65 protein-coding genes and 1 pseudogene are annotated in these 51,768 nt (G+C 62.1%); 12 read left to right on the plus strand and 54 right to left on the minus strand.

Going from position 1 to position 51,768, the window contains the following annotated elements; translation table 11 throughout:
* The 4 genes from VE092_RS03490 to VE092_RS03505 form a co-directional block, all read right to left on the minus strand.
* On the minus strand, positions 1-137 hold a 137-nt coding region (locus VE092_RS03490; RefSeq protein WP_414653407.1), incomplete at its 3' end, for an ABC transporter permease subunit.
* Between the two features lie 165 nt (positions 138-302).
* On the minus strand, positions 303-1,241 hold the full coding sequence (locus VE092_RS03495; RefSeq protein ID WP_324873891.1) for a delta(1)-pyrroline-2-carboxylate reductase family protein: 939 nt from the start codon (positions 1,239-1,241) through the stop codon (positions 303-305).
* A 25-nt stretch (positions 1,242-1,266) separates the two neighbouring features.
* Complete coding sequence (gene lhpH / locus VE092_RS03500) at positions 1,267-2,277, minus strand: trans-3-hydroxy-L-proline dehydratase (RefSeq protein ID WP_324873893.1); 1,011 nt, start codon at positions 2,275-2,277, stop codon at positions 1,267-1,269.
* Positions 2,278-2,503: 226 nt separating this feature from the next.
* Entirely contained in the window at positions 2,504-3,640 is a 1,137-nt protein-coding gene (locus VE092_RS03505; protein ID WP_324873895.1) for a branched-chain amino acid ABC transporter substrate-binding protein, read from the minus strand.
* A 370-nt stretch (positions 3,641-4,010) separates the two neighbouring features.
* Between VE092_RS03505 and VE092_RS03510 the strand changes: the two genes are divergently transcribed.
* Complete coding sequence (locus VE092_RS03510) at positions 4,011-4,475, plus strand: Lrp/AsnC ligand binding domain-containing protein (protein WP_008334229.1); 465 nt, start codon at positions 4,011-4,013, stop codon at positions 4,473-4,475.
* Between the two features lie 23 nt (positions 4,476-4,498).
* Here the strand turns inward: VE092_RS03510 and VE092_RS03515 are convergent, their stop codons facing one another.
* The gene (locus VE092_RS03515) at positions 4,499-5,476 is read right to left on the minus strand and encodes an AraC family transcriptional regulator (RefSeq protein WP_324873898.1); all 978 of its coding nucleotides are present in this window, start codon (positions 5,474-5,476) and stop codon (positions 4,499-4,501) included.
* 184 nt (positions 5,477-5,660) lie between these two features.
* Here VE092_RS03515 and VE092_RS03520 point away from each other — a divergent pair, with 184 nt between their 5' ends.
* Positions 5,661-6,194 (plus strand): carboxymuconolactone decarboxylase family protein, encoded by a 534-nt coding sequence (locus tag VE092_RS03520; protein ID WP_324873900.1) that lies wholly within the window; start codon positions 5,661-5,663, stop codon positions 6,192-6,194.
* Positions 6,195-6,360: 166 nt separating this feature from the next.
* On the opposite strand, the gene VE092_RS03525 is transcribed toward VE092_RS03520, so the two are convergent.
* The 7 genes from VE092_RS03525 to gpmA form a co-directional block, all read right to left on the minus strand.
* A complete protein-coding gene (locus VE092_RS03525; RefSeq protein WP_324873902.1) occupies positions 6,361-8,427 on the minus strand; it encodes a TonB-dependent receptor in 2,067 nt (688 codons plus the stop codon).
* 189 nt (positions 8,428-8,616) lie between these two features.
* On the minus strand, positions 8,617-9,012 hold the full coding sequence (locus VE092_RS03530) for a hypothetical protein (RefSeq protein ID WP_324873904.1): 396 nt from the start codon (positions 9,010-9,012) through the stop codon (positions 8,617-8,619).
* Positions 9,013-9,371: 359 nt separating this feature from the next.
* The gene (gene dksA / locus VE092_RS03535; protein ID WP_174616797.1) at positions 9,372-9,857 is read right to left on the minus strand and encodes an RNA polymerase-binding protein DksA; all 486 of its coding nucleotides are present in this window, start codon (positions 9,855-9,857) and stop codon (positions 9,372-9,374) included.
* A gap of 423 nt (positions 9,858-10,280) precedes the next feature.
* Complete coding sequence (locus VE092_RS03540) at positions 10,281-11,036, minus strand: HesA/MoeB/ThiF family protein (RefSeq protein WP_324873909.1); 756 nt, start codon at positions 11,034-11,036, stop codon at positions 10,281-10,283.
* A 78-nt stretch (positions 11,037-11,114) separates the two neighbouring features.
* Positions 11,115-12,611 (minus strand): S41 family peptidase, encoded by a 1,497-nt coding sequence (locus VE092_RS03545; RefSeq protein ID WP_324873911.1) that lies wholly within the window; start codon positions 12,609-12,611, stop codon positions 11,115-11,117.
* A gap of 3 nt (positions 12,612-12,614) precedes the next feature.
* Positions 12,615-13,991 (minus strand): murein hydrolase activator EnvC family protein, encoded by a 1,377-nt coding sequence (locus VE092_RS03550; RefSeq protein ID WP_324873978.1) that lies wholly within the window; start codon positions 13,989-13,991, stop codon positions 12,615-12,617.
* Positions 13,992-14,119: 128 nt separating this feature from the next.
* On the minus strand, positions 14,120-14,866 hold the full coding sequence (gpmA, locus tag VE092_RS03555; protein WP_006464885.1) for a 2,3-diphosphoglycerate-dependent phosphoglycerate mutase: 747 nt from the start codon (positions 14,864-14,866) through the stop codon (positions 14,120-14,122).
* Positions 14,867-15,021: 155 nt separating this feature from the next.
* On the opposite strand from gpmA, the gene VE092_RS03560 reads away from it, so the two are divergent.
* The 5 genes from VE092_RS03560 to VE092_RS03580 all read left to right on the plus strand — a co-directional run bounded on the left by VE092_RS03560 (position 15,022) and on the right by VE092_RS03580 (position 17,824).
* A complete protein-coding gene (locus VE092_RS03560) occupies positions 15,022-15,435 on the plus strand; it encodes a rhodanese-like domain-containing protein (RefSeq protein WP_324873914.1) in 414 nt (137 codons plus the stop codon).
* The gene (gene grxC, locus VE092_RS03565) at positions 15,432-15,692 is read left to right on the plus strand and encodes a glutaredoxin 3 (protein WP_324873916.1); all 261 of its coding nucleotides are present in this window, start codon (positions 15,432-15,434) and stop codon (positions 15,690-15,692) included. Before VE092_RS03560 ends, grxC begins: the two co-directional genes overlap by 4 nt.
* A 53-nt stretch (positions 15,693-15,745) precedes the next feature.
* On the plus strand, positions 15,746-16,240 hold the full coding sequence (secB, locus tag VE092_RS03570) for a protein-export chaperone SecB (protein ID WP_324873918.1): 495 nt from the start codon (positions 15,746-15,748) through the stop codon (positions 16,238-16,240).
* A gap of 118 nt (positions 16,241-16,358) precedes the next feature.
* Positions 16,359-16,808, plus strand: coding sequence for an SH3 domain-containing protein (locus VE092_RS03575; protein ID WP_324873920.1), 450 nt, complete (start codon positions 16,359-16,361; stop codon positions 16,806-16,808).
* Between the two features lie 11 nt (positions 16,809-16,819).
* On the plus strand, positions 16,820-17,824 hold the full coding sequence (locus tag VE092_RS03580) for an NAD(P)H-dependent glycerol-3-phosphate dehydrogenase (protein ID WP_324873922.1): 1,005 nt from the start codon (positions 16,820-16,822) through the stop codon (positions 17,822-17,824).
* A 130-nt stretch (positions 17,825-17,954) separates the two neighbouring features.
* Here the strand turns inward: VE092_RS03580 and VE092_RS03585 are convergent, their stop codons facing one another.
* The 6 genes from VE092_RS03585 to VE092_RS03610 all read right to left on the minus strand — a co-directional run bounded on the left by VE092_RS03585 (position 17,955) and on the right by VE092_RS03610 (position 24,421).
* Complete coding sequence (locus VE092_RS03585) at positions 17,955-18,209, minus strand: hypothetical protein (protein WP_006464891.1); 255 nt, start codon at positions 18,207-18,209, stop codon at positions 17,955-17,957.
* 438 nt (positions 18,210-18,647) lie between these two features.
* Entirely contained in the window at positions 18,648-19,238 is a 591-nt protein-coding gene (locus tag VE092_RS03590) for a GNAT family N-acetyltransferase (RefSeq protein ID WP_241813697.1), read from the minus strand.
* A 76-nt stretch (positions 19,239-19,314) separates the two neighbouring features.
* Positions 19,315-19,962, minus strand: coding sequence for an HAD-IA family hydrolase (locus VE092_RS03595; protein WP_324873927.1), 648 nt, complete (start codon positions 19,960-19,962; stop codon positions 19,315-19,317).
* A gap of 59 nt (positions 19,963-20,021) precedes the next feature.
* Positions 20,022-21,176, minus strand: coding sequence for a c-type cytochrome biogenesis protein CcsB (gene ccsB / locus VE092_RS03600; protein WP_324873929.1), 1,155 nt, complete (start codon positions 21,174-21,176; stop codon positions 20,022-20,024).
* Between the two features lie 108 nt (positions 21,177-21,284).
* Positions 21,285-23,456 (minus strand): cytochrome c biogenesis protein ResB, encoded by a 2,172-nt coding sequence (locus tag VE092_RS03605; RefSeq protein WP_324873931.1) that lies wholly within the window; start codon positions 23,454-23,456, stop codon positions 21,285-21,287.
* 302 nt (positions 23,457-23,758) lie between these two features.
* Entirely contained in the window at positions 23,759-24,421 is a 663-nt protein-coding gene (locus VE092_RS03610; protein WP_324873933.1) for a c-type cytochrome, read from the minus strand.
* Between the two features lie 204 nt (positions 24,422-24,625).
* On the opposite strand from VE092_RS03610, the gene yihA reads away from it, so the two are divergent.
* The 4 genes from yihA to VE092_RS03630 all read left to right on the plus strand — a co-directional run bounded on the left by yihA (position 24,626) and on the right by VE092_RS03630 (position 28,266).
* Positions 24,626-25,369, plus strand: coding sequence for a ribosome biogenesis GTP-binding protein YihA/YsxC (gene yihA / locus VE092_RS03615; protein ID WP_324873936.1), 744 nt, complete (start codon positions 24,626-24,628; stop codon positions 25,367-25,369).
* 293 nt (positions 25,370-25,662) lie between these two features.
* Positions 25,663-26,682 (plus strand): porphobilinogen synthase, encoded by a 1,020-nt coding sequence (gene hemB / locus VE092_RS03620; RefSeq protein ID WP_324873938.1) that lies wholly within the window; start codon positions 25,663-25,665, stop codon positions 26,680-26,682.
* Between the two features lie 25 nt (positions 26,683-26,707).
* Positions 26,708-27,688 (plus strand): RNA polymerase sigma factor SigJ, encoded by a 981-nt coding sequence (sigJ, locus tag VE092_RS03625; RefSeq protein WP_324873940.1) that lies wholly within the window; start codon positions 26,708-26,710, stop codon positions 27,686-27,688.
* Between the two features lie 116 nt (positions 27,689-27,804).
* Positions 27,805-28,266: a carboxymuconolactone decarboxylase family protein gene (locus VE092_RS03630; RefSeq protein WP_006464900.1), complete on the plus strand. Its 462-nt coding sequence runs from the start codon at positions 27,805-27,807 to the stop codon at positions 28,264-28,266.
* 150 nt (positions 28,267-28,416) lie between these two features.
* On the opposite strand, the gene VE092_RS03635 is transcribed toward VE092_RS03630, so the two are convergent.
* The 3 genes from VE092_RS03635 to VE092_RS03645 all read right to left on the minus strand — a co-directional run bounded on the left by VE092_RS03635 (position 28,417) and on the right by VE092_RS03645 (position 32,620).
* Complete coding sequence (locus VE092_RS03635) at positions 28,417-29,631, minus strand: ABC transporter substrate-binding protein (protein ID WP_324873943.1); 1,215 nt, start codon at positions 29,629-29,631, stop codon at positions 28,417-28,419.
* 116 nt (positions 29,632-29,747) lie between these two features.
* Complete coding sequence (locus VE092_RS03640) at positions 29,748-31,337, minus strand: aldehyde dehydrogenase (NADP(+)) (RefSeq protein ID WP_324873945.1); 1,590 nt, start codon at positions 31,335-31,337, stop codon at positions 29,748-29,750.
* A 143-nt stretch (positions 31,338-31,480) separates the two neighbouring features.
* Positions 31,481-32,620, minus strand: a complete 1,140-nt coding sequence (locus VE092_RS03645) for an iron-containing alcohol dehydrogenase (RefSeq protein WP_077234957.1) — start codon at positions 32,618-32,620, stop codon at positions 31,481-31,483.
* Between the two features lie 269 nt (positions 32,621-32,889).
* On the opposite strand from VE092_RS03645, the gene VE092_RS03650 reads away from it, so the two are divergent.
* Positions 32,890-33,834 carry a LysR family transcriptional regulator gene (locus VE092_RS03650; protein WP_324873948.1) on the plus strand — a complete coding sequence of 315 codons (945 nt, stop codon included), beginning with the start codon at positions 32,890-32,892 and terminating at the stop codon, positions 33,832-33,834.
* Between the two features lie 82 nt (positions 33,835-33,916).
* Here VE092_RS03650 and VE092_RS03655 read toward each other — a convergent pair whose 3' ends face one another.
* From VE092_RS03655 to tuf, 33 genes and pseudogenes are all read right to left on the minus strand, one after another.
* Positions 33,917-34,555, minus strand: coding sequence for a peroxiredoxin (locus VE092_RS03655; RefSeq protein ID WP_241813700.1), 639 nt, complete (start codon positions 34,553-34,555; stop codon positions 33,917-33,919).
* 118 nt (positions 34,556-34,673) lie between these two features.
* Positions 34,674-36,464 carry a protein-disulfide reductase DsbD gene (gene dsbD, locus VE092_RS03660; RefSeq protein ID WP_324873952.1) on the minus strand — a complete coding sequence of 597 codons (1,791 nt, stop codon included), beginning with the start codon at positions 36,462-36,464 and terminating at the stop codon, positions 34,674-34,676.
* 27 nt (positions 36,465-36,491) lie between these two features.
* Complete coding sequence (gene cutA / locus VE092_RS03665; protein WP_324873954.1) at positions 36,492-36,839, minus strand: divalent-cation tolerance protein CutA; 348 nt, start codon at positions 36,837-36,839, stop codon at positions 36,492-36,494.
* Between the two features lie 150 nt (positions 36,840-36,989).
* The gene (gene rplQ / locus VE092_RS03670) at positions 36,990-37,385 is read right to left on the minus strand and encodes a 50S ribosomal protein L17 (protein ID WP_006464908.1); all 396 of its coding nucleotides are present in this window, start codon (positions 37,383-37,385) and stop codon (positions 36,990-36,992) included.
* Positions 37,386-37,571: 186 nt separating this feature from the next.
* Positions 37,572-38,549, minus strand: a complete 978-nt coding sequence (locus VE092_RS03675) for a DNA-directed RNA polymerase subunit alpha (RefSeq protein ID WP_006464909.1) — start codon at positions 38,547-38,549, stop codon at positions 37,572-37,574.
* 106 nt (positions 38,550-38,655) lie between these two features.
* On the minus strand, positions 38,656-39,279 hold the full coding sequence (rpsD, locus tag VE092_RS03680) for a 30S ribosomal protein S4 (protein WP_006464910.1): 624 nt from the start codon (positions 39,277-39,279) through the stop codon (positions 38,656-38,658).
* A gap of 160 nt (positions 39,280-39,439) precedes the next feature.
* Positions 39,440-39,844, minus strand: a complete 405-nt coding sequence (gene rpsK, locus VE092_RS03685; protein ID WP_006464911.1) for a 30S ribosomal protein S11 — start codon at positions 39,842-39,844, stop codon at positions 39,440-39,442.
* 42 nt (positions 39,845-39,886) lie between these two features.
* Positions 39,887-40,252 carry a 30S ribosomal protein S13 gene (gene rpsM / locus VE092_RS03690; RefSeq protein WP_006464912.1) on the minus strand — a complete coding sequence of 122 codons (366 nt, stop codon included), beginning with the start codon at positions 40,250-40,252 and terminating at the stop codon, positions 39,887-39,889.
* A 28-nt stretch (positions 40,253-40,280) separates the two neighbouring features.
* Complete coding sequence (gene rpmJ, locus VE092_RS03695) at positions 40,281-40,394, minus strand: 50S ribosomal protein L36 (RefSeq protein ID WP_006464913.1); 114 nt, start codon at positions 40,392-40,394, stop codon at positions 40,281-40,283.
* A 30-nt stretch (positions 40,395-40,424) separates the two neighbouring features.
* Positions 40,425-40,643 carry a translation initiation factor IF-1 gene (gene infA, locus VE092_RS03700; protein WP_005663428.1) on the minus strand — a complete coding sequence of 73 codons (219 nt, stop codon included), beginning with the start codon at positions 40,641-40,643 and terminating at the stop codon, positions 40,425-40,427.
* Positions 40,644-40,675: 32 nt separating this feature from the next.
* Positions 40,676-42,007, minus strand: a complete 1,332-nt coding sequence (secY, locus tag VE092_RS03705; RefSeq protein WP_324873961.1) for a preprotein translocase subunit SecY — start codon at positions 42,005-42,007, stop codon at positions 40,676-40,678.
* A 19-nt stretch (positions 42,008-42,026) separates the two neighbouring features.
* The gene (gene rplO, locus VE092_RS03710) at positions 42,027-42,461 is read right to left on the minus strand and encodes a 50S ribosomal protein L15 (protein WP_006464915.1); all 435 of its coding nucleotides are present in this window, start codon (positions 42,459-42,461) and stop codon (positions 42,027-42,029) included.
* 26 nt (positions 42,462-42,487) lie between these two features.
* Entirely contained in the window at positions 42,488-42,667 is a 180-nt protein-coding gene (rpmD, locus tag VE092_RS03715; RefSeq protein ID WP_006464916.1) for a 50S ribosomal protein L30, read from the minus strand.
* A gap of 10 nt (positions 42,668-42,677) precedes the next feature.
* Positions 42,678-43,196 (minus strand): 30S ribosomal protein S5, encoded by a 519-nt coding sequence (gene rpsE, locus VE092_RS03720; protein WP_006464917.1) that lies wholly within the window; start codon positions 43,194-43,196, stop codon positions 42,678-42,680.
* Between the two features lie 12 nt (positions 43,197-43,208).
* Positions 43,209-43,571 (minus strand): 50S ribosomal protein L18, encoded by a 363-nt coding sequence (gene rplR, locus VE092_RS03725; protein ID WP_006464918.1) that lies wholly within the window; start codon positions 43,569-43,571, stop codon positions 43,209-43,211.
* A gap of 12 nt (positions 43,572-43,583) precedes the next feature.
* Positions 43,584-44,117: a 50S ribosomal protein L6 gene (rplF, locus tag VE092_RS03730; protein WP_006464919.1), complete on the minus strand. Its 534-nt coding sequence runs from the start codon at positions 44,115-44,117 to the stop codon at positions 43,584-43,586.
* A 10-nt stretch (positions 44,118-44,127) separates the two neighbouring features.
* Positions 44,128-44,523, minus strand: coding sequence for a 30S ribosomal protein S8 (rpsH, locus tag VE092_RS03735; protein ID WP_006464920.1), 396 nt, complete (start codon positions 44,521-44,523; stop codon positions 44,128-44,130).
* 14 nt (positions 44,524-44,537) lie between these two features.
* Positions 44,538-44,843 (minus strand): 30S ribosomal protein S14, encoded by a 306-nt coding sequence (gene rpsN / locus VE092_RS03740; RefSeq protein WP_006464921.1) that lies wholly within the window; start codon positions 44,841-44,843, stop codon positions 44,538-44,540.
* A 7-nt stretch (positions 44,844-44,850) separates the two neighbouring features.
* Complete coding sequence (gene rplE / locus VE092_RS03745) at positions 44,851-45,390, minus strand: 50S ribosomal protein L5 (RefSeq protein WP_006464922.1); 540 nt, start codon at positions 45,388-45,390, stop codon at positions 44,851-44,853.
* 5 nt (positions 45,391-45,395) lie between these two features.
* Entirely contained in the window at positions 45,396-45,710 is a 315-nt protein-coding gene (gene rplX / locus VE092_RS03750) for a 50S ribosomal protein L24 (protein WP_324873968.1), read from the minus strand.
* 9 nt (positions 45,711-45,719) lie between these two features.
* Positions 45,720-46,088, minus strand: a complete 369-nt coding sequence (gene rplN, locus VE092_RS03755) for a 50S ribosomal protein L14 (RefSeq protein ID WP_006464924.1) — start codon at positions 46,086-46,088, stop codon at positions 45,720-45,722.
* Positions 46,089-46,284: 196 nt separating this feature from the next.
* The gene (gene rpsQ / locus VE092_RS03760; RefSeq protein WP_006464925.1) at positions 46,285-46,557 is read right to left on the minus strand and encodes a 30S ribosomal protein S17; all 273 of its coding nucleotides are present in this window, start codon (positions 46,555-46,557) and stop codon (positions 46,285-46,287) included.
* The gene (rpmC, locus tag VE092_RS03765; RefSeq protein WP_324873971.1) at positions 46,554-46,748 is read right to left on the minus strand and encodes a 50S ribosomal protein L29; all 195 of its coding nucleotides are present in this window, start codon (positions 46,746-46,748) and stop codon (positions 46,554-46,556) included. The genes rpsQ and rpmC overlap by 4 nt, the downstream gene beginning before the upstream one ends.
* 13 nt (positions 46,749-46,761) lie before the next feature.
* Positions 46,762-47,181 carry a 50S ribosomal protein L16 gene (rplP, locus tag VE092_RS03770; protein WP_008334136.1) on the minus strand — a complete coding sequence of 140 codons (420 nt, stop codon included), beginning with the start codon at positions 47,179-47,181 and terminating at the stop codon, positions 46,762-46,764.
* 2 nt (positions 47,182-47,183) lie between these two features.
* Complete coding sequence (rpsC, locus tag VE092_RS03775; RefSeq protein ID WP_006464928.1) at positions 47,184-48,002, minus strand: 30S ribosomal protein S3; 819 nt, start codon at positions 48,000-48,002, stop codon at positions 47,184-47,186.
* A gap of 9 nt (positions 48,003-48,011) precedes the next feature.
* Positions 48,012-48,344, minus strand: a complete 333-nt coding sequence (gene rplV / locus VE092_RS03780; RefSeq protein ID WP_008334132.1) for a 50S ribosomal protein L22 — start codon at positions 48,342-48,344, stop codon at positions 48,012-48,014.
* A 6-nt stretch (positions 48,345-48,350) separates the two neighbouring features.
* Positions 48,351-48,626 (minus strand): 30S ribosomal protein S19, encoded by a 276-nt coding sequence (gene rpsS / locus VE092_RS03785; protein WP_006464930.1) that lies wholly within the window; start codon positions 48,624-48,626, stop codon positions 48,351-48,353.
* Positions 48,627-48,636: 10 nt separating this feature from the next.
* Positions 48,637-49,464: a 50S ribosomal protein L2 gene (gene rplB / locus VE092_RS03790; RefSeq protein WP_006464931.1), complete on the minus strand. Its 828-nt coding sequence runs from the start codon at positions 49,462-49,464 to the stop codon at positions 48,637-48,639.
* Positions 49,464-49,781 carry a 50S ribosomal protein L23 gene (gene rplW / locus VE092_RS03795; protein ID WP_006464932.1) on the minus strand — a complete coding sequence of 106 codons (318 nt, stop codon included), beginning with the start codon at positions 49,779-49,781 and terminating at the stop codon, positions 49,464-49,466. The genes rplB and rplW overlap by 1 nt, the downstream gene beginning before the upstream one ends.
* Positions 49,778-50,398, minus strand: coding sequence for a 50S ribosomal protein L4 (gene rplD / locus VE092_RS03800; protein WP_006464933.1), 621 nt, complete (start codon positions 50,396-50,398; stop codon positions 49,778-49,780). The genes rplW and rplD overlap by 4 nt, the downstream gene beginning before the upstream one ends.
* Positions 50,399-50,401: 3 nt before the next feature.
* The gene (rplC, locus tag VE092_RS03805; protein ID WP_006464934.1) at positions 50,402-51,058 is read right to left on the minus strand and encodes a 50S ribosomal protein L3; all 657 of its coding nucleotides are present in this window, start codon (positions 51,056-51,058) and stop codon (positions 50,402-50,404) included.
* Between the two features lie 163 nt (positions 51,059-51,221).
* Positions 51,222-51,539, minus strand: a complete 318-nt coding sequence (gene rpsJ, locus VE092_RS03810) for a 30S ribosomal protein S10 (protein WP_006464935.1) — start codon at positions 51,537-51,539, stop codon at positions 51,222-51,224.
* An 88-nt stretch (positions 51,540-51,627) separates the two neighbouring features.
* Positions 51,628-51,768, minus strand: a pseudogene (gene tuf / locus VE092_RS03815) (elongation factor Tu); the annotation flags it as partial.

Raw genomic sequence — 51,768 nt, forward strand, 5'->3', positions numbered from 1 at the left:
CCTACCATCAGGATGTCGCCGTGGGCAAAGTTGATCAGGTTCAGCACCCCGTACACCATGGTGTAGCCCAGGGCGATCAGTGCGTACATGCTGCCTAGCACCAATCCGTTGATGATCTGCTGGATGAAAATGTCCATGAAACGGTGTCTCCCTGTGGAGGATGATTTATATGAAAAACTGCAAAAGGGAAATACGAAAAAACGCGGAACAAGACGAAAACGGACAACAGCCGCAAGAAAAACCGCAAACGCAGAAAAAACCGTAAATTATTTATCAAATTTCCTGCGATTGCACGTTCAGTTTCAGAGCCCCAAGGTTTGACGCATCACGCGCGCGGCGGCCAGGTCCCAGGACGCCTGGCCGACGGTCTTGAACACCGGCAATGCCCCGCCCGTGTGCAGCGTGGCGGCCGGCACCTTGCCGGCCAGCACATCGGCGATGCCCACCACCTGTGCCCAATCGACCTTGGCCTGGATCAGATCACCGGCCTCGTGGTGCGCGCCGGGCAGGTCATCGACAACGATGCGCCGGGCATGCAACAGCGTGGCCGGGAACTCCACCATGTCAGGCTTGAAGGCCCCTACGCCAATGGCCAGGGTATCCGGTGCGATCCCTTCGGGGATCACCGCTACGCGCGAGGTGGTCATGGCGATCACCACGTCGGTGCGCGGCAATTCCTCTTGCAACATCCGTGCCGGGAGCGGACTGGCCACGGCCTGCGGATGACGTTCGCTGATGGCGCGGCAGAAAGCCTGGGTGCGGTCGAGGTCGCGTGCGGCGACCCAGAATTGCGATACGCCGAAATACTCGACCAGGGCATCGGCGTGGGCGGCGGCCTGGGCACCGGTGCCGATCAGCAGTGCCGATTGCGGCTTGCGCGGCAACAGGGTGCGTATGCCCAGCATGCTCATGGCGGCGGTGCGACGGCCGGTGACGGTGGGACCATCCATGAGCGCCAGGCGGCGGCCGGTGTGGGTGTCGAAGGCGATGACCTCGCCCTGGATCGCGGGCAGGTGATGGCGCGCGTTGTCGGCGTGGACGGTGATCAGCTTGGTCACCGAGAGGTCCTCGGCAATGGCCGGCATGCCCAGCAGGACGCTGGCGGCATCGATGGGAACGACCTGGCGTTCGGGGGCGCGGATGGCGCCGCTGGCCAGTTCCTGCGCGGCGCGTGCCAGGGCATCGACCAGGGCTGCATAGGGCAGCGCCTGGGCGCTCTGGTGGGGATCGAGGATGTGCATGGAAGTCCTGTCTCGAAGGGGGCACTCAGCGCAGGAAGAAGCCGGTCGGGAAGGGATCGGACTCTTCCAGCACCCATTGGTTGGTGCTCATGATGTGGGCGTGGCCGCTGACTTCGGTGAGCGCGCCATCGAACTCGCCGACCTGGGTGGCGGCAGTCACGCGCACGTCGAAATTGCTGCCGACGATGCTGCCGTTGATGTAGCCCTGGTTCAGCGCCAGCTGTCCGCGCAGGAACAGTTGGGCGGCGCGGCCGGAGGTACCGGTGCCGGTGGGCGAGCGGTCCACCTCGCGGTCGGCGAAGATGCAGACATTGGATTGATCTGCACCGGGGAAATTGGGTTCGCTGTCGATGATGGTGCCATACAGCGTATTGAGGCCGGGCTCCAGCGGATGCTGGATGGCGACCTTGGCGATGACGGCGGCCTTGGTCTCGGCGCCCAGCTGGATCAGCTGGCGCACCAGCTCGGGCTTGACGGCCAGGCCGGCCTGGGCGGCGTTGATGTAGTAGTAGAAGGCGCCGCCGAAGACGATGTCACCGGTGATCTTGCCGAAGCTGGGGGTCTGCACCTCGACATCGCGTCGATAGATGAAGGCCGGCACGTTGTTGAAGCTGACCTTGCCGGCACGCACACCGTCCCACTCAACGAAGGCTTCGATGAAACCGGCCGGGGCATCGAAGCAGATGCGGGTCTGCGGCTGCGTGCGCTCGACGTAACCCATTTCGACCAGCACCTTGCCCAGGGCGATGATGCCGTGGCCGCACATGTCGCTATAGCCTTCGTTGTGGATGAAGATGACGCCGAAGTCGGCACCGGCGGTGACCGGCGGCAGCAGGTAGGCGCCATACATGTCGGCGTGGCCGCGCGGCTCGTTCATGAGGAAACAGCGCAGGTCGTCGCGGTGTTCGCGCAGCCAGGCGCGCTGCTGCAGGATGGTGCCGGCGGGGATCTTGGGCAGGCCGGAGACGACGATGCGCAGCGGTTCGCCGCCGGTGTGGGCATCGATGGTCTGGACGGTACGGGTGTAGCTGAGCATGGATTTCCTTCCGGGTATGCTGCGGGCCGCCAGGGCACAGGGTAACACTGCACCTCGCCTGTCGGCGGACCAGGCCGCGGTACAGGCTCAAGCGGGTACGACGAACCGCTCCCGGGCCGGCCTGGGCCGGCGGGAAGCGGGGATCTGCATGATTGGAGCTGGGACGGAAGACCCGGCCTGCCGCCGGCCATGGCGGGCGGCAGGATCAGGTCGCTGGAATGACCGATCAGTAGCTGGTCAGGGGGACCGGCAGGCCATCCTTGAAGCGATAGACGGTCACGGGCGATTGCTTCAGGTCGTGGTTGGCGTCGAAGTCGTACTGACCGGCCACGCCCTTGTAGCTGATCTTGGCCAGGGCCGGGCCGAAGGCCTTGGGTTCGATGGAGTTGGCCTGCTTCATGGCCTGGGCGATCAGCATCATGCCGTCATAGAACGAGACCGCATAGGTTTCGGCAGGACGGCTGTACTTCTTCTGGTAGTCATCGGCGAAGACCTTGCCATCCTTGGCCTTGTCCAGCATGGTGCCGCCCTGGGTGCAGTAGACGCTTTCGCCGATGGCGTCACCGCCCAGACGACCCATTTCCGGCGAGCAGATGCCGTCGCCGCCCATCAGGGGGACGTCGATGCCCAGTTGCTTCATCTGGCGCTTGATCGGGCCGCCTTGCGGAGCATAGCCACCGAGGAACACGGCGTCGGGCTTCTTGCCCTTGATCGAGGTCAGGATGGCGGTGAAGTCGGTGGCCTTGTCGTTGGTGAAGTCCTTGCTGACCACTTCGATGCCGTTGGCCTTGGCGACCTTGGCGAATTCCTCGGCCAGGCCCTGGCCGTAGGCGGTGCGGTCATCGATCACGGCCACGCGCTTGAGCTTGAGTTCCTTGGCTGCGTACAGGGCCATCTTGCCGCCCAGTTGGCTGTCGCTGGCGGCCACGCGGAACAGGGTGGCGAAACCTTGCTGGGTGATCTTGGGGTTGGAGGCGACGGTGGCCACCACGATGCCGGCATCGTTGTAGACGCGCGAGGCAGGGATGGTCACGCCCGAGTTGTAGGGACCGACGATGGCCTTGACACCCTGGTCAGCCAGCTTCTGCGCCACGGCCACGCCCTGCTTGGGATCGGCCTGGTCGTCTTCGGCGATGACTTCGAACTTGATCTTCTTGCCGCCCACGGTGATGGGTTGCGCATTCAGACGCTCGACTGCCATCATCAGACCGCCCTGGTTGTCCTTGCCGGCCGATGCTTGGGGACCGGTCAGGGGGCTGGAGAAACCGATCTTGACGACCTGCGCTTCTTGCGCCATGGCGAAGGCGGGGATCAGCGCCAGCGAGGCTGCGATGATGTTGAGTCCGGAGACGCGCTTGAACATGGGGTGTTTCCTCTCTTCTAGAAAGTCAGACTGCGGTTGGTGATTGCATTGAAAACGCTGGAAAAGCAGGATTTGCGCCACCCCGCGCCTTGTGGGCGCGGGCGATGCAATTCCGTCGATGCTGTACTTTCTGCGAATACAGGGGTAAGCGCAGTCAAGCCCTGGCAAAACAAAACTCGTCAACACTCTGGCCGAGATACTGCTGTCATCCGCGCATAAAGCCGTTTCCGGCCTTCATGCCCGCATTACGTTGTGTTTTTTATGAGGGAGGATTCTATTGACTCTTCCTTGATATTAGGCGCGTTTATTCCCTTTATAATCAGAATAAAATTCACTCTAAATTTTTTTAACTGAATAAAGTTCAGAAACCATGGCCGGACTCGACAAGATCAGCAAGAAAATTCTGGCGGAGCTGCAAAACGACGGTCGCATCAGCAACGTCGATCTGGCCGCCCGCGTGAACCTGTCGCCAGCGGCCTGCCTGGAACGGGTGCGCAAGCTGCAGGAGGCCGGTTATATCCTGGGCTATGCGGCACAGTTGAATCCCGAGCTGCTGGATGTGTCGCTGCTGGTCTTCATCGAGGTGGTGCTGGACCGCACCACGCCGGATGTCTTCGCCGAGTTCAAGAAGAGCGTGCAGAGCATTCCCGAGATCATGGAGTGCCACATGGTGGCCGGCGGCTTCGACTACCTGGTCAAGTCGCGGGTCAAGGACATGAATGCCTATCGCGAATTCCTGGGCAAGTCGCTGCTGCAGTTGAAGGGCGTGCGCGAAACCCACACCTATGCAGTGATGGAAGAAGTGAAGAACACCATCCGCCTGCCGATCCGCTGAATCCCCCGCCCTCCTTCCCTGCGCTAGCCCCTGCCTTCTTCTTCCTCCACCTCTGCAGCCCTGCTCCTGCGCCGGTAGGCACCCGGCCCCAGTCCGCTGTATTTCTTGAAGACGCGATTGAAGGCCGCTTCCGACTGATACCCCACCGCTTCGCCGATCTGTGCCGTGCCCATTTTGCTATAGCTCAGGAGACGGGCGGCGCGCGCCATGCGCAACTGCTGCAGCACCTCGCCCGGTGTGGCGCCGCCGACCTCCTGGAAGCGCCGCACGAAGGTGGCGCGCGACATGTGGCACAAGCCGGCCAGGCGCGGTAGCGGCCAGTCCTCCTCGGGCGATTCCAGCATGGCCTGCATCGCGCTCTGCAGGGCCGGATGCGCCAGCAGCGCCAGCAAACCCGGTTGCGGACCGCCCCCGGCCAGCCAGGCGCGCACCGCCAGTCCGAACAGGGCCGCCGCCAGGCCGGCCACCACCGCCTGGGCACCGGCCCGCAGTTCGCCCCGGCCATCGGCACCACCACATTCGTGGCGCAGCAGCGTGGCCAGCGTACGCAGGCCGTCGGCATCGGGCAATTCGGCACTGCGCACCAGCAGCACTTCGGGCAGGGCGTGCATCAGCGCATTGGAATGCGGGGCGTCGAAATGGAATTGTCCACAGAGGAAATCGGACAGCGGCTGGCTGCCGCCGCCCTCCTCGTCGTTGACGTGCAGCGTCACCGGGGCGGCCGTCTCCCCCAGCCGCACTGCGCTGGCCTCGGCCGCCGGGGCGATGAACAGATCGTGGGCGGCGCCACGGGTGAGGATCACCAGGTCGCCGGCCTGCAGACTCAGCGGCGCGCCGTCGGGCAGCTGCAGCTGGGCGCGCCCTTCCAGGATGAAGTGATAGGGCGCCACCCCGGCCGGCAGGGCCGGGTTCGGCAGGTTCCATGGCTGGCCGAAACGGCAGCGGATATCCAGGTCGGCGCGCACCGGGTGGAGAGACAGAAGACGGCTGAGGGCATCCATGGTGCTTCCTTTTGGCTTGGACAACGGTCCGGACGGTTCATGCAGCGTGAGCTTTTTGAGCAATTTTAAGTTATTTCAGAGCATTCATAATTTCATCCGGCAGGCCTACAGTACATCCATGCGCAACACGGCACTCACGGCAATCCCGCCAACGCCGGCGCTAACCTCTTACAGGAGAACTGTCATGCCCCGTCTTACCACTACCCCCGTCACCGAAGCCACCGGCCAGGCCGCCCAACTGTTTGCCGCCATCAAGTCGGCTGTCGGCATGGTGCCCAATGCCTACGCCGGTATCGGCTCGCTCAGCCCGGTCGCGCTGGAATCGGCCCTGCACCTGGACGGCGCGCTGCGCAAGAGCAGCCTGTCGGCCCAGGAAATCGAAGCCATCAAGCTGGCCGTGAGCGAGAAGGCCGGTTGCGATTACTGCCTGGCGGCGCACTCGCTGATGGGCAAGAAGGTCGGTCTGTCGGCCCAGGCCATCCAGGGCGTGCGCCACGGCCAGGCCTCCGGCGATGACAAGCTGGACGTGCTGGCCGATTTCGCCCGCCTGCTGGTCGGCACCAGCGGCACCGTCGAAGCCGACGTGGTGGAGCGCGTGCGCGCCCATTACAGTGATGCGCAGATCGTCGATACCCTGCTGGCCGTGACTGCGATCACCTTCACCAATCTGTTCAACCGCGTGAACGATACCGTGCTGGACTTCCCGCCGGCACCGTGATCGCTCATGCAGGTGGCAGCAGGCGCCCCGCAGTCAGGGCGCAAAAAAAGCCCGGCGGCCTCCTCGCGGAGACGGCCGGGCAAGCCGCGCTGGCGGGGGGCGCAGTCCCCCGCTGGCACTCGACAGGCCTGCCGGCAATCGCCGCAGGCCGTTTACGGGTCGCCGATCAGAAGGCGGTACGCACCCCCACGATGAAGTTGCGGCCACCCAGCGGTACCGATTCGCGCAGCACCGAGGTGGACAGGCGGATGTCCTGGTTCAGCAGATTGCGCGCCAGCGCGAACCAGGTCAGCTTCACGCCGTTGAGGCGCTGGGTATAGGACAGGTTGGCGTCCAGCTGGGTATAGGACGGGGTCTCGTAGGTCTCGAAGGAGGCCAGTCGATCCTGCTTCTGGGCACGCAACACCTTCACGCCGCTGGCCCAGGGGCCGGTCTTGTAGGCCAGCTCGACGCCATAGCGGGTGGCCGGCTGCAGGGGCAGGTTGCCCAGGCTGTCGAGGGTGCCACGCGAAGTGTCGGCAAAGACCCGGCTGGAGAGACCTTCGCCGTTCCAGTTGTAGCTGACTTCGGCTTCCACGCCGCGGATGGTGGCGTCGGCCTGCGACCAGAAGCGCTGGGTGAATTCGCCGGTGGGATCTGCAGCACCGCTGTCATCGACCTGGCCGTTGGTACGGCCGTAGATGTAGTTGTTGACCTTGTTGCGGAAGACGTTGCCCTTCCAGCGCACCAGGCCCTCGGTCTTCTGCAGGCTCAGTTCGATGTTGTGTGAAGTTTCCTTCTTCAGCTGGTTGTCGCCGATGTCGAAGGTGGCGGTCGATTCGTGCGGGCCGTTGGAGTACAGCTCTTCCACCGTCGGTGCGCGTTGGGCGAACGAATAGGTCAGGCCTAGGCCATAGCCCGGCTGGAAGCTCCACAGGGCACCGGTGGACCAGGACAGCAGGCTGAAGTCCCGTCCGGGCAGGCCGCTGCCGCTGTCGGGACTGCGCTTGACGCTCTCGCCGCGCAGGCCGCCGCTGACCAGCACCTGGCCGAACTGGCGTTCTTCGACCAGGAAGCCGGCAAACGAGGTGGAACGGGTCGGCGGGGTCAGTTCGGCCGCGCCGGTGTCGGCCGCCAAGGCCGAATAATTGCTCTGCTCGGTCTGTACGCCGAAGGTACCGTGCCAGCCGGCCAGCGGCGCATGGGTCAGTTCCCAGCGGGTCTGCAGGGCGCGGTTGGCGAACACCGTGGCGGGGGTGCCATCCTGCTCCTTTTCGATATGGGTGTAATCGGTGTAACCCATGCGGAAGCGGAACTTCTCGATGCCGGCAAACGGGTTGTTGACGACGGTGTCGAGGTCGTAGCGGTTCTGATGCAGGTCGATGAAGGACATTTCATCGGTGGGGATGCCGTAGTGATCATCCAGGGTCGCCGCCGACAGGCCGATATAGCCCCAGTTGGCGACGTAGGAAATGCCGGCGCCCAGGCTGGTCTCGTGGGTGAAGGAATTGGGCAGGCGACCGGAGGCGCTGGCGGGATCGCCCTGGCGCGCATTACCGGGGATCTTGTAGTTGTCGGTGTCGCGATAGTTGCCGTCCAGGTGCAGGCCGATCTGGCCGGCCGAGGTGTCCAGCGAGAAGGAACTGTTCTTCTCGCCGTCGACGCTGCCGTAGCGGGCTTCGGCAGTCCCGGTGGGCTTGCCCACCAGTTCGGTCGGGATGCGGTCGTTGACCACGTTGACCAGGCCGCCGATGGCGCCCGAGCCATACAGCAGCGCGGCCGGACCACGCAGGATTTCGATCTGGCGCGCAGTGGCGGCCTCGGTGGCGACGGCGTGGTCGTTGGAAACGGTGGAGACATCGGAGACGCCCATGCCGTTCTGCAGGATCATCACGCGCGGGCCTTCCATGCCGCGGATGATGGGACGCGATGCACCGGCGCCGAAGGCCGAGGCCGACACACCGAGTTCGCCGGAAAGGGTGTCGCCCAGGGAGTTACCGAGCTTGTTGCGCAGTTCATCGCCGGCGAGGACCTTGGCGGGCGCCAGCACCTGCACGTCTTCCTGTGCGGCGAACGGGGTGGCGGTGACGACGATGGCTTGCAAAGGGGCTTGTGCAGGCGCAGCCGGTGAGGCGGCGGCCGGTGCGGCAGGGTCAGGGGTGCCGGCAGAGGTGGTCTGGGCCGTAGCGGACATGGACCAGGCAGCCAGGGCGGTGAGGACGGCCGAAGCAATGAGTTGGCGTTGGAAAGCCATTGTGAATTCCTTGTTTTACGCGAGGCGACGCCTGCCATGTTCTGGTGAGGACAGGACGGCGCGGATACACCGGCCGTCAGCACGCGCCCGTACGCAGGCGCCTCGCGAGGGACGAAGGCACGCTGCATGCGGATGCGCGAGGGACAACCGGCAACCAGTCAGAAAGAGGGTCTTGCGAGGGGAAGGAATTCAGCGCGGCGGAGCGCGGGAGGAGAAATGGCAGTTGAGGGGAGCATCCCACGAGGAGAACGCCAGCCACAGGGCCAGCAAGCGCACCGGCGGCAACAGCGGCAGCGGCGGGAAATCAAAATGAACGCCGGCCGACAGGGCCGCCGCATCATAGGCGACGCAGGAGTGATGCAGGTCGTGGGCATGGGGACCGTGCGCATGCGCATCCTGACCGGTGCTGACCGAGGTCGGCTCGGCTTCGTCGAAGAGGGCGTCGCTGATCAGTGAGTGCACCGTGCCCGGTGCCCAGCCCGCGTGCGCGATGCCGTGCACGAACCCCAGCATCTGCGCGAACAGCAACGACATCGCCAGCATGGCAATGACGGTGAAGCTACGCAGGGAACGCAGTCGGTTCATGGAACGGATCGGCAAATGGACGACGGAGCTGCAGGCACCTGCAACACGAAACAGCGCAGAGCCGAACAGACCGCCGCAATATGGATGAGGCGACAGACTTGGCCGCTTCCGCCGCTTTTGCAGCTTTTTTTGGGGCTACTGACGATGAACTGAAGGTACTGACATCGAGCACCCTGCAATCCCGCACAACATCCGGTACTACGGGTGGTCTTGAAAATTCGGATATGAAGGATTCTACCCCGTGGCCAATAGACGGCCAGTCCGAAAAACCGGGGTCAACGATCCTGCACCGGCAACACGCGCTGCCGGCGCTGAGCCTGGCCGCCGCGCGGCGCAGGCTTCATCCTGCCTGGCGGGGATCAGTCGCCGTAGAGCTTCTGCTTCAGTTCGCGGCGTTGCTGCGCTTCCAGCGACAGGGTCGCGGTCGGGCGCGCCAGCAGACGCGGGATGCCGATCGGTTCGCCGGTCTCTTCGCACCAGCCGTACTCGCCGTTGTCGATGGACACGATGGACTGCTGCACCTTCTTGAGCAGCTTGCGCTCACGGTCGCGGGTACGCAGTTCGAGGGCGTGTTCTTCCTCGATGGTGGCGCGGTCGGCCGGGTCCGGCACCAGCACGGTTTCGCGCAGGTGTTCGGTGGTTTCATCCGCGTTCTTGAGCAGATCCTTTTCCAGCTGCTGGAGACGGGCCTTGAAGAAAGCAAGCTGCGCTTCGTTCATGTAGTCCTTCTCGTCCATCTTGAGGATTTCTTCCTCGGTCAGCAACTGCGCTGCAGGGGTAGTTTTGGGAGTCTTGGTTGCCACTTCGCTTACTTTCAATACTACGGGTTTTTCAACTATATCCATTATCCCGGCTGATACTTGGCTGCCGGAACAGGTCGCTTTTGAATCCACTTCCCTAGCCGCGTTGGCACCTCTTCGATTGACGTTGACGCGCTCGGGGGGCCGTTGCGGGATTTCCGGGCCGGCCTGCAGTGCCGATGGCGTACGCTTTTTCGCGGTCAAGGATTGTACACCAACGATTCCGGATGCCAAGCCTTGGGCGCATCAGGTTCCTGACCTCGGGCAGCGACGCGCCGGCGGCGCGGTGGTTCATGGAGCGTTTCATGACTCCCCCTGTGACGGGCAAGACGGGGCGGGCTGATCGCGCTTATGAATTATCGTCGTTCCGAACATCAGCCTGGCGTGATGCCGCGCAGCAAGTGCATTGCAACATCCAACCGAGTTTATACCAGAAGACCCGGTCCGGATGGAAGCGGCAAGCAGGGTTCAGGCATGCCGGCGGGCGCAGACCGGGCACTGGTGGTCGCGGCCGACGTTGATCGAGGTCCATTCCATCTCACGGGCGTCCAGCAGCAGCAGGCGTCCGGCCAGGGAGCGACCGATGCCGGCCAGCAGCTTGATGGCCTCGGCCGCCTGCATGGTGCCGATGATGCCCACCAGCGGCGAGAACACGCCCATGGTGGAACATTGCACTTCCTCGAACTCGCGCTCGGGCGGGAACAGGCAGGCGTAGCAGGGGGCCTTTTCCTGGCGGCTGTCGAAGACGCTGACCTGGCCGTCGAAGCGGATCGCCGCACCCGACACCAGCGGCACCCCGGCCGCCACGCAGGCGCGGTTGACGGCGTGGCGGGTGGCGAAGTTGTCGCTGCAGTCCAGCACCACGTCGGCATCGGCTACCAGCGCCTGCAGGCCTTCGCCCTCGACCCGCTCGGCCAGTGCGGTGACCTGCACGCCGGGATTGATCTGGCGCAGCGCCTCGCGCCCGGAGTCCACCTTGGGCTGGCCCACGCGCGCGGTGGTGTGCATGATCTGGCGCTGCAGGTTGGTCAGGTCCACCGTGTCATGGTCCACCAGGGTGATATGGCCCACGCCGGCCGAGGCCAGGTACATGGCCGCCGGCGAGCCCAGCCCGCCGGCGCCGATCACCAGGGCATGCCCCTGCAGCAGCCGGGTCTGGCCCTCGATGTCGATCTCGTCGAGCAGGATGTGGCGCGAATAGCGCAGCAGCTGTTGGTCATCCATGGTGAGGTCCTGTCTCGTTCCAGTAATGAAAAAGGGCCGCTAGCTAGCGGCCCGGTATGCCAGCCCGAGGGCGGCGGATTACTTGGTGGTGTCGATCTTCTCGGCCGGCGCCTTGTTGTCCTTGCGCTCGTCCTTGACCGGGGTGGCGTTCTTGCCTTCCTCGTTGCGCACTTCCGGCTTGGCGTTGGAGACCTTCACCGGCAGCCCCTTGAGATGATTCAGGGCCTGCGCCAGCTGGAAGTCGTCCTTGCTGCCGAATTCCAGCGGCTTGCGCTTCTTCTCGGCGGCGATCAGGCGTTCTTCCGACTGTTCGTCCATGGCCTGGGCCTTGACCTCGGCGGACTTGTCGGTGTCGTTGGAGAGGTGCTTGGACAGATCGGCTTCACGCAGGCGCAGGCCGTTCAGGCCATCGCCATCGGGGAATTCGTCGACCATGATGTCCGGTACGATGCCACGGGCCTGGATGGAGCGACCCTTGGGCGTGTAGTAGCGGGCGGTGGTCAGCTTGACGGCGGTGTTCTTCTCCGGCGGCAGGGCGATCACCGACTGCACCGAGCCCTTGCCGAAGGACTGGGTACCCATGATGGTGGCGCGCTTGTAATCCTGCAGGGCACCGGCCACGATTTCGGAAGCCGAGGCCGAGCCGCTGTTGATCAGGACCACCATCGGCACCTTCTTGATGGCATCGGGCAGGCGCGACAGCGGGTCCGACAGCGGGTTGGCGGCGTAGTATTCGCGCTTGGCGTAGAACGTCTGCTTGGAGCTGGGGAGCTGGCCGTTGGTGGACACCACCACCGAATCCTTGGGCAGGAAGGCGGCAGCCACGCCGATGGCGCCCGGCAGCACGCCGCCCGGATCGTTGCGCAGGTCCAGCACGATGCCCTTCAGGTTGGGTTCCTGGGCGTAGATGGCGGCCAGCTTCTTGGACATGTCGTCCACCGTCGGTTCCTGGAACTGGGTCACGCGCAGCCAGGCGTAGCCGGGTTCGATGACCTTGGACTTAACGCTCTGCACGCGGATCTCCTGACGGGTGATGGTCAGGATGATGGGCTTGTCTTCTTCCTTGCGGGCGATGGTCAGGGTGATCTTGGTGTTGGGTTCGCCGCGCATCTTCTTGACGGCTTCGTCCAGGGTCAGGCCCTTGACCGGGGTGCTGTCCAGACGGGTGATCAGGTCACCGGCCTTGATCCCGGCGCGGAAGGCCGGCGAATCCTCGATCGGGGAGATGACCTTGACGTAGCCGTCTTCCATGCCGACTTCGATACCCAGGCCCACGAACTTGCCCATGGTGCCTTCGCGCAGTTCCTTGTAGGCCTTCTTGTCCAGATAGGCGGAGTGCGGATCGAGCGAGGCGACCATGCCGGAAATGGCTTCGGTCAGCAGCTTCTTGTCGTCGACCTGTTCGACGTAATCCGACTTGATGAGACCGAACACGTCGGCCATCTGGCGCAGCTCCTCCAGGGGCAGCGACGCCGTTGCATTCTTTTGCGCGATGGCGTCGAACTGAATCATCGCAGTGGCGCCTGCCACCATGCCCAACCCGATCAAACCGATATTCTTGAGTTTGCTGCCCATGTGTCACCTAGTAGTTACCCACCCCAGTGGGTCGAATGCGCGGCCTTGATACCGCATTTCAAAGTATAAACCCGATTGCTCGTTACCGCCGCTGTTGCCTGCAGTGGCGATGGTGTCGCCCGCCTTTACCACATCGCCGGCGCGCTTGAGCACCGACTGGTTGTTGCCATAAATCGTCATGTACTGGTTGCCGTGATCCACGATGATCAGGTTGCCGAAGCCGCGCAACCAGTCGGCGAAGACCACCCGTCCTCCGGCCACGGCGCGCACTTCCGCGCCTTCGTGGGCGCGGATGAACAGGCCGCGGCTGGCCGGCCCGTCGCCCCGGCGGCTGCCGAATTTCGAGACCAGGTCTCCCTTGACCGGCAGGTGCAGCTGCCCGCGCAGGCTGGCGAAGGGCTTGCCGAAATTGTCCGACTGCGGCTCGGGCAGGGTGTCGTTGCGCCCCAGGGAGGCACTTTGCGGCGGTTCGTCGTCGTCGATGGCGTCGGCCGGATCGGGCTGCTTCGGTACCGGCTTGCCTTCCTTGGCAGCCCGTGCCGCTTCGGCGGCGCGCTCGGCGGCCCGGGCACGTTGCTCGGCCAGACGCTTCTCGCGTTCGGCCCTGGCTTTGGCCAATTGTTCCTGGCGCCGCTTCTCGCGGGCTTCGGCTTCGGCCTTTTTCTGCTGCTCGATGATCTGCGCCAGCTTGTCCACCAGGCTGGAGAGGCGCTGCTGGTCCTGCTCGATGCGACCGACCTCCTGGCGCTGGGCATTGAGCTTGGTGGAGAGCTGTGACAGCAGGGTCTGGCGACGGCCCTTTTCGCGCTCCAGGACCTTCTTCTGTTCCAGTTCTTCCTGGGCGATTTCTTCCAGTTCGTACTTGGCGTTCTGGGTGTCGGCCTTGTTGGCGCGGATGGCCTGCTGGTTGGCGCGCAGGGTTTCGATCAGCCTGGCCTGGGCCTGGGAGACATAGCCCATGTACTGCAATTCGCGGTTGATGCGATTGGGATTGTCGCCGGAGAGCAGCAGCTTGATGCGGTCTTCGTTGCCGGCCACGTATTGCTCGCGCAGCAGCCTGGAAAGCTGGGCCTGCTGGGCATTGACCAGGGCGGTGAGCTCATTGAGCTGCTTGACCAGTTGTGCCAGGCGGGACTCGGTTTCCTGCTGTTCCTGGGCCAGGTCGCGCAGGGAACGATTGGCCTTGGAGATGGCCTGTTCGGAGACGGCGAGCGCGTCGGCGGCGTTGTCCTTGGCGGTTTCGGTCTGGTCGATGTCGCGCTTCAGATTGGCCAGGCGCTGCTGCAGGTCGGCCCGTTCCTTCTCGGCGGCCTGCTTCTGGCGGGTCCGCTCGGTGATCGGCTGGGCCTGCACCACCATGGCCAGCAGCAGGCAGGCCATGCCGCCCAGCAGGGCGCGCGCAGGCAGCCGCAGCGCACCGGCCAACAGGCCGGGACGCGCTGGTGCTGTGCACTTGCCGGGAACGGACGCGGCCTGTGCGGCCGGCGTCCTGCTGGAGAAACGCAGTTTTATTTCGACTTCCCTTGGTTGGCCACGGCCTTGAGTGCAGCCTCGATGGCGGACTGGTCGCCCAGGTAGTAGCTCTTGATGGGCTTCAGATCGGCGTCCAGTTCATAGACCAGCGGCTGGCCGTTGGGGATGTTCAGGCCGACGATGTCGTTGTCGCTGATGCCGTCGAGGTACTTGATCAGGGCGCGCAGGCTGTTGCCGTGGGCGGAGATGATGATCTGCTTGCCGGCGCGGATGGCCGGGGCGATGGAGTCGTTCCAGGCCGGCAGCACGCGGGCCACGGTGTCCTTGAGGCATTCGGTCAGCGGCACCTGTTCGCGTGAGAGGCCGGCGTAGCGGGCGTCGCCGAAGGCATCGCGCTCTTCACCCGGGGTCAGCGGATTGGGCGGGGTATCGTAGCTGCGACGCCAGACCAGCACCTGCTCGTCGCCGTACTGGGCGGCGGTCTCGGCCTTGTTCAGGCCTTGCAGGGCACCGTAGTGGCGTTCGTTGAGGCGCCAGTCGTTCTTGATGGGGATGTACATCTGGTCCATTTCATCCAGCGTGGTCCAGAGGGTGCGGATGGCGCGCTTCAACACCGAGGTATAGGCCAGGTCGAAGGAGAAACCGGCTTCCTTGAGCAGCTTGCCGGCCTGGCGGGCTTCGGCCACGCCTTTTTCGGTGAGGTCGACGTCGACCCAGCCGGTGAAGCGGTTGGCCAGGTTCCAGGTCGATTCGCCGTGGCGCATGAATACGATTTTGTACATAGCGGGACTAGTTTCTGATGATGGAGAAAGCGATGCGGTTGCCCCAAGGTCGACTACGCCGGATCGGGTGCAGATCTTAGACTGTTCGGTCCGGATGCAAACCGCCAATGCTTCTATTTTATAATGCCGGGATTCAGTAAACTCATTGGACTGCCGTGAAATTCATCATCGACAATATTTTCCTGATCGCCCTGGCCTTGGTCTCGGGCGGTGCCCTGCTGGTTCCCTACCTGCAACAGCGCGGCAACAAGCTCAGCCTGCTGCAGGCCACGCAGATGCTCAACCAGGGCAAGGTGCTGGTGCTGGACGTGCGTGACCCCGAGCAATTCGGCGCCGGCCACCTGCGCGATGCCCGCAATATCCCGCTCAAGGAGTTGCCGCAGCGCATCGGCGAACTGGACAAGATGAAGGGCCGTCCGGTGATCGTGGTCTGCCAGAACGGCACCCAGGCCAATCGCGCCGAGGCATCGCTGAAGAAGGCCGGCTTCACCGAAGTCTACGGACTCAACGGCGGTATCGCCGCCTGGCAGGGACAGGGCCTGCCACTGACCACCAAGGAGGCCAAATGAGCGCCGCAGTGACGATGTATTGCACCGCCGTGTGCCCGTATTGCATGATGGCCGAGCGCCTGCTCGCCAGCAAGGGGATCACGCAGATCGACAAGATCCGCGTCGACCTCGAACCTCAGCAGCGTGAGCTGATGATGCAAAAGACCGGCCGCCGCACCGTGCCGCAGATCTATATCGGCGACACCCATGTCGGCGGTTTCGACGATCTGAACGCACTGGATCGCGCCGGCAAGCTGGACCCGCTGCTGCAAGCCTGACGCCAGGGCAGCAAACCTCCCTCTTATCGTTTCATCGAACCTGAAAGAAATCCATGTCGGAACAGAACCAAGAAGCCCAACAGCAAGCCGTTTTCCAGATCCAGCGCGTCTACCTGAAGGACCTGTCGCTGGAACAACCGAATTCCCCGGCCATCTTCCTGGAGCAGGAAGCCCCCTCGATCGAAGTGTCGGTGGACGTCGGTGCCGAGGCGCTGGCTGAAGGCGTCTTCGAATCGACCGTGACCATCACCGTGACCGCCAAGGTCAAGGACAAGGTCGCCTTCCTGGTCGAGGGCAAGCAAGCCGGCATCTTCGAGATCCGCAACGTGCCCGCCGAACAGCTGGACCCGCTGCTGGGCATCGGCTGCCCCAACATCATCTACCCGTACCTGCGCGCCAACATCGCCGACGCCATCACCCGCGCCGGTTTCCCGCCGGTGCACCTGGCCGAGATCAACTTCGAGGTGTTCTACCAGCAGCGCCTGCAGGCGCTGGCCGAGCAGCAAGGCGCCACCCTGGTCAACAACGGTTCCACCGCCGTCAACTGATCCTGCTTCAAGTATCTGTCCGCCTGCCTGACGGTCGCACCCTCTGCGGCCGTCCGGCACGACATCAAGCCGCCGCAGCCCGCGCTGCGGCGCTTTCCCTTCCGCGGAGACTTTCCCGATGAAACGCCTGTCCCTGATTCTTTGCGCCACCCTGTTCGGCGCCTTCATGGCCAAGGATGCCCTGGCCCTGGACTTCAAGTCGGTCGGTGCGGCCCCCGCCATCATGTACGACGCCCCTTCCGAGAAAGGTCGTCGCGTCTACGTCGCACCGCGCGGCATGCCGGTGGAGGTGGTCCTGACCTATGGCGAATGGAGCAAGGTCAGGGATGCTGCCGGCACCCTTTCCTGGGTGCAGTCCAAGACGCTGACCCCCAAACGCATGCTGGTGGTGTCGGTGGCCAACGCGCGCGTCTTCAGCGCCGCCGATGAAGCCAGCCCAGTGGTCTTCAGCGCCGACAAGTCGGTCCTGCTGGAGATGGTCGAGAGCCCCAACAACGGCTGGGTCAAGGTACGCCATCGCGACGGCCAGAGCGGCTTCGTGAAAGCCGGCGATGTCTGGGGCGACTGAACGGACCGACGATGAAGATCACCATTCTGGGCGCCGGCGCATGGGGTACGGCACTGGCCATCCCGCTGGCACGCAAGCATCAGGTCGTGCTGTGGGGCCGCAATGCCCAGGCCATGCAGGAAGCCGACCAGCAGCGCGAAAACCGCCTCTACCTGCCCGGATTTGCACTGCCGCCGGAACTGCAGGTCGGTGCCGATTTCGACGCCGCAGTACAGCACGTCTGCGCCGACCCGGCCGGATCGCTGCTGATTGCGGCATCGTCGGTATCGGGCCTGCGCGAACTGGCCGGCCAGCTGCGCAGTTATCCGATTCCCAACCTGGTCTGGCTGTGCAAGGGGCTGGAAGAAGGCACGCGCCTGTTGCCGCATCAGGTCGTGCAGGAGGTCCTGGGCAGCGACCTGCCGGCCGGCGTGCTGTCGGGGCCGTCCTTTGCGCAGGAAGTGGCGCGCGGCCTGCCTTGCGCGCTGACCATCGCCGGTGCCGACGCGGCCCTATGCGAGCGCGTGGTCAAGGCCGTGCATGGCAACAATATCCGCATTTATTCCAGCGATGACCTGGTGGGGGTGGAGATTGGCGGCGCGGTCAAGAACATCCTGGCCATCGCCACTGGCGTGGCCGATGGCCTGCAGCTGGGATTGAATGCCCGTGCTGCGCTGATCACCCGCGGTCTGGCAGAAATCACGAGGCTGGGGGTGGCACTGGGCGGGCGTCCCGAAACCTTCATGGGACTGTCGGGCGTGGGAGACCTGATCCTGACCTGCACCGGCGACCTTTCACGCAACCGGCGCGTGGGGCTGGGGCTGGCGCAGAACAAGAAGCTGGAAGATATCGTGACCGAGCTGGGTCACGTTGCCGAAGGCGTGCGCTGTGCGCAGGCGGTACGCGAACTAGCGCGGGAAAAGGGTGTGGAGATGCCGATCACCAATGCGGTAGCGGCGGCCCTGTTCGATGGCGTCTCGGTGCAGGAAATGGTTGCCCGGCTGCTGGCACGGGACCCGCGCGAGGAAAATCTCTAGGCCTGGACCTCCAGGCTTGGCCCCCGGGGCTGCGTGGCGAAAATTCAGAAAACCTCACGCCAGCGGCCCATGCTGGAGAAAATGACAGCCGGAGCAGACCTGCCTCCGGCTGTTTTTCATTCTGCAGGCATCAACGCGCGATGATGTCGCTTTCCATCTTGGGACGTTTGAAGCGCTGGGGCGAACCGCCCTCCAGCGCGTCATCCATCTGCTTGGAGATCTTGTCGTAACGCGCGTTGCAATCATCGTCCTGATGTACCGCCTCGGCACCCTTGAGGCGCTTGGCCAGGCGGGAAGTACGCGCTTCCCCGCCCATGACGTATTGTTGGGCGGCGCGGCCGGCGTGATTATTGTTCGTGGTCTTGTTGCGTTGTATGGCTTGCATCGTATTTCCTCTTACGTCGCTGACGCTCAACGTTCTCCCGTCCTGAGTTTTTTTCGGGAGAACACGCAGCGCCCCGGAAGATGTTGCTTGCTGCCTGATTCCGGGAAACTGCTCCAGATACATAAAGCGCTACGTTTCTTGACAGCGCTTTAGCTATGTAACGCCCGAGCAGCGATTTGGAATACGTGAAAAGTCAGTATTTTGTCAGCCAAATCGAAATTACTTCACGACAATCTTTTCATGCGGCCCCGCAAAAACGGCGCAAACCCGCAACCATCAAGGCTGACAGCGCTGTCAGAATGGACTGGATTGTGCAGGTTTTCAGAGCAAGGACTGACCAAAAATTTTGTTGCGAAACGTATCTTTATTTCAGTTCAGGCGACGAAAAAGCGACAGAAAATTACCTGCCGGCATTTTTATCGGGGGATGCGACAGCGTTCAGGTATGGACCGGTACCGGCCGTCCCAGGTCGCTTGGGACCAGAGAAAAGACGGTGGCATCGCGTGGCTCGCCATGAAATACCAGGCGATTGCGGGCCAGGCATTCCAGCGTCGCCCCGGTTTTCTCCGCGACCCGCTGGCTGCGCAGATTGCCGGCCTGGGCCACGATCTCCAGGCGGGTGAGACCGGTCTTGGCAAAGGCGAAAGCGGCCGCGGCCCGGGCCGCCACGGCGGCGATGCCGCGGCCGGTATAACCTTCACGGATCCAATAGCCCAGGTTGGCCATCTGGTTCAGCTGGCTGACCTGATTGACGGCAACCGACCCGATCACCAGGCCATTGGTGCGATCGATGATGTTGAAGTCATAGGCAGCATGGACCTGCCATTGCTCGATGGCGCGCTGCAGGAACAGCTTGGCGTCGACCAGGCTGTAGTCCGGGGTGCACCAGGCCTCCCACTGGCTGATCGCCTGCATCGATTGGCGCACGGCGTCGAACAAGGCCGGCGCTTCGCGCAAACCCAGGGGGCGCACTTCGATGGCCCGGTCGCAATAGATGATCTGCCGTTCGCGGTCGATGGGGTGGAGCATGCTTTCCAAGGTTAGCCAGGGTGAAAAGTGTGAATGATCTTACCGAAGCCGGCCATTGCTTGGAAAGCCTGCGCGCTCAGGCAAGCTGCGCATGCAGTTGTCCGAGGTGGGTGATGACGGCCACGCCGGTGGGAAGCTCCGGGTGCGGCGCATGCTCCTGCAGGGCGATCACCTTCATGCCAGCCGCCAGACCCGCCTGCACGCCCGGCAAGCTGTCCTCCACCACCGCGCAGCGCTGCGGCGGTACGCCCAGCCGTTCGGCGGCAAACAGGAAGAGCGCGGGATCGGGTTTCCAGCGCTGCACATCGTAGGCGCTGAAGATACGCCCGGCGAAATGCGGCAGCAGGCCGGTCACGCGCAGGCACAGCTCGATCTTGTGATGCGGCGCGTTGGAGGCCAGGGCGAAGGGCAGGTGCAGCTTTTCCAGCATCTCCACGGCACCGCTGATCGGCTGCAGGTGCTGCTCCAGCAGGCTACCCATCAGCGCGCGCAATTCTTCTTCGAAATGGGCGGGCAGCGCCTGGCCGTGCAATTGTTCGATGTGCGAAATGCACCACTTCATGCTCACGCCCCGAAAGCGCGCCAGCGCTTCCTCCGCGCTCAGGCTCACGCCATAGCTGGCCACGTACTCGGACCAGGCCCGCGCCGCCACCACTTCGCTGTCGACCAGGGTGCCGTCGCAATCGAAGATGACCAGTTCCGGCGTCAGGGTGCTGTCGTTCATGCTTGCTCCTTATGGTTCAGGGGGGCGAGGCCGCCCTGATCAAGGAGCCGCCGACGCCATCAAAGTTCGCCGTAGGAATGCAGGCCCGAGAGGAACATGTTGACTCCCAGGAAAGCGAAGGTCGTCACCAGCAGGCCGACCAGCGCCCACCAGGCGGCAGCACGGCCGCGCAGGCCCTTCATGAGGCGCATGTGCAGCCAGGCCGCGTAGTTGAGCCAGACGATGAGCGCCCAGGTTTCCTTCGGGTCCCACGACCAGTAGCCGCCCCAGGCTTCGGCCGCCCACAGCGCACCCAGGATGGTGGCGATGGTGAAGAAGGCGAAACCGACGGCGATGGCCTTGTACATCACATCATCCAGCACCTCCAGCGGGGGCAGGCGATCGGCCAGGTAGCCACGCTCGCGCAGCAGATAGGCCACGGCCACCATGGCGGCCAGGGCGAAGGTGCCATAACCGATGAAATTGGCCGGAACGTGGATCTTCATCCACCAGCTTTGCAGCGCCGGTACCAGAGGCTGGATCTCGGCCGCATCCCGCGAGACGGTATACCACATCAGGAAGCCCACCGCCGCCGTGATGACAGTCAGCACGAAGGCGCCCAGTTGGCGGGTGGCGTAACGTTCTTCGTAATACAGGTAGAACAGCGCCGTGATCAGGCAGAACAGGATGAAGACTTCATACAGGTTGGAAATGGGGATGTGGCCCACGTCCGGCCCGATCAGGTAGGACTCGTACCAGCGCACCATCAGCCCGGTAAAACCCAGCACCACGGCCGCCCAGCACAGGCGCGAGCCGATGGCGTTGCCGGTGCCGGCGGTGGTGGCCAGGCCGCCCCAGTAGAACAGGGTGGACAGGCAGAACAGCGCACTCATCCAGAGAATGGCTGACTGGCTGGAGAGCATGTATTTCAGGAAGAACTTCTTGTCGGCCAGCTCCAGTGCGCCGCCGTACATGGCGATGGCACCCAGCGAGAGCACCGCGATCACCACCATCAGCAGGCGTACCGGTTTCCAGTGCCAGCCCAGCCAGGCGAAGGTGGGCGCGGCCAACAGCAGCACCGCCTTCTCGTAGTAATCCATGTAGGCGCCGAAGCGCCCGAAGGCGTACAGCGAACCGGCCACCAGCAGGGCGGCGTAGAGCCAGTCCACGATGCTGAGGCGGCGGAAGAAGCCCTGTTCTTCAGAATAGGCCTGGTTTGCTTGGGTCAGTTCCATTGTGTTCTCCACTGCTGCTGTCCCGGGCGGTGCCAGCCAAAGCGGCTGGCGCGCTGATCTGCCCCGGATGATAACCGCCATACGTCGGCGGCATGTTCAATCGCATGTTCAATCTTTACCGGTCCCGGTTGCGGCCGGCGATGCCGCCCCCGAGAGGCGGCCCTTCATCTGCTCGAATTCCTTGTCGAAGTCCAGCGTACGGCGCTGGGTGCTCATGGCCATCAGCGCCTGGCTGCCCTGGCCATCGGCGGCCGGCTTGATCCAGATCCACAGACGGCGCTCGCGGATGTACAGCATCGCGAACACCCCCAGCACCAGGAACAGACAGCCCAGGTAGACCACCTTCTTGCCCGGCGAACGCGTCACCTGCAGCACAGATGCCTTGATCTCCTGGAAGCCCGATAGTTGCAGGAACACCGGGGCCGGATAGAAGGCGGCATCAGCCAGCGCATTGATGGAAAGCTGCAGGAAGCGACCATGCTTCTCGTCGCTGCTCACCGCCGCCAGGCCATCCTTGGCGCGGGCCGCCTGCCACAGCTCCCACATGCTGCCGTTGAGGATCTTCATGAAGATATCGGCGGCCTTTTCCTGTTCGGCCGACGGCAGTTGCTCCAGGAAGCGGGTCACGGCGATATAGCCGGACACCTTGCCATCACCGGCGAAGATGGACAGCCCGCGCAGCGCCGACTGCTGCAGCTGCTCGCGCAGCACCGGCGAGGCGTCGCGCCCGCTGCTGATGGCCTGCTGGGCATAGCGGCGAGCCGCTTCCTCGCGCAGCGCCGGGTTGGCCAGGGCGGCGCGCAGGCGCATCCACTCGGCCACGCTGTCATTGTCGTCAGCCGGGATGCGCAGGTAGCGGAAAGGCTGGTCGGGCTGCTCGCGCATGCCGGCCAGGAAGACATCGGCGCCGTCGATGGGCAGCGACTGCATGTAGTTGAAATACTCGCGGGCCTGGCCGGTCTTGTCGCGCAACTTGTATTGCACACTCGGACCGACGTTCTTGAAGTCCTTGCTGTTGGCATTCTTGGCACTGGAGCCCAGGTGCTTGTCCAGGCCTTCGATGAAGCCGCGATTGACGTTCTTGCCGACGTTGACCGCGCGCGCATCACCCGAGGTGGAGCCCGCAGTGGAACCCGAGGCCGCAGCCTGCATGTTCTCTACGTTGAAGGGGCGGAAGCCGCTCCATTCGATCGTGTAATCCCCCAGACCGGCTGGCAGCGGAGTGCTGCCATTGACTTCGCCGGCCAGCTCGAAATGGCTGTTGGTGCCGCCCCGCATCGGATAGCCGACCAGCTTGAGCTTGCTGCCGCCATCCTCGAAACTGGACTGGTAGATCGCCACGCCCTTGTAGATCAGCGGCTCGTTGACCTTGATGGTGGCGGCGGTCTCGCGGCCGGTCTCATGGTCGCGCACCACCACTTCGCTGGCGAACAGCTTGGGCATGCCGGTGGAGTAGAAATCGATGATGAAGCGCTTGAGCGTGATGGTGAAGGGCAGGTCCTGGATCATCACGCCATCCTTTTGCGGAATGATGGCCGTGCTGCTGCTGGAGCCTTCCGGAATCAGCGTATTGCCACGGAAGGTCGGGTTGTTCAGGCCCAGGCGATAGCGTTCAGGAATCTCGGAAATGATGCCGTTGCCGGCGAAGGCTTGCTTGCCATAGAACCACTGCTGGAAGCGGATCGGCAGATCGGAGTCGAGCAAGCCCCCCAGGCAGATGATGACGATGGCCGCGTGCGCGAAGATGTAGCCCCACTTGTTGGCCGCGCCCTGCTTGGCCGCCAGCAGCATTGCGCCATCCCGGTCGGCCAGCCTGGTCTTGTAGCCCTTGGACCCCACCTGCCGCACCAGTCGGGCCGCAGCCTCGGCCGGCGACTCGCCGCTCTGCCACTCGTGCTTGTGATGGAAATTGCGCAGCGACTGCTCGCGCACGTTGTCGCGCCAGCTCTTGGCGTCGCGCAGCATCTTGGGACCGTTGCGGGCGATGCACAGCGAGGTCGACAGCACCAGGAAACCCATGATCAGCAGGAACCACCAGGCCGAATAGACCGTGTACAGACCCACCTTGGCGAAGATCTCGAACCAGAACGGGCCGAACTGGTTGACGTAGTTGGGCATCGGCTCGTTCTGCTTCATCACCGTGCCGATCACCGAGGCGATGGCGATCAGCGTCAACAGGCTGATGGCAAAGCGCATCGATGAGATCAGTTCGACCGCCTCGCCCAACCAGCGCTGGCGGGTCCTGATCTGGATTCCTTGGGTACTGCTGCCCGTCGTCATATTCCTGCCTTACCGGACCGGGCCTGCCGGTTCCGCTTACCTGGGGGGGCGCCTTGCCGGTCGGCAAAGCGATGCGAACCCGGATTTTACCGCTCCGGACGAAAGTCCGTGATACGCCGTGGGTGATAGGCCCCCACACCATCCGGGTATGGCGCTGCGCAAACCCGGAAGAGCCGGGCGCAGCGGGCTCCATCTTGAGCCCCGCCGGCCTGGCGTGCCACGACCTGCGTCAATGCGGATGAAAAAAGGCGGCCCCGGGGCCGCCTTCGCTGTTGCCGTCCTCGCGCCGCCTGCTGCGGGACTTACTTCAGGCCGGCGATGTAATCCGCCACGGCCTTGATTTCCTTGTCCGACAGGCGTTCGGCGATGCTGGTCATCTGCACGCTGTTGGTACGCGCGCCACCGCGGAAGTTGGTCAGCTGGGCCACCGTGTAATCCTGGTGCTGGCCGGCCAGGCGCGGATACTGGGCCGGGATGCCGGCACCATTGGGGCTGTGGCAGCCTGCGCAGGCCGGCACGTTCTTGGCGGCGATGCCACCGCGCCAGATGTGCTTGCCCAGGTCGATGGTGTCCTTGTTCTTGGCGGCGCCCGGCTTGGGCGCCTGGGCGGCCAGGTAGGCCGCGACGTTATGGATGTCCTCGTCCGACAAGGCCTTGGCCATCGGCGACATCACCGGATTGTTGCGCTCCGGGGTGCGGAAATTGAGCAATTGCTTGGCGATGTAGGCCTCGTGCTGGCCTGCCAGTTTCGGGTTCTGGGTGATGGTCGAATTGCCGGCTGCGCCGTGGCAGGATACGCAGGCCACGATGTTGCGCGCATTGTCGCCATTGGTGTAGAGCGCTTCGCCCTTGGCCGGATCGGCCTTGATCGGGGACTTCTTCTCGTCAGCCGCGTGGGCTGCGCTGGCCACTGCCAGGATGGCAGCAAAAACGGAGTACAACAGTGGGGAAAAGGCACGGTTCATTCGTCACCCTAATACTTATTGTGGAATTGAGAGATTTTGCCCGTTCGGCGGCTAGCTGCCCCTAAACCAAATGCCCGTCGTTTGACCTGTCTCCAATGGCCGCCATATTTTTTACTTGCCCGGCGTCAACGAGGCGTTGGGTTTCGGGCCATTGTACAATAGCTTCTCCGCGTTTTTCCCTCCTCTTTCGGATTTCCCCCCACCATGTCGCAACTTTGGCAAGCCCGCTTCTTCACCACCGTCAATCATCTGCGGGACCTGCCCAAGACCAGTGTGCCCGAGATCGCCTTCGCCGGCCGCTCCAATGCCGGCAAATCCAGTGCCATCAACGTGCTGTGCAACCAGAAGCGCCTGGCCTTCGCCTCCAAGACGCCGGGCCGTACCCAGCACATCAACTATTTCTCCATCGGCGGCGCCCATGTGGGGCAGCACCGCAACGACGAGGCGCGCCCCGACCAGATCCGCGCCATGCTGGTGGACTTGCCCGGTTACGGCTATGCCGAGGTCTCCGGTTCGGCCAAGCACCACTGGCAAGCCCTGCTGGGCGACTATGTGCGCCAGCGCGAACAACTGGCGGCGCTGGTGATGATCGTCGATTCACGTCGCCCCTTCACCGACCTGGATATCCAGATGATCGAGTGGTTCGCGCCCACCGGCAAACCCATCCATTGCATCCTCAGCAAGGCCGACAAGCTCAACCGCAGTGAATCCACCAATGCCCTGCGTCAGGCCCAGACCTACCTGCAAAGCTATGTGGATGAAAAAGGCCAGCCCTTCCCGTTCACGGTGCAGCTGTTTTCCGCCCTCAAGCGGACCGGACTGCAGGAAGCCAATGACAAGATTCTCGAACTGGCCGGTCTGAACGAAGACATCGACCCGGCCGGCGATCCCGACGAAGGCACCGTCCAGGCCGATACCGACATCGATCCCCATACGCAGCAGGCCTGATTGCCGACAAGGCGCGATCCTGCGAACCGGAGTACAAAGCCATGGATAAAAAAAACCCCGGAGAACAGGGATATTCTCCGGGCCAGAACGCCTTTCGCTTGCACGATCGGCCCCGCTCAGGGAGGGAAGGGGAAGCGGGGGGCAAATGAATTACCCGCAGCCAAGATACGGCATATCGCTCGCAAGTTGGCCACATTGCAGATCAAAGCTGCCAATTATCGGAAGTTAGCGATATTTACCTAGAAAATATTTCAAGATAGCCTCAAGTCACCTCAATTTTTGAAAGCCTACTCATGTCTTTGACCGACTTCAGCTCCAACTCCGCCTACCCTGCCCTGCGCATGCGCCGCATGCGCCGCGATGCCTTCTCGCGCGCGCTGATGGCCGAAAACGTCATCACCAGCGCCGACCTGATCTATCCGGTATTCGTGCAGGAAGGTCAGAACCTGCGCACCCCCGTGGCCTCGCTGCCGGGCGTGGAACGGCTGTCGCTGGATGCGCTGCTGCCGGTGGCCGAAGAATGCGTGAAGCTGGGCGTGCCGGTGCTGGCGCTGTTCCCGGTGATCGATCCGGCCCTGAAAACGCCCGATGGCATCGAAGCCACCAACCCGGATGGCCTGGTGCCGCGTGTGGTGCGGGCGCTGAAGGAGCGCTTCCCCGAACTGGGCGTGCTGTGTGACGTGGCGCTGGACCCCTACACCAGCCACGGCCAGGACGGCGTACTGGACGAGACCGGCTACATCCTCAACGATGAAACCATCGCGCTGCTGGTCAGGCAGGCGCAAACCCAGGCCGATGCCGGCGTGGACGTGGTCGCCCCCTCGGACATGATGGACGGCCGCATCGCCGCCATCCGCGCCATGCTGGAAGCCAAGGGCCACATCTACACCCGCATCATGGCCTACTCGGCCAAGTACGCCTCGGCCTTCTACGGCCCCTTCCGCGATGCGGTCGGCTCGGCCGCCAACCTGGGCAAGGGCAGCAAGGCGACCTATCAGATGGACCCGGCCAACAGCGACGAGGCCCTGCGCGAAGTGGCACTGGACCTCAAGGAAGGCGCCGACATGGTGATGGTCAAGCCGGGCATGCCTTACCTGGACATCGTGCGCCGCGTGAAGGACGAATTCCGCGTGCCCACCTTCGCCTACCAGGTCAGCGGCGAATACGCGATGATCAAGGCCGCCGCCCAGAACGGCTGGCTGGATCACGACAAGACCATGATGGAAGCCATGATGGCCTTCAAGCGCGCCGGCGCCGATGGCGTGCTGACCTACTTCGCGCTGGACATCGCGCGCAAGCTCAAGCAGGGCTGACCCTCGGCACCCGCTGGCTGCGCTGATGGCAGACGATCTCGACCTCTTCACCCGCTACCGGCCGCGCCTGTTCGGCGTGGCCTACCGCATGCTGGCCTCGCGCAGCGATGCCGAAGACGTGCTGCAGGACGCCTGGCTGCGCTGGCATGCCCAGGACCGGCAGCAACTGGAATCGACCGAGGCCTGGCTGGTGACGGTGGTGACGCGGCTGTGCATCGATCGCCTGCGCCAGCTGCAGCAGGAGCGCCAGCACTACGTCGGCCACTGGCTACCGGAACCCCTGGTGGACCTGGCCGAACCGGCCGCCGAGATCGACCTGTACGGCCAGGCCAGCCTGGCGCCTTCGCCGGAGGCGCTGCTGGAGCAGCATAGCGATGTGTCCTTTGCCTACCTGTTGCTGCTGGAACGCCTCAAACCCGAGGAGCGCGCCGCCTTCCTGCTGCGCGAAGTATTCGACAACGACTACCCCGACATCGCCGCCATCCTGCAGAAATCCGAGGCCAGCTGTCGCCAGCTGGTGCACCGCGCCCGCGAACGCCTGTCGCGCCATGATGCCAAATCGGCCGGCGCGCCCGGCAGCGTGTCCCCGCGCACCACCCTGCGCGCGGCTTCCAGTCCGGTCACCCGCGAAACCCACGCCCTGCTGCTGGAAAAGTTCATGCAAGCGGTCCAGAGTGGCCGGCGCGACGCCATGCTGGGCCTGCTGGCGGAGGATGCCCGCCTGATCGGCGACGGCGGCGGCAAGGTCGCTTCCTTCCCCCATCCGCTGGCCGGCGCCGAGCGCATCTCCTGGCTGTACTACGCCAACCTGCGCCGCTTCGGCGAGCGCATCGCCTACCGCGCAGCCTCGGTCAACGGCACGCCGGGCCTGCTGCGCTACGTCGATGGCACACTGGAATCGGCCCAGGTGCTGGAAACCGAGGACGGGCGCATTCGCGAGATCTACGTGGTCCGCAATCCGGACAAGCTGGCGGCCATTGCCCGTCAGCAGCTGGACCAGGCCTGAAAATTCTTTCGCTTCTTTTTTGCGAAAACTGTCACAACACGACACTCCGCTCCGTCTAGTGGAGGAACACCGGCGATTCGCGCCGCTGTCACCTCACCCACTGATGGAGAATTGTCATGTCCGACTTCAAGCAACGTCTGCCCCACGCCAAGCTCGCCGCTCCCGCCTTCAATGCCCTGCTCAAGGCGAGCGAAGCGGTGCACCAGAGCGGGGTCGATCCCAAGCTGCTGGAACTGGTATTCCTGCGCGTCTCCCAACTCAACGGTTGCGCCTTCTGCGCCGACATGCACTCGCATGACCTGCTCAAGAATGGCGAAGACCAGCAGCGCCTCAACACCCTGGCCGCCTGGCGCGAAATCCCCTTCTTCACCGAACAGGAGCGCGCCGCGCTGAACTGGGCCGAACGCTTCACCTATCTGCACCAGCAGGATGGCGAGAAGGACGATGCCGCCTTCGCCCTGCTGCAACAGCACTTCAGCGAGGCCGAGATCGCCAACCTGACCTTCGCAGTGGCCATCATCAACGCCTGGAACCGCCTGGGCGTGGCCATGCGTCCGCAGGTACCGCGCCGCGCCTGAGAGCGCAGCGTCCGGGCGAAAAAAAACGCACCCCGGTCACCCGGGATGCGTAGAACATGGTCCGATCCACATCAGACTTTCTGCTCAAAAAGGGGCGGGCGGCGCACTCACGGGCGGCGCCCTGCTGGTCGTTTCAATAACGGCGCTGGCTTACTTCCAGAGCGCGCACTTGGATTCGGCCTTGGTCATGTAGGCCTGCTCGCCGGGAATGGTCTGCACCAGCTTGTAATAATCCCAGGGGCGCTTGGATTCTGAAGGTTTCTTCACCTCCATCAGATACATGTCATGCACCATGCGGCCGTCCGGACGCACCACGCCATTGCTGGTGAAGAAATCGTTGATGCGGTTCTTGCGCAGGTAATCCATGACCTGGTCCGGATCGGTGCTGCCCACCGCCTTCACCGCCTTCAGATACTGGCCCACGGCCGAGGCATCGCCGGCCTGGAACATGGACGGCATCTTCTTCATCTTCATGAAGTAGCGATTGGCCCAGGCGCGACTCTGGTCGTTGAGGTCCCAGTACCAGCCATCGGTGAGGTACATCCCTTGCGTGAGCTGCAGGCCCAGCGAGTGGGTATCGTTGATGAAGATCAGGAGGCCCGCCAGCTTCATGGTCTTGTTCACGCCGAATTCATTGGCCGCCTTGATGGCATTGATGACGTCGCCACCGGCCACCGCCAGCCCGAGGATCTGGGCCTTGGAGGATTGCGCCTGCAGCAGGAAGGACGAGAAATCCGAGGTCGCCAGCGGGACCCGGGTGGCACCCACGACATTGCCGCCATTGCTCTTGACGACCTCGCTGGTGTCCTTTTCCAGCGAGGTGCCGAAGGCATAGTCGGCCGTCAGGAAGTACCAGGACTTGCCGCCCTGGCGGGTGATGGCCGCCCCTGTGCCGCGCGCCAGCGCCGTGGTGTCGTAGGCGTACTGGATGGTGTAGGCGTTGCATTCCTCGTTGGTCTGGCGGGTGGTACCGGCGCCGACCGAGATGAAGACCTTCTTCTTTTCGCCCGCCACCTTGCCCATGGCCAGGCTGGCCGCCGAGTTCACGCCACCGACCAGCATGTCCACGCCGTCGCGGTCGAACCACTCACGCGCCTTGTTGGCGGCGATGTCGGCCTTGTTCTGGTGGTCGGCAAAGACCAGTTCCACCTTCTTGCCGTTGATGGTGCCGCCGGCATCGGCGATGGCCATGCGGATCGCCTCGACGCCGCCCTGGCCGTCGAAGTCGGCATAGGTGCCGGACATGTCGGTGATGAAGCCGATCTTGATGGTGTCGCCCGCCGCCTGGGCGGAAGGGATGGTGGCTGCGCCGAACAGCGCGCAGACAGTAGCAGACAGCGCAGCGCGCCGGATGGATCTAATCATGGGTCTCCTCCTCTTGGGGTCTTGGGATATTGTTGTTGCGACCCCGCAATCGAGTGCGGGGAAGGTGGAACAGGACCGACGCGAAGGCGTCGGTCCGGGTGCTGCAACGTGCTGGATCAGGCGACGGTGGCGCGGGTCTGCTCACCATCGACCAGGCGCATCAGGCCCAGCGGGTTGGCGTTCTGCAGCGGTGCCGGCAGCATCGCGTCGGGGTAGTTCTGGTAGCACACCGGACGCAGGAAGCGCTCGATGGCCAGCGTACCGACCGAGGTGCCACGGGCGTCGGAGGTGGCCGGATAGGGGCCACCGTGAACCATCGCATCACACACCTCGACACCGGTCGGGAAGCCGTTCAGCAGCAGGCGGCCGGCCTTCTGTTCCAGGATCGCGATCAGGTCCTGGTTGCCTTGCAGATCACCGATCTCGGCTTGCAGGGTGGCGGTCAGCTGGCCGTTCATCTTGGCAGCGAAGTCCAGCAGCTGCTCGCGGCTTTCCAGTTCGACGATGACGGTGGAGGGGCCGAAGACTTCCTCTTCCAGCGGCGCTTCCTTGGAGAACAGCAGTGCGGCGTCGGCCTTGAACAGGTGCGGCACGGCCTGGGTGTAGCTGGTGCCGCCGGTGGCGATCACCTTCACGCCCGGCAACTGGGTCAGGCGTGCGACACCACCGTTGTAGTGGGTCAGGCCGCCGCTGTTGAGCATGGTGGCCGGATTGCTGCCGCCGAAGGCCGCCGACAGCTTTTCGATGAAGGCGGTCAGCTCAGGCGAACGTACGCCCAGCAGCAGGCCCGGGCTGGTGCACAGCTGGCCCACGCCCACCGTGACCGAACCGGCCAGGTCCTTGGCAATGGCGTCACCGCGTACCTTCAGCGCTTCCGACATCAGGATGATGGGGTTGATGCTGGACATCTCGGCAAACACCGGAATCGGTTGCGGGCGGGCAGCCGCCATGTCGCACAGGGCACGGCCGCCACGCAGCGAACCGGTGAAGCCGACTGCCTGGATGCCGGCGCTCTTGACCAACTGGGCACCCACACGGTCGCCATAGATCATGTTGAAGGTACCGGCCGGCATGCCGGTCTTCTTGACGGCGCGCTCGATGGCATCGGCTACCAGTTCGGAGGTCACCAGGTGGCCGGTGTGGGCCTTGAAGACCACCGGGCAGCCGGCGGCCAGGGCGGCGGCGGTATCACCACCGGCCACCGAGAAGGCCAGCGGGAAGTTGCTGGCGCCGAACACGGCCACCGGACCCACGCCGATCTTGTATTGGCGGATGTCCGGACGCGGCAGCGGCTGGCGCTGCGGCAGGGCGGTATCGATGCGCGCGCCGTAGAAGTCGCCACGGCGCAGGACCTTGGCGAACAGGCGCATCTGGCCGCTGGTGCGGGCGCGTTCGCCGGCCAGGCGCGGCGTGGCCGGCAGGGCGGTTTCGCGGGCCACGGCGGCGAGGAAATCGTCACCCAGGGCGTCGATCTCGTCGGCGATGGCTTCCAGGAACTGGGCGCGCTGTTGCGAGGTGGTGGCGCGGTACAGCGGATAGGCCTTCTCCGCCGCATCCACGGCGGCGGCCACTTCGTTTTCGGTGGCGGTCAGGAAGGGGGTCTCGAAGAGCGCGCCGGTGGTCGCGTCCACGCTATGCAGGGCGACGTCGCCCTGACCGCTGCGCTGGCCGCCGATGTAGTTGTGTCCAAGGATCTTGTAGCTCACGATGTGCTCCTGCTGGTTTCGTTGATGCCGCCCTGGTTCGGGTCAGGCATGAGAGCCGCGCCCGCACAATGCGGGAGCAGCTGAGGGGGACTTGCGGGACAGGCCGGCCGTGGCCGCTGCCCTGCGCCGGTCATTGTCGGCCATCACATGGATTGCTGCAGCATCTGCAGGTAATCCTGTTCCGAAGCCTCGCGCGGATTGGTCTTGTGGCTGTGATCGGCCAGCGCGCCCTTGATGATCTGCGGGAACATGGACTCGCTCACGCCCAGTTCACCCAGGCCGGCCGGCAAGCCCAGGCGACGGCTCATGTCGCGGATCGCCGGGCCGATCTCGGCACCGCTGGCCAGGCCCATGGCATGGGCCATGCGCGCCATCTTGTTGTCCTTGACCATGGTCGGCGCGCTTTCGTTGAAGGCGATGATGGCCGGCAGGAAGATGGCATTGAGGGTGCCGTGGTGCAGCTTGGGATTGATGCCGCCCAGCGAGTGCGACAGGCTGTGTACGCAACCCAGGCCCTTCTGGAAGGCCATGGCGCCCTGCATCGAGGCACTCATCATGTTGAGTCGCGCTTCGCGGTCGCCCGGCTCGCGGGTGGCGCGTTCGATATGCGCCCAGGCGCGCCACAGGCCGTCCAGCGCGATACCATCGGCAGGCGGGTTGAAGGACGGTGCCATGAAGGTTTCCAGGCAGTGGGCGATGGCGTCCATGCCGGTGGCGGCGGTCATCAGCGGCGGCAGGCCCAGCGTCAGTTCGGGGTCGCAGATGGCCAGCCGGGGCACCAGGTAGGGCGAGATGATGCCGACCTTGCGGCCGTCGTCCAGGATCAGGATGGCGCCACGGCCGACCTCGCTGCCGGTACCGGCGGTGGTGGGGATGGCGATCACCGGTGCGGTCCTGGCGGTGATGTTGGACAGGCCGCCCTCGATCAGGGCGAACGACTTCAGCGGTCCCTCATGGGTGCCGCAGACCGCCACGCCCTTGGCCAGGTCGATGGAAGAGCCGCCACCCACGGCCACGATACCGTCGCAGCCCTGCTCGCGGAACAGCGCCACGGCCGCACGCACGGCACCTTCGTTGGGGTTGGGCGGGGTCTGGTCGTAGACCACGGCCGCACTGCCCTCCTTGAGCTGCGCCAGGACCTTGTCCAGCAGACCGGCATTGCGGATGCCCATGTCGGTGACCACCAGCGGCTTCTTGATGCCGATGCGATCGCATTCCTGTTGCAGCAGCGCCAGTGCGCCGTAGTCGAACTGGACCTGGGTGATGTAGTTGATGAGTGCCATTAGGGTACCGTTAGATGCAATTAAGCTGCGAATCAAGCTTCGAACCACGCTTCGAACCATGCTGCGATTACATAGCCATGATTCATAGATGTCGCCAGCCAGGCGTGGTCTGGAAGGTGTCGACGCCGTCCTGCGAGCCCGACCTTTTCCCTCTGCGACCTGCTTTTGAAAGCGAGACTCTAAGCCATCGTCCGGCCCTTGGCTAATGAGAGCTGTTGATATGGGTATAACCAAAGCTCATACTGGAGGCCTATTCGAGGATCAACGCCATGCACAATACCCTGCCCTCCCTGGCCTCCATCACCTCCCGCCTGCACCTGCGCCAGTTACGGCTTCTGATTGCCCTGTCCGACCACGGCTCGCTGCTCAAGGCGGCCGAGCAGGTGGCCCTGACCCAACCGGGCGCCAGCAAGGCGCTGCAGGAGATCGAAAGTACCCTGGGGGTGCAACTGTTCACCCGCACCAACCGCGGGCTGGAGCCCACCGAGCTGGGCCATTGCGTGATCCGCTATGCAAGGCTGATCCAGACCGACCTGACCCACCTGCGGGAAGAGATGCTGTCGATCATGCAAGGGCATGGCGGCCGGCTGGCAGTGGGGACCATCATGGGAGCGGTGCCGCTGCTGACCGATGCGCTTACCCGCCTGCTGGAGAGCCATCCCTCGCTGTCGGTGGAGATCGTGGAAGACACCAGTGCCCGATTGCTGCGCCTGCTCGACCAGGGCCGGCTGGATCTGGCGATCTGCCGCACCAGCATCAGCCAACGCCCGGACCTGTATGACGCCTTCAACATCCATGACGAACAACTGGCGGTAGTGGCCAGTGTGCAGCATCCCCTGGCCGGAGCATCCAGTCTGCAACTGGCGGACCTGGTCGATTCGCGATGGGTGGTGTATTCGGCCAACATGCCGATGCGGCTGACGCTGGAGCGGGAATTCCACGACGCCGACCTGCGCTTCCCGCTGCACCTGATGGAGACCACCTCGGCCTTCACCACGCTGTCGCTGCTGCAGAAGAATCCGCACTTCGTGGCCCTGCTGTCGGTGGACGTGGCGCAGTTCTGCACGCGTTTCGGCATGACGCGCATCCTGCCGCTGCAATTGCATACCCGCAGCGAACCCTACCAGCTCGTGACACGGCACGGCACCATGCTCTCGCCGGTGGCACGGCTGTTTATCGACGACTTTGCGCGCACGGTGGCGCCGCAAGAGTGAGCCGGGCCCGGCCTGGTACGCGCCAAACAAAAAGCGCTCCCGCAGGAGCGCTTTTCTCTGGTCCGGCTGACCGCTTGCCGGATTACTTGTTCGGTTGCGGGGTAATGCGCAGGTAAGGGCGCGGCGACTTGTAGCCCTTGGGATATTTCTGCTTGATGACTTCCTCATCCTTGATCGACAGCGGGATGATGACGTCATCGCCGTCCTTCCAGTTACCCGGGGTGGCCACCGTGTAGCCATCGGTCAGTTGCAGGGCATCGATGACGCGCAGCACTTCGTCGAAGTTGCGGCCGGTGCTCATCGGGTAGGTGATGATGAGGCGCACTTTCTTCTTGGGATCGATGACGAACAGCGAACGCACCGTGGCCGTCTCGGACTGGTTGGGGTGGATCATGTCGTAGAGACCGGCGACCTTCTTGTCGACGTCGGCCACGATGGGGAAACCGACCACGGTCTGCTGGGTTTCCTCGATGTCCTTGATCCACTGGTTGTGGGCTTCGGCACCGTCGACCGACAGGGCGATGGCCTTGACGTTGCGCTTGTCGAATTCGGGCTTCAACTTGGCGGTCAGGCCCAGCTCGGTGGTGCAGACCGGCGTGAAGTCGGCCGGGTGGGAGAACAGCACGACCCAGGAATCACCCGCCCAGTCGTGGAATTTGATCTTGCCGATCGAGGATTCTTGCTCGAAATCCGGTGCAGTATCGCCCAGGCGCAGCGTCATGGTGGTCTCCTTGGTTGAACGAGTGAAAAGGGAAAGGGTAGAGGCCGACTATAACCCCTGGCCGGCCCCGGGCCAACGACTATAAAGTGGTATCCAAATAACGCTGCGCAATGTGGAGCTACAGATGTTGCAGCGTTGAGATGAACTTGTCGGCATCCTGATAACCGATCACGCGGCGCGCCGCCAGTTCCCGGCCATCGGCATCGAAGAACATGATGCCCGGCGGACCGAAGAGATTGAAGCGCTTGAGCATGGCGCGGTCATCGGCATTGTTGGCGGTCACATCGATCTGCAGCAGCAGCATCTGGCCGAAGCGTTCCTTCACGCGCTGGTCACTGAAGGTGAAGCGTTCCATTTCCTTGCAGGAAACGCACCAGTCGGCGTAGAAGTCCAACATCACCGGACGGCGCTCGCCGGCGGCATTCTGCTGCAGGGCCGCGTCCAGCTCGGCGCTGGAACGGATACGCACGAAGTCCGTGCCGGCCACCGCGGTACCCTGCGCACGCAGATGCGACAGCGGCGCCAATGGGTCGCGACCACCGGTCACCACGCTGACCAGTTGCAGCAGACCCAATGTGACCACCGCCAGGCCGAGTCCGCGTGCGATCCAGCCTGCCGGGCGGGACCACAGCAGGAAGGCGCCATAGCCGATGCCCAGCATCGCCCAGCCCGCCATCTGCAGCCAGGACGGGATCACCGGCGAGACCATCCACAGCGCCGTACCCAGCATGAGCACGCCAAAGAAGCGCTTGACCGCATCCATCCAGGCGCCTGCGCGCGGGAGCAGTGCGCCGGCAGACGCACCGATGAGCAGCAGCGGTACGCTCATGCCGGCGGCCATCGCAAACAGGGCGCTACCGCCCAGCACCACGTTGCCGCTCTGGCTGATGTAGAGAAGTGCCCCGGCCAGCGGCGCGGCCACGCAGGGGCCGACGATCAGCGCCGAGATCGCGCCCATCAGGAACACCCCCAGCCATTTGCCGCTGCCATTGCCCGAGGCCGAGGACAGGCGTGATTGCACAGAGGCCGGCACCTGCAGCGTGTAGACGTCGAACATCGACAGGGCCAGTACCGCCATCAGCAGCGCAAAGCCGGCCAGCATCCACGGGTTTTGCAGATAGGCCGACAAGCCCTCGCCCAACATCCCGGCCGCCACGCCCAGGGCGGTATAGACCAAGGCCATACCAAGCGAGTAGGCGACCGACATCAGGAAGCTGCGAGCGCGGCCACCGCCGGCGGCAGTCTGCTGGCCGACGATGATCGAGGACAGGATGGGCAGCATCGGCAGCACACAAGGCGTGAAGGAGAGCCCGATACCCAGCACGAAGAACAGCGACAGGATGCTCCACAGCTTGCCGCTCTTCAGTACGGCGGCAATTCCGTCGATATCGCTGGCGCCGGTGGCCTGCATCGCATCACCGCCGCCCGCGCTCACGCTCTGGCCAGTCGCCTGGGGCGACATGGTCAGCTTGAGCGTCATCGGTGGATAACATAGCCCCTTGTCGGCGCAACCTTGCGACACCGCCACCACGGTAAATCGGTCCACAGCGCCGCTGACCGGTATGCGGGCCGTCACCGATTGGTGATAGGTCTCCACTTCCTTCTGGAAGTTGTCGTCATATTTGCGCTTGCCTGGAGGGAATTGCGGCTCGCCCAGGGTTGCGCCCTCGGCGCTGAAGTGGAAGCGGTCGCGGTACATGTAGTAGCCATCGGCGATGCGATAGCTCAGCTCCAGCGTTTGCCCGTCGACCATGCGGCCGCTGAGCTGGAAGGCCTGCTCCGGGGGAAGATAATCTTCGGCGGCATGCGCCACGGTCGTGGACAGTGTGGCCACCAGCATCAGCAGACACTGCAGGGAGAGCAGCCACAAGCGCTGCAGGCGCCGGCCAATCCGGCGGCGCGTCATCATGAGATTCAACGGAGTTCCTTGTGTGCTTTACAGGCGTAATGGCCGGGCGGTTTCATCCTGCATCCAGGCGAGGTAAGCCGGAAGGCCTGCCGTGACCGGCAAGGCGATGATCTCCGGCACATCATAGGGATGCAACTGCAGGATGGTCCGCTCCAGCTCCTGGTAGCGCGCCTGCGTGGTCTTGATCAGCAAGGGGATTTCGCTCTCACGCTGCATCTTGCCTTGCCAGCGATAGACCGAGCTCACCGGCGCCAGGATATTGACGCAGGCTGCCAGCCCTTGTTCCACCAGGGCTGTGGCGATCTTTTCGGCCAGCTCCTGATCCGGCACATTGGCCACGACCAGCAGCGGCTGGTTCAACAGGGACGAGGTCATGTCAGCATCTCCTTGCGCATGCCGTATTCAACCACAGACTGTGCCGGCGCGCCGCCATGCAAGATCAGGACATGCCACGAAAAATGGCCACTGAAAACAAAAAAGCCAGGCTGAGCCTGGCTTTTCTGCAGAGACGGACAAGCGAGTGAATTACTCAGCGGTCGGGGCATCAGCGGCGTCGCTGACTTCCGGACGGTCCACCAGCTCGACGAAGGCCATCGGTGCGTTGTCGCCTTGACGGAAGCCCATCTTCAGGATGCGCAGGTAGCCGCCGTTACGGGCAGCGTAGCGCGGGCCCAGTTCGGAGAACAGCTTGCCGACGATTTCGCGATCGCGCAGGCGGTTGAAGGCCAGACGCTTGTTGGCCAGGGTGTCGGTCTTGCCCAGGGTCAGGATCGGCTCGACGACGCGGCGCAGTTCCTTGGCCTTCGGCAGGGTGGTCTTGATGGCTTCATGACGCAGCAGGGAGACAGTCATGTTGCGCAGCATGGCCAGACGGTGGGACGAAGTACGATTCAGTTTGCGGAGACCGTGACGGTGACGCATGGTAATTTCCTTTCAGGTTACAGTTTTGATCCAGTTCTTCTATCGGCAGGCCAGCTTCGCTGTCCGGACCGCGGACCGGTAAATGACGGATAAAAGTGTTGCTACGGATACGACGGGTGCGACAGATACAGCGTCTTGCCAGCCCGGCCGGCGGGATGATGGTCCACGCCAGCCAGGCAGCAGGAATTACTTCTCCAGACCGGCCGGCGGCCAGTTTTCCAGCTTCATGCCCAGGGTCAGGCCACGCGAAGCCAGGACTTCCTTGATTTCGTTCAACGACTTGCGACCCAGGTTCGGGGTCTTCAGCAGTTCGTTCTCGCTGCGCTGGATCAGATCGCCGATGTAGTAGATGTTCTCGGCCTTCAGGCAGTTTGCGGAACGCACGGTCAGCTCCAGGTCGTCGACCGGACGCAGCAGGATAGGATCGACCTGCGGTGCGCGCGACGGTGCTTCTGCAGTCGCTTCGGTGCCTTCCAGGGCAGCGAACACGTTCAGTTGATCAACCAGCACGCGAGCCGATTGGCGGATCGCTTCTTCCGGAGTGATGACGCCGTTGGTCTCGATGTTCATGACCAGCTTGTCCAGGTCGGTACGCTGTTCCACACGTGCGGATTCCACAGCGTAGGACACGCGACGCACCGGCGAGAAGGAAGCGTCCAGGATGATGCGACCGATGGTCTTGTTGGTGTCTTCGGACAGGCGACGCACGTTGCCCGGCACGTAGCCACGGCCCTTTTCGACCTTGATCTGCATGTCCAGCTTGCCGCCACCGGTCAGGTTGGCGATGACGTGATCCGGGTTGATCAGTTCGACGTCGTGCGGCAGATCGATATCGGAAGCCAGGACGGCGCCTTCGCCTTCCTTCTTCAGGGTCAGGGTGACTTCGTCACGGTTGTGCAGCTTGAAGACCACACCCTTCAGGTTCAGCAGGATGTCCACGACGTCTTCCTGCACGCCGTCCAGCGAGGAGTACTCGTGCACGACACCGGCGATGGTGACTTCGGTGGGAGCGTAACCGCTCATGGTCGACAGCAGCACGCGACGCAGCGCGTTACCCAGGGTGTGACCATAACCGCGCTCGAACGGCTCCATCACGACCTTGGCGTGACCGGGAGCCAGTGTTTCCACTTCGATGATGCGGGGCTTCAACAAACTGTTTTGCATGAATTGTCCTTTTCAATACCCTCGGCTCGTTACACCGATAAGGCTGATGGCAGTTCGGAAAAATGCCCACCATGAGGTGGGCACAGAGGTACAGCGGTACGGCGGATTAACGCGAGTACAGTTCGACGATCAGCGATTCGTTGACGTCGGCAGCGATTTCGCTACGGTCCGGAGCGGACTTGAAGGTGCCTTCCAGCTTCTTCGAATCCACGGAAACCCACTGCGGGAAACCGTTCGATTCGGCCAGCGACAGGGCTTCGGCGATACGCACTTGCTTCTTGGCCTTTTCGCGGATGGCGACGACGTCACCAGCCTTGACGGAGTAGGAAGCGATGTTCACGACTTGACCGTTCACGGTCAGGGCCTTGTGGGACACCAGCTGACGCGCTTCAGCGCGGGTCGAGCCGAAGCCCATGCGGTAGACGACGTTGTCCAGACGCGACTCCAGCAGCTTGAGCAGGGTTTCGCCGGTGTTGCCCTTACGGCGGTCGGCTTCAGCGAAGTAGCGGCGGAACTGACGCTCGAGGACGCCGTACATGCGCTTGACCTTCTGCTTTTCACGCAGCTGGTTGCCGTAGTCGGAAGTGCGGGCGCCGGAGGTGCGGCCGTGTTGGCCTGGCTTGGAATCCAGCTTGCACTTGGAATCCAGCGAGCGGCGGGCGCTCTTCAGGAACAGGTCGGTGCCTTCGCGGCGGGAAAGTTTTGCTTTGGGTCCGATATAACGTGCCACGGTATTTCCTTTATCAATGACGTCCCATGTTGCCGGACGCTAGTCTGACCTGCATGCGGCCAAACAGTGGTCTTAAGAACAAAACCCGCCAAGGCGAATGGCGGGTGATTTCCAGCGCTTTCCCCTGAAGCCAGGCGAAAGCGCAAGATTATACTACAACTTAGATGCGACGGCGCTTCGGCGGACGGCAGCCGTTGTGCGGGACCGGGGTCACGTCCTGGATCTGGGTGATCTTGATGCCCAGATTGTTCAGAGCGCGCACTGCGGATTCACGGCCCGGGCCGGGGCCCTTGATACGCACTTCCAGGTTCTTGATGCCGCATTCGATCGCGACCTTGCCGGCGCTTTCAGCGGCGACCTGGGCGGCGAACGGAGTCGACTTGCGCGAACCCTTGAAGCCAGCACCACCCGAGGTCGCCCACGACAGAGCATTGCCCTGACGGTCGGTGATCGTGATGATGGTGTTGTTGAACGAAGCGTGAACGTGCGCGATGCCTTCAGCAACGTTCTTCTTAACTTTCTTACGAACACGCGATGCTGCTGCGTTGTTGGGGGACTTTGCCATAATTTCTTCCTTGAATCCGACCAGTGCTTGCGCCTGCCGGGATTATTTCTTCAGCGATTGAGCGGCCTTGCGCGGACCCTTGCGAGTACGGGCGTTGGTGCGGGTGCGTTGACCACGAACCGGCAGACCACGACGGTGACGCAGACCGCGGTAGCAACCCAGGTCCATCAAACGCTTGATGTTCATGGACAACTCACGGCGCAGATCGCCTTCCACGACGAACTTGGCGATTTCGTCACGCAGCTTTTCCAGCTCGTTATCGTCCAGGTCCTTGACCTTCTTGTTGGTCGGAACGCCGGTAGCAGCGCAAATGTCTTGTGCGCGCGGACGGCCAATACCATAGATGGCGGTCAGGCCGATTACGGTGTGCTGATGGTTGGGGATGTTGACCCCTGCAATACGTGCCATTCGTTATTCCTCGATCAATAACGTTAAGTTAACCCTGGCGCTGCTTGTGACGGGGTTCGGTGCAGATCACACGAACGACGCCATTGCGCTTGATGATTTTGCAGTTGCGGCAGATCCGCTTGACTGATGCGAGCACTTTCATTGTGGCCCTCTTTCTTTCAATGTTTCACTGTTACTTGGTTCGGAACACGATACGTGCCCGGCTCAAATCGTAAGGCGTCAGTTCCACCGTTACCTTATCGCCAGGCAGGATACGGATGTAATTCATGCGCATCTTGCCGGAAATATGGCCGAGTACAACGTGACCGTTTTCCAACTTAACCCTGAATGTCGCGTTGGGCAGATTTTCAAGAATCTCGCCCTGCATCTGAATAACGTCGTCTTTTGCCATTCCGTGTCTTCTTCCTTGGAGCATGAGCCCGCTTATCGCGGTGTCATGCCACCCTTGAAATTAGCTTTGCGGAGCAACGATTCATACTGCTGAGACATCACATAGTTCTGCACTTGGGCCATGAAATCCATCGTCACGACCACAATGATCAGCAGCGATGTGCCACCGAAGTAGAACGGCACCTTCCAGCGTGCGATCAGGAACTCTGGCAGCAGGCACACCAAGGTGATGTACACGGCGCCGGCCAGGGTCAGGCGCATCAGGATCTTGTCGATATAACGCGCCGTCTGGTCACCCGGACGGATACCCGGAACAAAAGCACCACTCTTCTTCAGGTTGTCTGCCGTTTCCTTGCTGTTGAACACCAATGCGGTGTAGAAGAAGCAGAAGAAGACGATAGCCACCGCATACAGCAAGGCATGGATCGGTTCGCCTGGTGCCATCGATGCCGCCAGATCCTTCAGGAAACGAATGAAGGGATTCGACGTATCACCCGATGTGAACCAGCTGGTGATCGTAGCCGGGAACAGGATGATCGACGATGCAAAGATCGGCGGGATCACGCCAGCCATGTTCAGCTTCAGCGGCAGGTGGCTGCTTTGGCCACCGTAGATCTTGTTGCCGACCTGACGCTTCGCATAGTTCACCAGGATCTTGCGCTGCCCACGTTCGATGAAGACCACCAGGAACGTCACCAGAGCCACGATCACGCAGATCAGGATCGCCGACAGGGCATTCATCGAGCCGGTACGAACCAGCTCGAACAAGCCACCCAGAGCATTCGGCAGACCTGCTGCAATACCGGCGAAGATGATGATCGAGATGCCATTGCCCAGACCCCGTTCGGTAATCTGTTCACCCAGCCACATCAGGAACATCGTGCCGGTGATCAGCGTCACCACCGTGGTCATGCGGAAGGCCAGACCCGGATCCAGCACCAGGCCGGCTTGCGATTCCAGCGCCACCGCAATGCCCAGCGCCTGGAAGGTCGCCAGCACCAGGGTGCCGTAACGGGTGTACTGCGTGATCTTGCGACGACCGGCTTCACCCTCTTTCTTCAATGCTTCCAGCTGCGGCGAAACCACCGACAGCAGCTGCATGATGATCGATGCCGAGATATACGGCATGATCCCCAGTGCGAAGATCGTAAAGCGCGACAGGGCACCACCGGAGAACATGTTGAACATGCCCAGAATGCCGCCCTGATTCTGCTTGAACAGCTGCGCCAACTGCGTCGGATCAATACCCGGAACCGGGATATGTGCACCGATGCGATAAACGATCAACGCTCCCAGCAGGAACCACAAACGCCCCCAGGGGAAGCCTTTTGCGGCACCTTTCGCTAATTGAGGAGTAGTTGCCAATTAATGCTCCGGGACCGGATCACTCAGCGATGGAACCACCGGCTGCTTCGATAGCGGCCTTGGCACCAGCGGTTGCGATCAGACCCTTGACGGTTACCTTCTTGGTCAGTTCGCCAGCCTTGATGATACGCACGACACGAGCCAGTTCCGACACGAGGCCGGCTTGCTTCAGTGCCAGCACGTCGATCTCGGCGACGGGCAGCTTTTCCAGGTCGGACAGGCGGACTTCAGCCTTGTAGGGCGTAGCCAGCGACTTGAAACCGCGCTTGGGCAGACGACGTTGCAGTGGCATCTGGCCGCCTTCGAAGCCGACCTTGTGGAAACCGCCCGAACGCGACTTCTGACCCTTGTGGCCACGACCGGCGGTCTTGCCCAGGCCAGAGCCGATACCACGACCGACGCGACGCTTAGCGTGCTTCGCGCCTTCTGCGGGTTGGATAGTGTTTAATTGCATGATTCGCTCCGTTCGCAAGCCGAGGCTTACGACACCACTTTCACAAGATAGGACACTTTGTTGATCATGCCGCGCACCGACGGGGTGTCTTCCAGTTCGGACACCGAGTTGACGCGACGCAGACCCAGACCGCGCACGGTTGCGCGGTGGTCCTGACGAGTACCGATCAGACCCTTGACCAGCTTGACTTTGATTGTGTTAGCCATCTCGATCACCTTAGCCCAGGATTTCTTCGACCGACTTGCCGCGCTTGGCAGCAATTTCAGCCGGAGTGTTCATCTTCGACAGACCGTCCAGGGTGGCACGGACCATGTTGTAGGGGTTGGTCGAACCGGTCGACTTGGCCACCACGTTGGTCACGCCCATCACCTCGAAGATCGCGCGCATCGGACCACCGGCGATGACGCCAGTACCGTCCTTGGCCGGCGAGATCATCACCGACGAAGCGCCGTGCTTGCCGATGACGGTGTGCTGCACGGTACCGTTCTTCAGGGTGACCTTGATCAGCTTGCGACGTGCTTCTTCCATTGCCTTCTGCACGGCGACGGGCACTTCCTTGGACTTGCCCTTGCCCATGCCGATGCGGCCATCGCCGTCACCAACCACTGCCAGCGCTGCGAAACCCATGATGCGGCCACCCTTCACCACCTTGGTGACGCGGTTGACAGCGATCATCTTTTCGCGCATGCCGTCATCAGGCTTGTCGCTTTGCGTTTTCGATTGCATTTTTGCCATGATCGATAATCCTTAGAACTTCAGGCCGGCTTCACGCGCAGCCTCAGCCAGCGCCTTGACGCGACCGTGATAACGGAAACCGGAGCGGTCGAATGCGACTTCAGTCACACCGGCCTTCAGAGCCTTCTCTGCAACGCGCTTGCCGATCAGGGCGGCAGCGGCGGCATTGCCACCCTTGCCGGATTGACCAGCCAGCTCGGCGCGGACTTCTGCTTCCAGGGTGGAAGCGGAGGCCAGCACGTTGGCGTCGGGGCCGATGACGCTGGCGTAGATGTGCGTGTTGGTACGGTGCACAGCCAGACGATTCACCTTCAGTTCTGCGATCTTGGCGCGAGTCTGAGTCGCACGGCGCAGGCGAGATTGTTTCTTGTCCATCGTCAACCCCTATTACTTCTTCTTGGTTTCTTTGAGCGTCACCACTTCGTCAGCGTAGCGCACACCCTTGCCCTTATAGGGTTCGGGTTCGCGGTACGCGCGAATTTCAGCGGCGACCTGGCCAACCACCTGGCGATCGATACCCTTGATCAGGATTTCGGTCTGGGTCGGGGTCTCAACCTTGATACCGGCAGGCATCTGGTGAACGATGGGGTGCGAGAAGCCCAGCGACAGGTTCAGCTTGTCGCCTTGTGCTTGTGCACGGAAACCCACGCCGACCAGGTTCAGCTTCTTTTCGAAGCCCTTGGTGACGCCGTTGACCATGTTGTTGACCAGAGCACGCAGGGTGCCCGACATCGCGTTGGCTTCGCGGCTGTCGTCAGCCACTTCGAAGCTCAGCGAGCCATTGTTGTTGACCACCTTGACCTTCTTGGTCAGCGGTTGGGTCAAGGAGCCCAGCGGGCCCTTGACGGTGATTTGCTCTGCAGTGATGGTCGCTTCCGCGCCACTCGGCAGTGCAACAGGCATTTTACCTACACGAGACATCTTGCACTCCTTAGGCCACGTAGCAAATCACTTCGCCACCGACACCGGTTGCGCGTGCTTTGCGGTCAGTCATCACGCCGCGCGGGGTGGACACAATCGCCACACCCAGGCCATTCATGACGTTCGGGATATCATCCTTGCCCTTGTAGATGCGCAGACCCGGACGGGACACGCGCTCCAGGCGCTCGATGACCGGACGGCCAGCGTAATACTTCAAACCGATTTTCAATTCAGCCTTGCCATCTGCGGCAACCACGGCGAAATCTTCGATATAACCCTCGTCCTTGAGGACGTTGGCAATGGCAACCTTCACCTTGGAAGACGGCATGACGACGGTGGTCTTGTTCACGCCTTGTGCATTGCGGATACGGGTCAGCATATCGGCGATAGGATCGCTCATACTCATTGCTTCTTCTCCTATTACCAGCTAGCTTTGGTCAAACCCGGGATTTCGCCGCGCATGGCGATTTCACGGACCTTGATACGGCCCAATCCGAACTTGCGGAAAGTACCACGGGGACGGCCAGTCAGCGCGCAACGGTTACGTTGGCGGGTCGGAGCCGAGTTACGGGGCAGCGCCTGCAGCTTCAGACGTGCTTCGTAACGCTCTTCATCCGACTTCGATTGGTCGTCGATAATAGCCTTCAACTCGGCGCGCTTGGCAGCATACTTCTTCACCATTTCTGCGCGCTTCTGTTCACGGTTAATCAGTGCCAGTTTTGCCATGGCATCCTCAGTTTCTGAACGGGAATTTAAATGCGGCGAGAAGCGCCTTCGCTTCGTCGTCGGTCTTTGCAGTCGTGGTGATGCTGATGTTCATGCCACGCAGTGCATCGATCTTGTCGTACTCGATTTCGGGGAAGATGATCTGCTCTTTCACACCGATGTTGTAGTTGCCACGACCGTCGAACGCACGACCCGACACACCACGGAAGTCACGCACGCGGGGCAGGGCCACGGTGATCAGACGATCCAGGAATTCGTACATGCGGGCGCCACGCAGGGTCACCATGCAACCGATCGGGTAGCCTTCGCGGATCTTGAAACCTGCGATAGCCTTGCGAGCCTTGGTCACCACCGGCTTCTGGCCAGCGATCTTGGTCAGATCGCCAACGGCGTGCTCAATGATCTTCTTGTCCGCAACTGCTTCCGACAGACCCATGTTCAGGGTGATCTTCAGGATGCGCGGAACTTCCATCACCGACTTGTACGAATACTTCGTAGTCAGATCGGCGACGACCTTATCTTTATAAAACTGTTGAAGACGTGCCATGATGTTTAAACCTTAACGACTTCGCCGTTGGACTTGTAAGCGCGGACCTTCTTGCCGTCCACTTCCTTGTAAGCCACACGATCTGCCTTGCCGGTCGCAGCGTTGAACAACGCGACGTTCGACACATGAATTGGCATCAGCTTATCGACGATGCCGCCAGTTGCACCAGTCATCGGATTGGGACGGGTCGCCTTCTTTGCGACATTCACGCCTTCCACGAGGACATAATCGGCGTCCACACGAGCAGTCACGACACCGCGCTTGCCCTTGTCTTTGCCGGTCAACACGATGACTTCATCGTTTTTACGAATCTTTGCCATGACCACTCCTTACAGAACTTCAGGTGCCAGGGAGACGATCTTCATGAAGCGCTCTGTACGCAGCTCACGAGTCACCGGCCCAAAGATACGGGTGCCGATGGGCTCCAGCTTGGCGTTCAGCAGGACGGCAGCATTACCATCGAACTTGACCAGCGAACCATCCTGACGACGCACGCCCTTGGCGGTGCGAACGACGACAGCGTTATAAATTTCACCCTTCTTGACGCGACCACGCGGTGCTGCGCTCTTGACAGTAACCTTGATCACATCGCCAATGCCCGCATAGCGGCGCTTGGAACCACCCAAGACCTTGATGCACAGAACTTCGCGCGCACCAGTGTTGTCGGCCACTTCGAGCCGGCTTTCAGTTTGAATCATGATATTTTCTTTCCCAACTTAATCCGCTTCGCACGATGCGCTGGCGGTCAGTCTTGGTCCTGTTAGCAAGCGAACTCGCTAGTTAGGGGACGAATAGAGCTACTCTTGAGCCTTTCTTTGCAGGCTTATGCTTACAAAGAAAGAGCTCGATATTATGGCAGCATAATATCGAGCACGCAAGTACTACATTTACTACTTAGACGATTTGTGCTTCCTGCACCACACGGGTCACAGTCCACGACTTCGTCTTGGAGATCGGACGGCTTTCGGTGATTTCCACCACATCGCCGGCCTTCGCCGAGTTTTGCTCATCATGCGCATGGTACTTCTTGGTGCGCTTGATGATCTTGCCGTACAGCGGGTGCTTCATTTGACGCTCGATTTCGACAGTGACGGTCTTGTCCATCTTGTCCGACACAACTTTGCCAATCAGCGTGCGCTTGAGCGCTTGTTTCACTTGATCGTTCATTGTTGGCCATCCTTCGAGTTGATCACAGTTTTCACACGTGCGATGTCGCGACGTACCTTCTTCAGCTGTGCGGTATTGTTCAGTTGCTGGGTCGCAATTTGCATGCGCAGGCTGAACTGAGCTTTCAACAGCTCGCTCAGTTCCTTTTCCAGTCCTGCCTTGTCCTTACCGCGGAGTTCAGATGCTTTCATGTTCCGCTCCTAATTATTGACCGACTTGGCGAACAACGAAAGTCGTCGACAGCGGCAATTTGGCAGCAGCCAAACGGAACGCCTCGCGCGCCAGGGCTTCGTCCACACCGTCCATCTCGTACAGTACCTTGCCCGGCTGGATTTCAGCCACGTAGTACTCCGGATTACCCTTACCGTTACCCATACGCACTTCTGCAGGCTTCTGGGAGATCGGCTTGTCCGGGAAGACGCGGATCCAGATACGGCCACCGCGCTTGATATGACGGGTCATCGCACGACGAGCTGCTTCGATCTGACGGGCAGTGATACGGCCACGGCCGGTTGCCTTCAGACCAAAATCGCCGAACGAGACGGCGGTTCCGCGGGTGTGCGAAATGCCGGTGTTACGACCTTTTTGTTCTTTACGATATTTTCTACGTGCTGGTTGCAGCATGATTATTCTCCTGCTTTCTCAGCCGATACACCGGCATCGGCAGCTTGAGGACGACCACCGCCACGCTTTGCACCGGCGCCAGGAGCACCAGTCTTGGAGCGGGGACGTGCACCCGGCTTGCCGTCGTCACGACGGGGACCACGACGCTTCTTGTCGTCTTCCGGTTCACCGACCAGCACCGGCGCTTCGCCGTTTGCCAGGCGATCGCCCTTGTAGACCCACACCTTCACACCGATGATGCCGTAGGTGGTTTCAGCTTCGCCGAAGCCATAGTCGATATCGGCGCGCAGGGTGTGCAGGGGCACACGGCCTTCACGGTACCATTCGGTACGTGCGATTTCGATGCCGTTCAGACGACCCGACGACATGATCTTGATGCCTTGGGCGCCCAGACGCATGGCGTTCTGCATCGCACGCTTCATGGCGCGACGGAACATGATGCGCTTTTCCAGCTGCTGGCAGATCGAGTCAGCGATCAGCTGAGCATCGGCTTCCGGCTTGCGGATTTCTTCGATGTTGACGTGCACGGGCACGCCCATCAGCTTGGCCAGTGCCGACTTCAGCACTTCGATGTCTTCACCCTTCTTGCCAATCACAACGCCCGGACGGGAGCTGTAAATGGTGATGCGGGCATTCTTGGCCGGACGCTCGATGACCACGCGGCCGACCGAGGCGTTCTTCAGCTTCTTCTTCAGGTAAGCACGGACCTTCAGGTCCTCGTTGAGCATGTCGGCAAAGTTGTTATTGCCTGCATACCAACGCGAGCCCCAGTTACGTGTAACCGCCAGACGGAAACCGGTTGGATGAATCTTCTGTCCCATCGTGACTCCTTAGTTTCCGACGGTCACGTAGATGTGACACGACTGCTTGGAAATACGATCACCACGGCCCTTTGCACGCGCTGTGAAGCGCTTGAGGACCGCACCCTTTTCCACATAAATGGTCTTGACTTTCAGCTCGTCAATGTCGGCACCATCGTTGTGCTCGGCGTTCGCAATGGCGGACTCCAGAACCTTCTTGATGATGACCGCGCCCTTCTTGGGGCTGAAGGCCAAGATATTCAGTGCCTGATCAACTTTTTTACCGCGGATCAGGTCTGCAACCAGGCGGCCTTTCTGGGCCGACAGGTGCACACCGCGCAGAGTAGCTTTAGTTTCCATCATAGGACCTTATTTCTTAGCCTTCTTATCGGCAGCGTGACCCTTGAACGTACGGGTCAGCGCGAATTCGCCGAGCTTGTGACCAACCATGTTTTCCGAGACATAGACCGGCACGTGTGCCTTGCCGTTGTGCACGGCAATGGTCAGACCGATGAAGTCCGGCATGATGGTCGAACGACGCGACCAGGTCTTGATCGGCTTCTTGTCCTTGGTAGCCTGGGCAGCCTCAACCTTTTTCACCAGGTGGGCGTCGCAGAAAGGACCTTTTTTCAATGAACGTGTCATGTTTTATCCCTTATTTCTTGCCGCGACGCGAGACAATCATCGAAGTCGTACGCTTGTTGCTACGAGTCTTCTTGCCCTTGGTCTGCTGGCCCCACGGCGAAACCGGGTGACGGCCAGCGGCGGTCTTGCCTTCACCACCACCGTGCGGGTGGTCCACCGGGTTCATGACAACGCCACGAACGGTCGGACGCACACCGCGCCAACGGGTTGCACCAGCCTTACCGATCTTGCGCAGGTTGTGCTCGCCGTTACCGACTTCACCGATGGTGGCGCGGCATTCGATGTGGACGCGACGCACTTCACCGGAGCGCAGGCGAACCTGAGCGTAGGTGCCTTCGCGTGCCATCAGCACGACAGCGGCACCGGCGGTACGGGCGATTTGCGCGCCCTTGCCCGGCAGCATTTCCACGCAGTGGATGGTGGTACCGACGGGGATGTTGCGGATCGGCAGGGTGTTGCCCGACTTGATCGGAGCTTCAGAACCGCTGATCAGCTGATCGCCAACCGACACGCCCTTGGGAGCGATGATGTACTTGCGCTCGCCGTCCGCGTAGCACAGCAGTGCGATGTGCGCGGTACGGTTCGGGTCGTATTCGATACGCTCGACCTTGGCAGGGATGCCATCCTTGTTGCGACGGAAGTCGACAACACGGTAGTGCTGCTTGTGACCACCGCCGATGTGGCGGGTGGTGATGTGACCGTTGTTGTTACGGCCGGCGGTCTTGGACTTCTTTTCGACCAGCGATGCCAGCGGACGGCCCTTGTACAGGTCGGGATTGACGACCTTGACCATGCCGCGCCGACCGGGCGAGGTCGGCTTCACTTTTACGAGTGCCATTATTTAGCCTCCTCGGTGAAGTTGATTTCTTGACCCGGCTTCAGGCTGACGAAAGCACGGCGGGTGTGGTTGCGGCGACCCATACCGTTGCGCGAGCGCTTCTGCTTGCCCTGACGGTTGGCGACTTGCACCGATTCCACTTCCACCTTGAACAGCAGTTCGACGGCGGCCTTGACTTCCAGCTTGGTAGCATCCTTGGCGACCAGGAAGACGACTTGCTCATTCTTCTCGGCGACGAAAGTTGCCTTTTCGGAGATCACCGGTGCCAGCAGCACCTTCATCAGGCGCTCTTCGCTATGTTTCACGATTGCGTTCATGCCAGCAACTCCTCAATCTTTGCCAGAGCCGGCTTGGTAATCAAGACGTTCTTGAAGTACACCAGCGACACGGGATCAGCTTGACGCGGCTCGACCACCAGCACGCCCGGCAGATTGCGCGAGGCCAGCAGCAGCTTTTCGTCCAGGCTGTCGGTAATAACCAGCACCGATTCCATGCCCATGCCCTTCAGCTTTTGGGCCAGCAGCTTGGTCTTCGGGGCTTCGACGGCGAATTCTTCCACGACCGACAGGCGGCCTTCACGTGCCAACTGGGACAGGATCGAGCAGACACCTGCGCGATACATCTTCTTGTTGACCTTGTGGGTGAAGTTTTCGTCAGGCGAGTTCGGGAAGATACGGCCACCACCGCGCCACAGAGGCGACGAGGACATACCGGCACGTGCACGGCCAGTACCCTTTTGACGCCAGGGCTTCTTGGTGGTGTGGCTGACTTCTTCACGATCCTTTTGCTTGCGGTTGCCGCTACGAGCGTTGGCTTGGTAGGCAACCACGACCTGGTGGATCAGGGCTTCGTTGTAGTCACGACCGAAAATGGTATCCGGTGCGGCGACGTTCGAAGCAGCTTGACCTTGGTCATTCAGGAGCTTCAGTTCCATTGATTAAGCCCCCTTCTTCGCTTTGACTTTGACTGCCGGCGAAACGATCACTTGACCGTTCTTGGCGCCGGGAACGGCACCCTTCACCAACAGCAATTGACGCTCTGCGTCCACACGGGCGATTTCCAGGTTCTGGACGGTGGTCTTGACATCACCCAGATGACCGGTCATGCGCTTGCCGGGGAACACGCGGCCCGGATCCTGCGCCATACCGATGGAGCCAGGAACATTGTGCGAGCGGGAGTTACCGTGGGTCGCGCGACCCGATGCGAAGTTGTAACGCTTGATGGTACCGGCGTAGCCCTTACCGATCGACACGCCTTGCACGTCGACTTTCTGGCCAGCTTCAAACATGCCGATGCCAACGACGTCGCCTGCCTTCAGTTCGGCAGCCTTGGAAGCGTCAACACGGAATTCTTTGAGGACAGTACCTGCCTCGACGCCAGCTTTGGCGAAGTGGCCGGCGGCGGCTTTGACCACGCGCGAAGCGCGGCGTTGACCGAAGGTCACCTGAACAGCGGAATAACCATCCACTTCAGGCGTTTTGATTTGAGTCACGCGGTTGTTGGACACGTCCAGCACGGTCACAGGGATCGAATCCCCATCTTCCGTGAAGATGCGCATCATACCAACCTTGCGACCAACAAGGCCCAGGCTCATTGTTTTCTCCATTCCCGCCTGCGATTGGGCGGGGCTGATGTTCGTACTACCATAAATTATGGGCCTTGCAGACGCAAAACCCACATCGAAGCCGAGCATTATAGCCCGTAAAACAAAAGCGCACAACCGAGGTTGTGCGCTTTTCCAACACTATGCCAGCTGATTACTGCAGCTTGATTTCAACATCAACGCCAGCGGGCAGGTCCAGCTTCATCAATGCGTCAACCGTCTTGTCGGTCGGATCGACGATATCCATCAGGCGCTGATGGGTACGGATTTCGAACTGATCGCGGGAAGTCTTGTTGACGTGCGGCGAACGCAGGACGTCGAAGCGCTGGATGCGGGTCGGCAGGGGAACCGGGCCCTTGACGACAGCGCCGGTACGCTTGGCGGTGTCAACGATTTCCAGGGCGGACTGGTCGATCAGACGATAGTCGAAAGCTTTCAGACGGATACGGATTTTTTGGCTAGGAACCGACATGATTTTCCTTTAAAGAACGAACCGGGGATGGGGATCATCCCCGGCGATGTTAAAAATGCGACTGGTGTTGCTTGTTGCTATTCGACAATTAGTCGAAGATCTTGGCGACCACGCCGGCGCCGACGGTACGACCGCCTTCACGGATAGCGAAACGCAGACCTTCTTCCATGGCGATCGGGTTGATCAGTTGCACGGTGATCGACACGTTGTCGCCCGGCATGACCATTTC

The organism is Herbaspirillum sp., from assembly GCF_035644555.1.
Lineage (GTDB): Bacteria > Pseudomonadota > Gammaproteobacteria > Burkholderiales > Burkholderiaceae_D > Herbaspirillum.

Coding starts and splice junctions, on each gene's coding strand:
- VE092_RS03495 (WP_324873891.1), bottom strand. CDS start 1,241: ATGCACATCCTCGATCCCCACCAGAGCGCCCAGGCGCTGCCCTATGCA.
- lhpH (WP_324873893.1), bottom strand. CDS start 2,277: ATGCTCAGCTACACCCGTACCGTCCAGACCATCGATGCCCACACCGGC.
- VE092_RS03505 (WP_324873895.1), bottom strand. CDS start 3,640: ATGTTCAAGCGCGTCTCCGGACTCAACATCATCGCAGCCTCGCTGGCG.
- VE092_RS03510 (WP_008334229.1), top strand. CDS start 4,011: ATGGCCGGACTCGACAAGATCAGCAAGAAAATTCTGGCGGAGCTGCAA.
- VE092_RS03515 (WP_324873898.1), bottom strand. CDS start 5,476: ATGGATGCCCTCAGCCGTCTTCTGTCTCTCCACCCGGTGCGCGCCGAC.
- VE092_RS03520 (WP_324873900.1), top strand. CDS start 5,661: ATGCCCCGTCTTACCACTACCCCCGTCACCGAAGCCACCGGCCAGGCC.
- VE092_RS03525 (WP_324873902.1), bottom strand. CDS start 8,427: ATGGCTTTCCAACGCCAACTCATTGCTTCGGCCGTCCTCACCGCCCTG.
- VE092_RS03530 (WP_324873904.1), bottom strand. CDS start 9,012: ATGAACCGACTGCGTTCCCTGCGTAGCTTCACCGTCATTGCCATGCTG.
- dksA (WP_174616797.1), bottom strand. CDS start 9,857: ATGGATATAGTTGAAAAACCCGTAGTATTGAAAGTAAGCGAAGTGGCA.
- VE092_RS03540 (WP_324873909.1), bottom strand. CDS start 11,036: ATGGATGACCAACAGCTGCTGCGCTATTCGCGCCACATCCTGCTCGAC.
- VE092_RS03545 (WP_324873911.1), bottom strand. CDS start 12,611: ATGGGCAGCAAACTCAAGAATATCGGTTTGATCGGGTTGGGCATGGTG.
- VE092_RS03550 (WP_324873978.1), bottom strand. CDS start 13,991: ATGGCCTGCCTGCTGCTGGCCATGGTGGTGCAGGCCCAGCCGATCACC.
- gpmA (WP_006464885.1), bottom strand. CDS start 14,866: ATGTACAAAATCGTATTCATGCGCCACGGCGAATCGACCTGGAACCTG.
- grxC (WP_324873916.1), top strand. CDS start 15,432: ATGAGCGCCGCAGTGACGATGTATTGCACCGCCGTGTGCCCGTATTGC.
- secB (WP_324873918.1), top strand. CDS start 15,746: ATGTCGGAACAGAACCAAGAAGCCCAACAGCAAGCCGTTTTCCAGATC.
- VE092_RS03575 (WP_324873920.1), top strand. CDS start 16,359: ATGAAACGCCTGTCCCTGATTCTTTGCGCCACCCTGTTCGGCGCCTTC.
- VE092_RS03580 (WP_324873922.1), top strand. CDS start 16,820: ATGAAGATCACCATTCTGGGCGCCGGCGCATGGGGTACGGCACTGGCC.
- VE092_RS03585 (WP_006464891.1), bottom strand. CDS start 18,209: ATGCAAGCCATACAACGCAACAAGACCACGAACAATAATCACGCCGGC.
- VE092_RS03590 (WP_241813697.1), bottom strand. CDS start 19,238: ATGCTCCACCCCATCGACCGCGAACGGCAGATCATCTATTGCGACCGG.
- VE092_RS03595 (WP_324873927.1), bottom strand. CDS start 19,962: ATGAACGACAGCACCCTGACGCCGGAACTGGTCATCTTCGATTGCGAC.
- ccsB (WP_324873929.1), bottom strand. CDS start 21,176: ATGGAACTGACCCAAGCAAACCAGGCCTATTCTGAAGAACAGGGCTTC.
- VE092_RS03605 (WP_324873931.1), bottom strand. CDS start 23,456: ATGACGACGGGCAGCAGTACCCAAGGAATCCAGATCAGGACCCGCCAG.
- VE092_RS03610 (WP_324873933.1), bottom strand. CDS start 24,421: ATGAACCGTGCCTTTTCCCCACTGTTGTACTCCGTTTTTGCTGCCATC.
- yihA (WP_324873936.1), top strand. CDS start 24,626: ATGTCGCAACTTTGGCAAGCCCGCTTCTTCACCACCGTCAATCATCTG.
- hemB (WP_324873938.1), top strand. CDS start 25,663: ATGTCTTTGACCGACTTCAGCTCCAACTCCGCCTACCCTGCCCTGCGC.
- sigJ (WP_324873940.1), top strand. CDS start 26,708: ATGGCAGACGATCTCGACCTCTTCACCCGCTACCGGCCGCGCCTGTTC.
- VE092_RS03630 (WP_006464900.1), top strand. CDS start 27,805: ATGTCCGACTTCAAGCAACGTCTGCCCCACGCCAAGCTCGCCGCTCCC.
- VE092_RS03635 (WP_324873943.1), bottom strand. CDS start 29,631: ATGATTAGATCCATCCGGCGCGCTGCGCTGTCTGCTACTGTCTGCGCG.
- VE092_RS03645 (WP_077234957.1), bottom strand. CDS start 32,620: ATGGCACTCATCAACTACATCACCCAGGTCCAGTTCGACTACGGCGCA.
- VE092_RS03650 (WP_324873948.1), top strand. CDS start 32,890: ATGCACAATACCCTGCCCTCCCTGGCCTCCATCACCTCCCGCCTGCAC.
- VE092_RS03655 (WP_241813700.1), bottom strand. CDS start 34,555: ATGACGCTGCGCCTGGGCGATACTGCACCGGATTTCGAGCAAGAATCC.
- dsbD (WP_324873952.1), bottom strand. CDS start 36,464: ATGATGACGCGCCGCCGGATTGGCCGGCGCCTGCAGCGCTTGTGGCTG.
- cutA (WP_324873954.1), bottom strand. CDS start 36,839: ATGACCTCGTCCCTGTTGAACCAGCCGCTGCTGGTCGTGGCCAATGTG.
- rplQ (WP_006464908.1), bottom strand. CDS start 37,385: ATGCGTCACCGTCACGGTCTCCGCAAACTGAATCGTACTTCGTCCCAC.
- VE092_RS03675 (WP_006464909.1), bottom strand. CDS start 38,549: ATGCAAAACAGTTTGTTGAAGCCCCGCATCATCGAAGTGGAAACACTG.
- rpsK (WP_006464911.1), bottom strand. CDS start 39,844: ATGGCAAAGTCCCCCAACAACGCAGCAGCATCGCGTGTTCGTAAGAAA.
- rpsM (WP_006464912.1), bottom strand. CDS start 40,252: ATGGCACGTATTGCAGGGGTCAACATCCCCAACCATCAGCACACCGTA.
- rpmJ (WP_006464913.1), bottom strand. CDS start 40,394: ATGAAAGTGCTCGCATCAGTCAAGCGGATCTGCCGCAACTGCAAAATC.
- infA (WP_005663428.1), bottom strand. CDS start 40,643: ATGGCAAAAGACGACGTTATTCAGATGCAGGGCGAGATTCTTGAAAAT.
- rplO (WP_006464915.1), bottom strand. CDS start 42,461: ATGCAATTAAACACTATCCAACCCGCAGAAGGCGCGAAGCACGCTAAG.
- rpmD (WP_006464916.1), bottom strand. CDS start 42,667: ATGGCTAACACAATCAAAGTCAAGCTGGTCAAGGGTCTGATCGGTACT.
- rpsE (WP_006464917.1), bottom strand. CDS start 43,196: ATGGCAAAAATGCAATCGAAAACGCAAAGCGACAAGCCTGATGACGGC.
- rplR (WP_006464918.1), bottom strand. CDS start 43,571: ATGGACAAGAAACAATCTCGCCTGCGCCGTGCGACTCAGACTCGCGCC.
- rplF (WP_006464919.1), bottom strand. CDS start 44,117: ATGTCTCGTGTAGGTAAAATGCCTGTTGCACTGCCGAGTGGCGCGGAA.
- rpsH (WP_006464920.1), bottom strand. CDS start 44,523: ATGAGTATGAGCGATCCTATCGCCGATATGCTGACCCGTATCCGCAAT.
- rpsN (WP_006464921.1), bottom strand. CDS start 44,843: ATGGCAAAACTGGCACTGATTAACCGTGAACAGAAGCGCGCAGAAATG.
- rplE (WP_006464922.1), bottom strand. CDS start 45,390: ATGGCACGTCTTCAACAGTTTTATAAAGATAAGGTCGTCGCCGATCTG.
- rplX (WP_324873968.1), bottom strand. CDS start 45,710: ATGGCAAAGATTCGTAAAAACGATGAAGTCATCGTGTTGACCGGCAAA.
- rplN (WP_006464924.1), bottom strand. CDS start 46,088: ATGATTCAAACTGAAAGCCGGCTCGAAGTGGCCGACAACACTGGTGCG.
- rpsQ (WP_006464925.1), bottom strand. CDS start 46,557: ATGAACGATCAAGTGAAACAAGCGCTCAAGCGCACGCTGATTGGCAAA.
- rpmC (WP_324873971.1), bottom strand. CDS start 46,748: ATGAAAGCATCTGAACTCCGCGGTAAGGACAAGGCAGGACTGGAAAAG.
- rplP (WP_008334136.1), bottom strand. CDS start 47,181: ATGCTGCAACCAGCACGTAGAAAATATCGTAAAGAACAAAAAGGTCGT.
- rpsC (WP_006464928.1), bottom strand. CDS start 48,002: ATGGGACAGAAGATTCATCCAACCGGTTTCCGTCTGGCGGTTACACGT.
- rplV (WP_008334132.1), bottom strand. CDS start 48,344: ATGATGGAAACTAAAGCTACTCTGCGCGGTGTGCACCTGTCGGCCCAG.
- rpsS (WP_006464930.1), bottom strand. CDS start 48,626: ATGACACGTTCATTGAAAAAAGGTCCTTTCTGCGACGCCCACCTGGTG.
- rplB (WP_006464931.1), bottom strand. CDS start 49,464: ATGGCACTCGTAAAAGTGAAGCCGACCTCGCCCGGTCGGCGCGGCATG.
- rplW (WP_006464932.1), bottom strand. CDS start 49,781: ATGAACGCAATCGTGAAACATAGCGAAGAGCGCCTGATGAAGGTGCTG.
- rplD (WP_006464933.1), bottom strand. CDS start 50,398: ATGGAACTGAAGCTCCTGAATGACCAAGGTCAAGCTGCTTCGAACGTC.
- rplC (WP_006464934.1), bottom strand. CDS start 51,058: ATGAGCCTGGGCCTTGTTGGTCGCAAGGTTGGTATGATGCGCATCTTC.
- rpsJ (WP_006464935.1), bottom strand. CDS start 51,539: ATGTCGGTTCCTAGCCAAAAAATCCGTATCCGTCTGAAAGCTTTCGAC.